Raw genomic sequence first — 57671 nt, 5'->3', positions numbered from 1 at the left:
GAAGCCATGCTTTCAGATGCTCTGCACTTTTGATATCCAGTTCTTCGCAGATCGAAAAATATTTCATCAGCACATCACTGACAACATCTTCGGCTTCTGCCTGTGAACCCAGATAAGAATAAGCAGCGCGATAAACATGATCCGCATACCTATCCACGACCTCATCGATACTGAATAACACCTTTACCACCTCCCGCAGTTTTTGAAGATCTTCACCTATAATACGAAGCAGAAGAACGCTTGATTTCACAAGCTAAAAATTTTTTCAGATATATTTCGGGTCATCTATGCTATAGTAAACGACTTATCAATTTCTACATTCAGCCCTCGCAGGCATTGTGATCTTTGTGGCTGTGATCGCTGAACGTCACGAGATCAATGTCACTTACTATTAATACGTATCTCCCAGTAATACCGCCTCGCCACCTCAGGCAGATCGGTCATCACTCCATGTTCGGGGTCATAAAACACACCTTCACAGTAAAGCGACCAGTGCCAGCATCGCGGTGTTTCCAGACTAAGCATGCAAAGCGGCGGAAGTTCTTCTTTATTGATAAAAGACACTCTCTGATCCGATACCCACGCCCCATGTGAGCGCAGATAGCCCTTCATCTCCTTAAGATCCGTTTCACGGAAATTATCAAGTTCCTCCGCTACCTGCCCCACAGGAAGCCCCAGCACCATCGCCAGCACCGCCTGACCGCACTGCAAGTCAGTCGGCTCATGTATGTAATTAATATCCATATCGCACCTCTTTCATTATATATGATGATTTTAACACGCCCACACCTGAATGTCAAGAAACATCGCAGTGTCCTTTTCTTAGCGTTATCCCACTGTCAAAAAACACCTCAGCACAATTTTCAAACAATAACATCTATGCTCCTGTGCCTTATCGTGCTGTCAAAGGCATTTTTATACAGGAACATCACTGCCGCTTACAGTCACCGCATCTGTACCATGTGTCGCCCATATTATCAGCTGTTCAACAAATTTCGGAGTGATGCTCTCAGGGATATGAAAAGGCAGAAGATATCTGTTCCAGCGCCCGTTAGTTTCAACAGCCTGAAATGACCTGCCATTGCTTATAACATATTCTTTTTCAGTCTTAAGGGGGCAAGCCAGAATGTAATATTTATCGTCTGACGCAATGTGCAGTATATTGTACGGCGAGTCATCGTCCAAAGCAATATACCATATATATGTCTGCCCATCAACTATTATCCTGCGTCTTCCTTTAGTGCGTATGCTCATAGAATATCACCTCGCAATATCAATTACAATTATATCACTATTTATATGCAATGTCAAAAAACTCACAGGCGTTTTATGAAAACGATGCTGCACGGATCATATTCCTGTTTTTGACAACCGAACCATCCCATCAGATATACTGAATGAACTATAGCAATCCGCCTTAAAATTCAGACAAGATCCAGTCACAAAACCCATAGATCCCAGCTTTTGCGACTGGATTTTGTGAATTTAAAAAGTTGGATTGCTATAAAAATGAAAAAAATTCAACATTTTGTGCAGTTAGAATGGAAACGATTACACTTCGATTATGTTTTGAATATATAAATTATATTTATGATATAAAAATTCTAACATATGTGATATATTTATGTCAGACGAAGGGCAAGGAAGTCCTAATATGAAATATGGAGGAATTGAGCATGAAGGCAAAAAGAATTTTTGCTGGTCTTTCCGCAGCAGTTATCGCAGCAACCATGATGGCAGTAAGCGCATCTGCTACTAAGCTGAGTGATGTTGTATATCCCAGCAAAACTGAAACTGACAAGAACGACGGCTGGTACAGTGTAGGTGCAATGGGCTTCTACATGAGCCAGAAGTGGAAGTGGAACCAGAGTGACTGGTTTGGCATAAACGACGAAGGCAAGATAGAACTGTCTTACAAGATCAGTGAGGTACTGACCGATACTACTATGGAAGGCAAGGGTACTCTGGGCGATATGGGCGTTATGATACTCAATCTGCCTGAGGACAGCTATCCTTATGATGTTACGATTTCCGATGCCAAGTTCGTTACCAATGACGGCGAAGAGATCATTCTTGACTCTGTAAACTCTATAACCGAAGCAACACTCGATAAGGAAGGCGGTTTCCGTATCCACATCAGACCTGTTGATGAGGTTGACGAGGAAACAGGCGATGTAACAGTTCCCGCAAGCCCTGAAGTTGCAGGCTGGGATCAGGAGGGCGCTTTCAAGGGCGGTACACTCTCCATGACCATCGACTTCGGCGCACCTACTGCTAAAGAAGAGAGCAAGGCTGAAAGCGCTGCTGAGAGCAAGGCAGATGACTCAAAGACAGAGTCTAAGGCTGATGATTCCAAAACTGACAGCAAGGCAGAAGATTCAAAGGCTGACAGCAAGGCTTCAAACACCACAACTACAGGCAAGACCACCACTACCACCACAACAACAGCTTCTGCTTCATCTGCCGCAAGCGATGCTACCGAAAATAACAACTCCAACACCGGTGCAGCTGCAGGTACAGTATTCGGTCTGCTGGCACTGGCAGGCGCAGGCGCTGTAGTTTCCAGGAAGAAAAACTGATCTCTGACAAATAATTTCTGACTGAAATATTTATCGACGGTATATCCCCTCTTCCGCACAGGCGGAAGAGGAGGACACCGTAAAAAATCGGCATAATGTTTTAGTAAAAGTTATGCCGAAAAGATATACTATTTTAATTATATCATATGAGCAATTATAGCTTATGATATGATCGTTATCCTCCCAGCACACCACATGAGATCACGGTGGGGCGTGTCAGCGGGATAACCAGATATAGGGTCTTGAAGGTAATATTTATTGGGGCATATACGGAGGGATATCATCATGAGAAAACTTAAGATGACTGCTGCGGGTCTGTTTGCACTGGCACTCGCACTTGGTATGGCAGCCTGTGGTGCAGGCAATGATAGTGGGGATTCAACGGGCAACGCAAATTCTGCTGAGAGCATGCCCGAAAAGAAGCTGGAAGAAAGCCAGCAGGACATAGTTAACCGTCTGGCTGATGAAATGACTGATGTCAGGGAACTTGCCAGCAATGAGATCGACTGGTTCTCGTTCTATGACATTAATCCAACTGCATCTGCTGACAAGGAGATCGGTGTTGATCTGGCACTGTTCCAGACAAAGTACAATGGCAAGATCAACTATATACAGACCACATGGGATACCAAATTCGATGATCTGGCAAAGCTGATAATGGCAGGTAATTCGCCTGACTTCATCGGTGCTGACGACATGGATGTTTTCCCTAAGGGCGCTATCAAGAGCATGATCGAGCCTATTGACGATTACATCGACTTTGATTCTCCCCTGTGGGCAGATATGAAGTCTGCAAACGACCAGTTCGTTTACAAGGGCGATCATTATGTGGCAGTATCCCGCGTTGACCCCAGCTATATATGGATCTACAACAAGAATGTCATTGAGGACAACGGTTTTGATGACCCGGCTGAACTTTACTGGAACGGCGAGTGGAACTGGGATACATTCTCTGAGATGTGCGTAGAATTCACCGACGCCGAAAATGACAAGTGGGCAATGGACGGCTGGTACTACGAAAACGCGCTGACCGAGTCTTCGGGCAAGCCTCTGGTAGGCATGGAAAACGGCGGGATCGTCAACAACATTGGTTCGCCTGAGATAGCTAAGGCACAGAACATGATGTACAATCTACAGAAGAATGAAGTCGTATACCCCAAGCATCTGCATGACTGGAAGGTAAGAGGCGATGTATTCGGCACAGGTATCGCTTCGGGCGAAACACTGTTCTATCCGATAGGTCTGTGGGCTATTGAAGACGCACCCAGCGTTACCGCACCTTATGGTGACCTTTCTAAGGGTGAGGTAATGTTTGTACCTGTACCTTGCGCTAAGGACACTGACGCGATGTATGTTCCATCAAGAATACACGGTTTCTGCATTGTAAAGAATGCAAAGAACCCTGAGGGCGTTGCCGCATGGCTCGACTGCACACGCTATGCCGAAACTGATGCTGCGGCTCACCAGATCACACTCGACCAGTACAAGAATGACTATGGTTGGACTGACGAGATGCTGGAAATGCGCGACGAGATCTATGCTCGTGCCGCTGAGCATCCTGTATTTGAGTTCGCACAGGGCGTTTCCACCGACCTTTCAAGTCTGACCGACGGCATCATCAAGGGAACTATGCACCCTGCTGAAGCCAACACATGGACTTCTATAGTTGCTGAGAACGAAAAGGCTCTTGACTACCTGATAAAGGAAGCACAGGAGCAGACTCAGGGCTGATCAAAATAATGACTGAAGAGATCATAAACACGCTATATCCTTCATTTTTATAATCCTAAGTCCCAAGTCTGACGAACCGTCTTTGGCGCTTGCGTCGGAGATGTGTTCTGTCGGCGGAGGGGCGAAGAAATGGCAGTGGAACTGCTATATAAGGAAACTGAATAGCACACGCTGTTCTGCGTTAAACAGGAGAGAGTTTTACACACGCTATAATATCCTTCATTTTTATATTCCGGTTTTACGAGGCGGCGGGCAGAAATGTCCGCCGTTTCGTATTAAGAGATATTTTATGAAACTAAAATCGGCAGATATGTCAGCGCTTCATAAAAAAAGTGATCGTAAAAGCAGTTTTGAACATAGCAAAATACGGATATGACAGAAGATCGATCGGAATATCATATTTTTTATAGGTAAATGACGGCTTCGGTTTGTCGGGCAGATGTTCGGCACTCATTTGAAAGTCAACGTACAATATGAACAGAACGAGGATAGATTTTAACAAATCTTGACAAGGAGGACAAAATGTGGTATAATGCGAACAACCGAACTACTACCGTGAAGGAGGTGCTCTTCATGGGTATCAACAAGGAACTTTCACACAGAGAATTTATGCAGCAGGAAACGGGCGAAACACATTCGCCTTACGAAAAAGAGTTGGAATTCTACTCGGCGGTGGCGTCAGGCAACCTCGAAAGGGTTGAGGAATTATATACTCCGCTGGCTGTTGAGGGTTATGGCAAGCTGAGTATGGACCCTGTACGCAACATGAAGTACCATCTTATCATAACCATTGCGCTGATAGCAAGGTTCTGTATCGAAAAGGGTCTGCCGACCGAAACCAGCTACACCATAAGCGACATTTTTATAAACCGCCTTGATGTCAGCACGACTGAGGAACAGCTTTCAATGATACACCGCGAGGTATTTGTTGAGTACTGTAAACGCATGCAGAAGGTCAATTCGGGCAACGCATACTCAAAACATGTACTGATGTGCCTTGACCTTATCTATGACAACATTTACAACGGTATACGTGTTCAGGAACTGGCTGACAAGCTGGGACTTACACCACAGTACTTGTCGAAGCTGTTCAAGCAGGAGGTGGGCGTGACCATCTCGGATTACATAATGTCGCGCCGAATTCAGGCAGCTGAGAACATGCTGAAATTCTCTGATTATGCTCCGCTGGATATCGGAAACTACATGGGATTCAGTTCGCACAGCCATTTCATAGCCTGTTTCAAGAAACACACAGGCTTCACACCGAAACAGTTCCGTGAAAATTATTTCAGGCAGAACTGGCAGGGAAAAGAATAAGTCATACAAAAAACGCATGTTCAGCGGCTCTGAACATGCGTTTACTTTTTCATTTATCAGCGGCTTCCCTCTCTCGCTTTGAGAATACACAACCACAATAATCCTGACGGTAAAGCCCGTATTCATGTGACAATTCGATCGAGCGCTTATATCCGTTGCGCTTTTTAAAATCTGATGGCAGAGCGGCAAGGGAGTAGACACTTCCAAGTTCTTCGGCTATCTCGTTGAGCTTTGCTGAATTCTTGTATGGAGAGATCGAAAGCGTAGTGGTAAAATAGTCGGCGCCGAGTTCTGCGGCAAGCTGTGCTGTGCGTTCAAGGCGCAGACGGTAGCAGGCGAAACAGCGCTCACCACCTTCGGTAACAGACTCAAGACCTCTGACTGCATCATAAAATTCCTGCGGGTCATAGCCGCGTTCTACAAACCTGACAGGATGGGTCATGGGCATCTCACGGATAAGGCGCTGTAATTCATCAACGCGGTGGGCGTATTCTTCGGGAGGGTATATATTAGGGTTATAATAGAACACAGTGATATCGAAATACTGCGAAAGATACTCCAGCACATATGAAGAGCATGGAGCACAACAGCTGTGCAGAAGCAGCTTCGGCGGTGGTGCGGATGGGTCGAGTTTTTTTATTATTTCGTCCAGCTTGCGCTGATAGTTTATCTTCTGTTCCATAGTTGACACCTCGCGGAAATTTTGTCAGATGTCATATCTGCCAACACATAGTAAACAGCATATCATTCAAAACACGCTCAAAGATACGATCATCGTAATATCTGCGAGCGGTCGGTTTAAAATGCTGTCATTTATAATTATATCATTTTACGGGAGGGTTGTCAACTGCGCATCAACCAAGTGCGACATCAAGTATCATCATGATCGTGAAACCACATGCGAACATTATTGTACCAATGTTTGAGTGTTCACCTGCTGACATTTCCGGGATAAGTTCTTCTACCACGACATATATCATTGCGCCTGCCGCAAAACTCAGCAGATATGGCATTATCGGCACAAGTATGCCCGCCGCAAATATCACGAGTACAGCGCCCACAGGTTCGACTGCGCCTGAAAGCACGCCTGCGCCGAACGCTTTACTGCGGCTTACGCCCTCAGCTTTGAGGGGCATGGAGATTATTGCGCCCTCAGGGAAATTCTGGATAGCAATGCCCAGCGCCAGTGCCAGAGCGCCTGCGGCAGTGATATTTCCGCCGCCGTAGAGAAGACCTGCGTATACGACACCGACAGCCATGCCTTCGGGGAGATTGTGGAGGGTAACAGCGAGAACAAGCATCGTGGTGCGCTGGAGTTTGCTTTTTGGACCTTCCGGTTTATCGGTATCCATGTGGAGGTGGGGTATCAGGCGGTCGAGAGCCAACAGGAAGAAGATGCCGACCATAAAGCCGATAGCGGCGGGCAGGAATGCCAGTTTGCCCAATTTTTCAGACTGGTCAATTGCGGGGATAAGCAAACTCCAGACAGAAGCGGCTGTCATTACGCCTGCCGCAAAGCCTGTGAGGGCGCGCTGGACCATCTGATCCAGTTCTTTTTTCATAAAAAACACACATGCCGCGCCAAGCGAAGTACCTACAAAAGGTATAGCAATGCCTTCTATTACTTTCAACAACATTTTATCGCCTCATTCTACCGGTTTTCAGTCTAGTTTTCGGGATAGAACAACTACAATGAGAACCTTTATTTATTGTTAGGTTAGTTATTACTAACCTAGTTTTAGTATATCATAGTCGGCAAATTTTGTCAACTGCACAATTGAGCAAATGTTCTGCCATATGAAGACGATATATGTGCATTGTATACATTTTATCTGTTAGAAATTAGATAAATAACACGAAAAAAAGCGCGGGCAGAGCAACGATGCAATCAGGAAACCTGCCCGCGCGTTTTATTAACGGATAAATTGAAGATCTCTTACTACAGTAGTTCGACGATCTTTTTCTCCAGCTTTTCGGGGGCTGTGGCTGAAGCAAAACGCTCGACCACTTCTCCCTCGCGATTAACGAGAAATTTAGTGAAATTCCACTTGATGTTATTACCCAGAACTCCGCCGCGCTTAGCTTTAAGTGCGGTATAAAGCGGTGACTCGTTCTCGCCGTTGACATCGATCTTGGCAAAACGCCTGAATGTTACGCCATAGTTCATAGTGCAGAAATTGCCTATCTCATCATCAGATTCAGGCGCCTGGTTGGCGAACTGGTTACATGGGAAATCGAGGATCTCGAATCCCTTGTCCTTGTAACGCTTGTAAAGTATCTGCAGCCCCTTATACTGCGGTGTATAACTGCAACGGGTGGCTGTATTTACCACAAGCAGAACTTTGCCCTTGTACTCCGATAACGAGACGTCATTCCCCTTAGCGTCTTTTACTGTGATATCGTAAATACTCATAGTTTACCCTCCGTTCCCTGTGCAAAATTGTTTAAATGCACTACTTACTCCCATTATGATTATACCCTATTTTTTGTTAACAGTCAAGTACCATATAGGTATTAATTATGAAATTTCTCTAAATTCTACAAATTTTAACTTACACATGAGGTCTAAATGCACTAATTGGTTATTGGTAATTATGTGCTTTGCACAATTCATAACAATTTGCATTTCAAACGAATTATTCAGTATTATTTATTTATTATCTACCATTTAAAACAGTTTAAAATATTCACAAAAAAGCAGTCGTCTTCACTGACAACTGCACTTTTATTATACAAGTACCTTGACAAAAATTCCTTTAGTCCGGGACTCTTATAGCAATCCAACTTTTTAAATTCACATAATCCAGTCGCAAAAGCTGGGATTTATGGGTTTTTGACTGGATTTTGTCTGAATTTTAAGGCGGATCGCTATAGGGTTCTCAAAGAATTTTTTGGGATCATTCTGCCCCATAACATGACCCTCAGCCATAAACACAACGCGGAAGACTGCCTCCCTGTCAGACAATATTCAACATTCTGAAATCATTTATCTTATTAAAACAGCCTGATCTCGGGCATTTACAGATTTCATCATAATGTACAGCTGCACTGCAAAACAAACGATGCTAATTGGAATATGATTTTGGGAACACTATGATCTCTATGCCGGTTCAGATCCTGTATCGTCTGCGAAAAAAGATATCTGCACGCCATCATAAGAGTCGAAAATATAGATCATCGTTCCTTTGCCGATCGGAGAGTTCGTCCAAGCGATGCGGTCGTTAGCGGACTGATCGGGAGTGCCGTAGAAAGCTGAAAATATCTCGCCCCAATAACTGAGTCCGCCGCTGTGGTCGAAGTAGTTGATGCCCACAAGACCCAGACTGGTAAAGCAGAGGACGGCATCACAATTTCTGTCCATAAAGCCAACGTTCTCGTATTCCATTATCAGTTCCCACGGCTGACCTGCGACGGTGTTGCGGTATTCGTTTTTGAATGTATATCCTGTCATCAGTTTCCGCATTTCATCGGGTTCACCATAGAATTTCAGACCGTTCAGCAAATAAGCATCGGGTGTTTTTATATCACGCGAAGATACAGATATATCGCCGTCAGAAGAGGTTTTTTCATGTACATCGGCATCATTCGGTGCAGAGGAAGTTATCTGCGATCCGGCATTCGGCTGAGCGGAATTTACCGATGAAACTTCGCCGGCGCGCAAGTCATCGGAAGAACTGCTGTCAGCGGCGGCAGAAGCGTCTGCATGAACTGATGAGTCTGCGGTGGGGACTTCCCTGCTGTCAGCACCTTCATAAGCAACTATCGGCGTTCTCAGTTCGGGCGAAACTGATTGTTTTGCATATGTTCTGTCGGGTGAATCTGCGGTGGCGTAGTATGACACCTGTACCCCCTCTTTCAGGTTGAACAGGTAGATAGCTGTGTTTTTTCCAAGCGGGTCATCGTACCACGAAGCCATGCCTGTACCCTCTTCTGTGGGCAGACCATAGTCTTTTTCGAGTTGGTCGAACCATCTGCGGAAATCCATAGCGCGTTCGGTATCGTGATAATTTAAGCCGACCAGACCGTTTTCGGTGAAACAGAGGGTGACATCACAATCAAGGTCGTAGAGCGATGCGCCGCTGTAATCCAGCATTTTCTGGGGTACGGTCAGGTCATCGCGCTGTCGTTCTGCAAGGAGAGTGTAGTCATCAAGTTCAGTCTTGGCTTTTTCACATGTTATGAACCATTCAAGACCCATCATCGGGCGGAACTCGTCATTTTTCTGACCACAGCCTGTTGTCACAAGGCAGACTGCCGTCACGACTGCGGCGGCTATTCGTTTGTGCATCTTCTCCCTCCAATCATAATTTTGGGGTAAAAATTTATTGCGCTTAATCTTCACTTTATTTACGAAAAACAGGAACAACTCCGCTGAGGACGGCGCTGTTCCGTTCTGTCAGTGCTCGCGGCTGTCATCACCTGACAACTCACGGGTTGTGTATTTGTCGATATAATGATGCTTTTTGCGCTTGCCCGTAACGCTCCACCATATCAGCAGAGCGAGCACCATCGGCGCGGCAAATATAGGTATGACTGTCATGGTGTCCACCTGAATAGCATCTGCGCCGACTTTCACACGCTTATCGTTCACCGACTTTATGCGGTGCGCACGTATCAGCAGGCGGTGAGTGTTAATGCCGTAGGGAGTACAAGTCATAAGTGTGACCTCGTCCTCATTTGGGATTATTGCCAGCTTATCTATCTCGGTGGGTTCGATTATAAGTATTTTTTCGACCTCATAGGTAAGCACATCGTTAAGCACATTGATCGTGAACATGTCACCCTCGACTATCTGATCGAGGTCTGTGAACAGTCTGGCGCTTGGAAGACCTCTGTGACCTGATATGACAGCATGGGTGTTTAGTCCCCCGACAGGAAACGAACTGCCCTGTATGTGTCCTGATGCGATCTGGAGAACGCCCTCAGATGTGCCGTGATATATAGGCAGTTCGATATTGATATTGGGTATCGAAACATAGCCCATTATACCTGTACCCGAAACATCGAGTATCTTATCATAGCCGTCAAGCTGTTCAAAATTGGAAAAAGGGGCGTAAAGTTCAAACAGCTTTTCGTTATATTCCTGAGCTTCTTGAAGTACGCGCTGCTGTTCTTCATCGTCCATTTTAGTGACGGCTTCTTTATAATCCGAAACGGCATGGCTTGCCATGTGCCTGTTCCACCAGTTGGAAAATGTCGGGTATAACATCACGGAAACGCCCGCAAGAAATATCAACGAAAATATCACCGTAGTCAGACGGTCTTTTAGTTTTTTCATACTCTCACCTGCGAACATTTCCCTGACCCGCCTTTTGAAAGGCGGCAGGTATTTTTTACGAAACGGCTGTATCTTCTCCCCCTAAAGCGGGGGAAAAGATACCTGCCGACACTATTCAGCTTTTACAGCTGTGTTTTACTTTTCTGATATGGAACACTATAATTACTCAGCGTCCTTAGTTCTCTTCTTGGTTATCAGGTAGATGCCTGCTGCGCCTGCTGTCAGACCGCCGCCGATAACGAACAGCTTAGTACCCATGCCGCCTGTTTCGGGGAGTTTGGAAACCTTAGTATTGGCAACATCAGATGTGATAAGACCGTCCTCAACATTAACATTACCGAATTCATCAGTGGTAGCTTTCTTATTTTCCAAATCATAGATCATTGCAGAAAGATCTTCAAGTTTGGGATCATCAGAATTTTTATCGTGCTCTGCGGTAACCTCAAAGATTATAGGATCGATACCTCTATAGCCATCAGGTTCAATTGTTTCTTCCAGTTTGTAGATACCGTCATCAAGACCGTAGAAGGAGAAAACAGGTCCGTTCATTGAGTTATCGGATTCAGACGGTTCAACTACCTTTGTATTGACCGCTTCAAAAACACCTCCAGCATTCTGCTTATAAAGAGTGAAATCTGCGCCGTCCAAAGGTGTACCATTATTGTCGGTCTTGGTGATTTCTGTCTTGTAGGTGAATACTATTACCTTATCTTCGGTAGTATCTTCTTTATCCTCATCGCCGGGAGTACCAGGCTTATCGCCATCACCGGGAGTATTATCTCCATACATCTTGAATTCGGTGTTGTTGGAATAGGAAGCTTTAGCAGTATTGGGGTTGCCTGCTTTGCCGTAATTAACTTTGTCATCAGTGCTGCCTGCGTCCACGATACTGCCAAGTGTTGCAGAATAGTTTACCACGATGACAGAATTATTATTAGCGCCAAGATATTTTACATCTGGGATAGTGATGGTAAAGCTGTTTTCAGATACAGAAATATCATAACCTGTGTTGATGCCTGCTGTTTCATTTTCATGGAACTCATCATCAACGACGCCATCTCCATCATTGTCTATGCCGACTTTCAGATCATGAATATCATTTGCACTTGCTACATTGAATGCAGGGCTGATAGTATCGGAGAACTGGAGGAAATAGCCGCTGTACTCAGAAACATTTTCGGGAAGAGTAGCCTTTAGCATGAAAGGAACTTCATCACCGATATCGTGGTCAGCACTGTCCTGCCACTCTGACATATCACTTTCAGTCGAATCATTTATATCCTTTACCTTCTTCTCAAAAATAACCGAACCAAGCTTTGAAGCTACTTCGAGGTCATCGTCAACGATCTTCAGCAGGGCTGCATTCTTGACATTCGTGCCCTCTCCCTGCTCTTCGACCAGCAGATAATAACCGGGAACAAGACCTGTCGCTGTGTTATCATCGGCTGAAAGTGTTTTGACCGGATCGCCGTCGATGTAAGCTGTGAAATCAGTACCCTTATTTGCTACCTTAGCAAAATCGATGAAATCATCAACTTCGCCTTTGAGGTTTGTGCCTGCTTCGGCATCAAGAATGACCTTTTCGCCCTCATCTGTTCCAAAACTGCCTGTAAGCATCTGATAGAGTCTGAATTTGCTCTGAGTATTATCGTCAACTGTTATACTAAATGTATCTGCTGCTGCGGGTGCTGCGCTTGCTATATATCCGCCTGCGCACATTGTTGCTGCCATAACCATTGCTGCTGCCATTGCTGCTAATCTTTTTGTCATTTTCATAATTAAACTCCTTTATAATAATTTTTAGTTGCGCTCGGGGCGGGGTCGTGCGCCCCGAACTATGGTCGTTATTCGTACTATTCTTCGCCGTTGTGTTATTCGCTCTTCCTGCGGCGTCTGAACCTTATGTATCCCATCGCTGAAAGCATTGCCGCCGCACCGCCTGCCATATACAAGCCGCGTGTACCTGCACCGCCCGTTTCGGGGAGTATGATGCCCTCGTTTTCGGTGGGAGTATTGAGTACAGTGACAGTTCCCTTGCCGAGATTCTCACTGTTTATACAGAACTGTGTGCTGTTGTCGCCGTCATCGAATTTATACGATGGAACGTAGCCTGCTACGGTTCTGCCGTTTACCTTAGTTTCTTCTGCCCAGTAGTAGTATTTCAGACCATCGGGTGAATACTTTGGAAGGTCTTTGATGACCTGCCAGCTGTCTGCGGAAGAAATTGTTACTTCCTGTGACCATTCGCCGTCAGGAACGCTCATCAGCCCGGTGAAACTCTTAAGGTTCTTCTGATACTCGGTTTCACCGTCTGCCAGCAGACTGAGTGCGCCTGCGCGGTAGATGTGCTGATCGTTAGCCCTCAGTGCGCTGAATGATGATCTTGTGTTGGACTGGGTAACTGTGGTCGGCGGTATCAGAGTAGCCTGACTTATTTTGACATCGTCATAATAATCATAGATGTCAAGAGTACTTACAGTCATGTCACCACTTATCTGATAAATTACCCTACACTTACCGTCAGAGTCAAAATTAGTCATCTTGTCCCTGTATACCCAGTTGTCATCTACAAGTGATGCTTTTAAAGTTGCATTTGGTTTACCTTCAAGATCAAATATAACTATGCTTCCGTCTTTGATGACGTCTGAACCGAACTTGCCTTTAAGGTTAAACTTCTTTAAACCTTGTTCAGGCAAGATCTCGTCAATAACTTCTGCATTATCGGGGATCGTCATCTTCTCGTAGCTTATGCTTTCAACTGTCCAGTAGTTAGGATCGTTAAATCCAGTCCAGATGCTTATATTGTCAACCAGAGTGGGAGAAGGATAATTGATAGTTATCGTATTCTCGGAGCACTCAAAAGGTATTGAACCATTTTCTGACGCGACTATATTGCCATTACTGAACTTGAAATTTCCTACCTTAATGCTTGAATAGACATATTCAGAATTTACTGAAATAGTAGCGTACTCATCTGCCATGATGTCGCCAAAAGTCAGCGTGATAGATGTTACAAGGTCACCTATCTGATACTTGTGGCTTGCATAGCCCTTTATCTGCTCACCGATCTCCTTAGTGACGGTATTATCACCACCTCCGCCGATTATCGGTTCAAGATCTGTCGGGGCATCTTCTGCGGCTGTTGAGCGTCTGAGTGTTAAGGTCACGTTGTCGCCGTCGTGTGACTGCGACTCCTTATCTGCCCAGTCTTTTATCAGCTTTAGCTTGATGGTATCGATGGTATTGGTGATAGTAACTGTACGGTCTTCGCTCACTGTGAGGTCGTTGTTATCGTAGTTTATGGTGTAGCAGTTTGCGCGGGTCGCACCTGCCGATACCTCGATATCATCGCCTACAGCAACTTCCTGTACTCTGTAGTAGTAAGTATTGCCGCTTCCGTCTTTCTCTTCAAGCCCGTTGAATACGCCGCGCCACTGATGTTCTTCATCAAGCACAAGGCGTCTGCCTGTGGTGACATAACCGCTGTTCTTATCGGTCGATCTGAACAGTTCGACGGTGACGGGCTTTATGTAAAGTGCTTTGTCATCGTCTGTTAGGTCGGTGTCGCCTGCCCACTGTTTCTCAACAGTGATCTTTGCACCCTGAATGTTGGTGATATCCGTTTTTATCTCGGTGTCGGTATCGGTGACATCGTAGAAGGCGGTATAGCCCTCGTGGGTGCTTGTTTCGATGAAGTAGTAGTACCATCTGCCGCCGTCATCTGCGTAAGGCAGGTCACTGCGGGAATATGTCAGTGTCGTGTCGAGTGTTATCTCTTCTTCGACAACTGTGTACTTACTGCTGTCAAGTGTTCTGAGCGTTTCGCCTGTCTGCTCGGTGCGGGTCTTTACAAGCTGTACCTTTACCGTTTCGTCTGACTGCGGTGCAGGCCGCCACTTTTTGGTGACTGTCGCTTTGACTTTATCGGGAGTCATGTCCTGATTTATCAGTTCAAGTTCACCGACACCGTTTTGTATAGTCTTGTTGGTGGTGTACTTATAATGACTGCCCAGCTTGGCTTTCTGCTCGTTCGTTAGTTTCTCGCTGATCTCGAAGTTTGTGAAGTCACCCAGCTTATCGGCAGGAACAGTGTAAGTATAGGCGTTATCGCTGTTGAGCACAGCGTCATCGCCCAATTCTATCTTCACCTTGCCGCCCTTGCTGTTTATACCGAAGAGGTCGAACCTTACCGCCATTTTAGCGGTACTGCCCACATCTGTAGGTATCTTGTCAGCGGGGATCGGGTCGCCGTTTGCATCGAGCCAAACCTTTCTGACTACAAGGTCATTGGTGTTATTGACTTCGATGACTGAGTTGTTTGTGTTTGTGCCGTTGCCTGAGTAAACAGGCTTGAAAGGTCCTGCACTGCCGCCGCTGTCGAGGTACTGCCCTGATGCACTGTCGTAGGTATAAGTCACGTTGTTGATGGTGTAGGACTTTTCTCTTACGAAGTAGTAGAGCGGTGTGCCGTTTCGTCCGCTGGGGAGTTCTTCCCATGTGGCTGTATTATCAGCAGATGCGGTGCTGTAGTTCAGCGTTTTTGTGCCGCCTGCAACAGGCTTTGCATCAGTCAGCGTGCCTGACTCGGATTCGAGCAGTTCAAATACTACTGTGGAAACAGAGGGTGCAGCGCTGCCGCTGAATGTTTTTTCAGCCTTTATCGTAATGTCACGGCTGTTAGGTATCCTGACGGCGGAGTCAGCGACAACACTTATCACTCGGTCGCGGTCAACATCTGCGGGGAGTGCGCTGTCATCGGCGCCATCGTAATTGTAGTAGAATGTGTGTTCTGCAAAATCACTGAGCTTATTGCCTGTTGGTGCGGGCAGGTAGCCTGCGGGGGCTTGTACCTCAATGAATTTGTAGATTGTGTTCGGTTCGAGCAGGAAATCGTGTACTGTCACACGGTCTTCATCGAGCAGATAACTTTTAGTCTTGTTTTTCTCGTTGACGTTGAAGGCTGTGCCTGTGGGACTTCCTGCTGTGGCATTGCCCTTGTCATCGAATACCAGCTGTGCCGCCGCTGTCGGGAAATTGCCGTCCGACTCTTTCAGCACGCTGCTGTCATCGAACCTGAACTGTCTGTAAACTCGTTTTTCCAGACCATCATCATCACCGATAACGCCCACCGTTTCAACGGCGTTTGCGTATATCCACTGACCGTCTACCAGCTTTGCGGCTACAAAAGTCGCGTTTAAGTCGAGTTTATAGTCGTTGACATCGACCTTGTGTATTTCGGGGTAATTCTGGATAGTATTGGTAGCATCGGTGTCCTGAGTATTCATTTTGACACCGTCCTGCTTATCCCAGCCCTTGCCGTTGTCAGCGTGTATCTCAGCTGTGTTGTTAAGGACAACGTTGGTCGAAAGGCTCTTTTCAAAGCCTGAGCCCTGATAGATGTACTCTATCTTGTAGTGCTGTCCGTCGGGGACTGTTATCTCCATCTTGGCAGCAACATCCTGCTTGCGGCTTATGACCTCGACATCACTTACCTTGCCTGAGTCATTTCCCCCGACACCGACACATGTGCGCTTGATGCCTGACGGGACTGTGTAGGTCACATCAGCATAACCGTCAGCACCGATGGTAACGTTCTGTATGTCGAGTTTGTTGTTCTGACCGCCGTATTGGTCTTCGGTATAGATGTGAGTGTCATTAAGCACCTGACCCGCAGTACCCTTGATGCGGAAAACGACTTTCTCATCGTTCAGGTCTTCGGTATAATATGTTGAATTGCTGTAATTGAAGTTAACGGGCGTATTGATATCAGCTTCGGTATTATACACAACTCTGTACCTGAAATTGTTTATAGGCTCGGCTGACTTTTCGCCGTTTATCACGGGATAGACCTTGACATCTGTAAGTGTGAACCTGATATCGGGTGCGTTCGACTGTGCTATGGTAAGCAGGTCGGTGATGGTGTAGGTGTCTGAATTTGACAGGTTGGCACCATCGGGGTTCACATCGAGTGTGTAGGTAAGTCTGCCCGCTATGGCGGTAGAACTTCTGCCCGATTTGGAAAGCTGATTCGGCTGGTAGTCATTGACCACATCGACTTCGGCGGTGACGCCTGCGCCTGTGTCGCCCGACTTTCTAACAGTGTTTGTCAGCTTTTCGTCCACAAGGACATCGTCTATGCTGTCAACCGGTATCGCGGTATAGTAGCGGAAGCGGTTGACAGAGTAATTCGGTGTCTGGTCTTCTGATGTTTTGAACACTTTAAAGGTGACAGTATTTCCGTTTACCTCAGCATCGCTCCAGTTACCGTTGTTTGAACGCACAGGGTATTCGCCGTTCCATGTGGTTATCGCCTTTGGCCTATACTCCTCAAGCTCACAGTCCGAACCAACATAATACATGCCTTCGGGTATGGTATCGACATAATCGCCCACACTGCTGACTGTTATGCCCCACCTTATCATGTAGCATCTTGTTGGATTGCCGCCCACATTGATAGTCGCAACAGGCAGTTCAGAAGTTCTGACTTCTTCTACTGTGTTGCCATTCTTGTCGATAGCCGACTTTGAATAGCTTGCTGAAAGTGTATTGGTCACATATGCTGTACCGGTATCAAGGTCATCATTTGCATAAATGACATTGTTCTCGTATGAAGCGCTGTATCTATCAACAGGTTCTTCTACTATTCTGTAATAGTATCTTGTGACACTGCCGTCCTCGCTGACCTTCCACTGTGGGAAATAGCCTAGTCCGTAGGTAACATCATAGTCATAGAACTGGTTGAATTCGCCGCTTATTTCGTTTGGTGACTCCAAGTAGTTATCGGCTTTTCCCTTTACAGTCTTCCATGCAGAAGCTGATGTCGGCGGGTCACCGTGCTCATCGGCAAGTGCCTGCTCAACGCGGAACTTTATCGACTTAGGTCGGAAGCCTGCTGCGTTGTAGGAGTCATTCCACGTTTTGCGTGCATTCAGATAGATAAGCTCAACTTTGCTAGGGTCTTTACGCTCAAACTTAAAGCCTGTAACAGTGCCTTCGTTGCTTCCGAACTTATATGAGTTGGTAAAAGTGCTTTCATTACCCACTCCGACCTGCTGCACATCAGCGGTCGTATTGTAGTTAACAGTAATGTTCTTGATCTCTTTCGAGATGCTGTCCTTGAACTGTATCTTGAAAGCAATTGCATTGCCTGTCAGATCAGATGCACTGACACCTGTACCGTTTTGCTGATCTTCGGCGCTTGTGTAGAACACCAGATCGTAATCATCGTCACTGACGATCCCGTCAGCGGTACTCAGCGTTATCGCAGCTGCCTGTTCGGGAGTAATGTAGTGCAGACCGCCGTTATTGGCATTGAGTGTATCTGTCAGGAAGTTAGTACCTTTACCGAAACCGTTGTGTTTGGTGAGTTCTATCTGCCATTCAAGTTCTTTGTTGTCGATCTGTTCAAAACTCGAAACTTCTTCGGCATTGTTGCAGACTTTTCTGGCATCACACTGTGCCTGATAAAGCTGAGTGCCTGTGCCTTCGCCGTCCATTATGCCGGGTGCATTGACCAATGCAGTATTAACTGCCGTCTGCTGCTCGTCGTTATTATACTTATCGGCATCGAAGTTATCAACTGTGGTAACATCCTGCGAGAAGTACATCTCGACCTCGTTTATATCAAGATCGGTATGTATTATAATAGTATCGGGGTGACCCTCTTTTCGGCTGAAAGTTACAGCGCTCTCGTTGCCGCCTTTTCTGTCTTCCTCGTAACCATTATACTCTTTATGTGCGTTGTAGGAGATAGCAGCTATCTCGGCATCTGACATCTTGGCAAAAACAGGATCGGTGACCTCAAAGCCGTTGACCGTCTGTTTGCTTTGTCCATCAGGGATAATGGTATAACCGCCATTATCATTTACTGTAACCGACTGCATTCCGGAAAGAACTCTTATCTTCCACTTTACTTTTTCGGTGATGGGGTCAAAACCATCGCCGCGCTTTACAACAAATGTTTCATCCTGATAAGTAGCTGTGCCTGTATCGCTTCCCTCTTCAGGACCATCGGTAACGATACTTGATGCTGTTGCGGTGTTTGTCACCGTATCGCCAAGTCCGGCAGTGCTGTCATACTTGATGGTCACCCTGTATGGGATATCAGTACTTTCAGTAAATGTCAGTTTACCGTTTTCAACAGTATAAAGACTTGAGTCAACAAGACTGCCGTCATAGCTGTAGACTTTCAGACTGCCGTCACTCGGGAAAAGTTCATCTTCCACACAGACATTGCTCAGCGGGTCGGTAGAGAGGTTGGTAACATCTACCTGCCAGTGGATAACACCGTTCGGTGTTTCGCCGTCAACATGGTAATCGGGAACTCCATCATACTTGTTGACCTCCAGCTTGTTATCGATGGTCTTTTCGGGAGTCAGGTCACTGAGTGTGTTGCCTTTATCATCTTTAAGCACTGCATGGTTAGAAGATGTGGTACCGTTCTGTGCTTCCTGCCTGTAGGTGAAGGTGAGGTTGTCTGTATCGGGCGTGGTCGTGAAAGTGAACACGCCGTTTTCAAAAGTACCGTACTGTTTAAGAACATCGTTATCAAGCATCGTGTCGTCTGTCATCGTCTGATCGCCTGTTACTGTCAGGATATCAGTCAGCGTATAACCTGTCAAGTCAAGATGCTTGTCCGGGTTAATTATGGTTATGTTCCATTCGATATACTTTTTACCGTCGTCGCCTTTTACGACACTGCCGTATTTTGTCATCGAAGCAACATCATCGCTGAATTCAACTTTAAGCTGCTGACCTGCTATCTCGATAACTCTGTCACCGTCGGCGGTGTCAGCTCTGTCCACCTTACCGTTGAACTTTATCATACCTGTGAGATTTCTGCCCGGATTCTCTTTAAGGTAATCTATGTAGTCATCGGTAAATCTAAGGACTATCAGACCTTCTCTCGATATAGAGTAGTATCCGCATATACTGTCGGGATCAACGAGATAGTTTGGGTCAACCGAAACCATCGTTGGACCTGAGAAGCCGTTCTGCTGGATCTGTATTCCGCTGTCTGCATTTGTGTTGATATTGAAGTATACACAATGACTGTCACTGTTGATGATATCAAGCACAGCTGACGGAGGGAACACATAGTTCAGATTGACAGATACATCACAGGCTTTTGCACCATCAACAGCCGTAAATGTCAGCGGGTCAAAGGAAGTGACATATTCATCTTTGATCTGTACTGCTCCTCCAACTTCATCGATACTGCCAACGACCTCGTCAAACCAAGGATTCGTAAAGCTGCCCGCAGCCATCAGCTGCCTGACATTATTCTTGTAGGCAGACACCTCAGTGTTACTGCCAAATGCAACACCCGGCTGTATCCGGGCGTAGGAAACAACAAGCATCATCACCAGCGACAATGCTGTGATCAAAGCAGCAGCACGTTTATGTAGCCGGTATTTTCTAAGTATTTGCTGTATCCTGCTTTGAATGTCGTTCAAAAAACTCACTCCCTTCCATAATTTTGTTCGCGCTTAAACTCTGCCTGCGCGTCCAAAGGGGTACAATCTGAATATCACCCTGCCGATGATATATTCGTCTGCGATGCAGCCAACCGAAGTCGAACGACTGTCGATGGAAACTGCTCTGTGGTCGCCCATGACGAATACTCTGTTCTCAGGTACCTGATAAGGCAGTTCGATATCACATTCACCCTTTGCTTTTTCATTGAGGTAAGGTTCGTCAAGTTCCCTGCCGTTGACGAAAACATTGCCCTCGCCGTCAATGTCGATAACATCGCCCGCAACGCCTATAACACGTTTGAGCAGTATCTTGTTATTAAGATAGAACGCAACGATATCGCCGCTTTTGAAATCAGAACGCTTGCTGCATATTATCAGTTCATCATTCATCATCGTAGGGGTCATGCTGGTGCCCGTGACCCTTAATACAGGCAGGAACAGCACCGAAACTATGACCGCCACCGCCGCCACAACTGTCAGCGAAGACACGGTGCTGAGCATCGTCCTGCGGAAATTCTTGATATACCTTACCCTTTCCAGTTCGCGTTTTAGCTGTTCGGCAGATGGTATATCAGGTACTTTGCGCTTTTCGTCACTCATCACTTGCCTCGCTTTCCGCCGTTTCCACTTTCAGCCCGATGCTGAAAGCTGCGTTGGTCAGCTGGTCGATGCGTTTTTTCAGCTTGTCATTTTCTTCGCGCAGTTCATCAAGTTCTCTGCGCATATAATAGAGTATCTCTAAAAGCTCAGGTCTTTTCAGCCTGGCAAGTTCTTTATCAGTCATTGATCTTCTCCTGAAACTATTCTTATATATACCATAAAACAACAGTCGATAGACTGTCATTATCCACAAAATCTTTATTAATATTACTCCTTAAGTATACATTAATTCCTTTAATTTGTCAACCGCCATCAATTAATTAAATTATTTATCGTCAATTTCATCAAACAAAAATAAATTATTTTGATTAAACTTACAAAAAGAATCAAATAATAATCAGTTTAGAAATATTGCACATTCGCTAACATCCGTGCAAACTCCAACAAGTTGTATTGTTGATTAGTCACAAAAGTGTCACAACAGACTCACTCTTTGTGATGAAAAGCAGATTTACTTTACAGCATATTTGATAAATAAAGAGTGGAGGTCATATATAAAAGTCTTCTGCAACAATATATTCACACAATATATACATAAAAAGACCGCCCCTGTGAACACAGAAGCGGTCTGCTGAAGCGTATCATTATTCTACGTATGACACTTTGCCATCTTCGGCAAAAGTGAGTTTGCCGCGTTGTTTTGCGGAACGAATACCAAGCGATACAGCGTTCTCCACAGCGGGAGTGACGCGGGTAAAGCCAAACAGGTGCGCTGTTTCACGCAGCAGGTCATCGCGCTGAAGTGCGATCTGCCGTGAAAGTATGAGGATTATGCCGCTGCCAAGTTCTTCAGGCGGGATATCCTTGATATCGCGGCGGGACTCGGCAGTGCATCTTGCGCGGCATTTATCGTAAGCAGAGGGTTCCTGCGAGGTCAGCCAGATAAACTCGTTCTCGCCCGATGCGGTGGACTTATGCGGTACTGCGGAAAGTGCTTTCTCAAAAGCCGCTTTTGCAGCATTTGTCTGCCTTGAAATGCCCCACGCCGAAAGGACGCGCTTTTGCAGAACTTCCCTGCTGATGGGGGCTTCTGCGGTGAGAATGCTTTCAATACATGCGGCTATATTGTCTGCATTCGCTTCGGTGAACTGTTCGGGCGTGCCCTGAGTTTTCGGGATAAAAGGTACATATTCCTCACACTCATCAGCAAGCGCAGACTGTTCCTCACGCTCAAATTCAAGAGGTTCGGGCTTTTTCGGAGGTTCTTCCTCAACAGGAGCGGGGGCGTTTTTCGATGCTATAGCCTTGTCTATCTCAGCTATGATATTCTGAACACAGCGTTCTTTATCAGCCAGCCAGTCAAGCAGGTAAACGCTGGTAACGTTCCAACCAAGACCTTTCAGCACAGCAGGCTGGGATATAGTACGGTCGTAGGCAGTGCCGTTCTCAAAATAGCGGCGTCCACAGCAATTTACTCCAAGTATGTAGGTGTTGATATCATCGGGGTCAGCAACAGCCACATCTACCTTATGATCGGAACAGCCCACGCTGCACTTGACGGTATAGCCGCGCTTTTCAAGTTCGTCAGCCACAAGGCGCTCAAAACCATCTCCTACAGTGCCGCTGCCTGCGCGTACAGGCAGTGCCGTTCTGCCTTTAGCAGCAAATTCGAGGAAGCCTTTCAAACCGTCAACGCCTTCGGAACGGGTTCTGCTGAGGTCTATCATTTCGGGGGTGATGACTGAGTAGACCACCATTTTCTCCCTCGCGCGGGATATGGCAACGTTAAGTCTGCGCCAGCCGCCGTCGCGGTTGAGAGGACCGAAATTCATGCTGACTTTGCCCTCTTTATCGGGTCCGTATCCGATAGAGAAGAAGATTACATCACGCTCATCGCCCTGAACATTTTCCAGATTTTTGATAAGTATCGGCTCGTACATCTCATTAGCCCAGACTTCAAGCTGAGGTTCGGCGCGGAAAGCGTCTGCCAGAACATCGTCAACAAGGTTTTGCTGCGGCAGGCTGAATGTGACTACGCCGATCGAGTGCCTGCGCAGCTGAGGGTCACGCAGGCGGCGGCATATCTCCTCCACCACTGCTTCTGCTTCGGCGCGGTTAGTCTTGGTACTTCCCTTGTCGTAGAAGCCTTCGACATGCACCCAGCTGACCTCGCTTATCTGGTCATCGGGAGAGGGGAATGTATACAGCTTATTCTCGTAATACTTGGAATTTGAGTAAGCTATAAGGCTCTCATGGCGCGAACGGTAGTGCCAGAGCAGATGTTTCTGGGGCATAGACAGCGCAAGGCAGTCGTCAAGGACGCTTTCGAGGTCTTCCTTATCGTAGTTCTCTTCATCGACCTGATTGGTGGAGAAAAAGCTGGTCGGCGGCATCTGCTTAGGGTCACCCACAACTATGACATTTTCGCCGCGTGCAATAGCGCCGACTGCTTCACAGGTCGGCAGCTGGGAGGCTTCATCAAAGATGACGAGGTCGAATTTCGGGTAGGCGGGGTCGATATACTGCGCCACCGAGATAGGCGACATGAGCATTACAGGGCACATGCGGCGCAGCAGGTTGGGAATGCTGTCAAACAGCTTTCGTATGCTCATCATTCGCCCGCCGCTCTTGATAGCACGCTGTAGAATGCCGAGTTCGCTGCTTTTAGCACCCTCACCGGGAGCGGGTATCTTGGCAGAAAGTTCAGCTGCAAGTTCCTGTATAGTCAGCTTTTTGAAATTCTCGTGCGCATCATTCAGGCGGCGGACGGTGTCCTCAAACAGAGTGCCCGTGAAGCCCGAAAGCGCCTTGCTTGTTCGCATGGCGGCATTGACTTCCGCTTTGCTGATGCCGCATTCAAAGGCAGAAACCAAAGAATTGCTGTCAGCTTTTCCGTTCAGATAGGCTTCAGCTATGTTGGAAGCGCCGGCTTTTTCCAGTTTATCACAGAAACTCATGATAACAGCCCAGTCTTTCAGTCGCGGAAGTTCGGCAGTCAGTCCTGCAATGTTGCCGCGTATCTCTTCGAGGGTGCCATCGGTAAACGAAGCTGTGTCAAGTTTATATACTTGCTCCAGTTCTCCGACAGCTTTTGAGAACTCTGAGGTGTTCATCTTCTTGGCGATTTCGGACATTTCGGCTCCACTGCCGCTTGATGCCATCTTTATTAAAAGTGACGATTTTTGGGTATCAGCAAGCGCAGAAGACGTTATCAAGTCTTTTACCTTGTCAGATTTATTGAGCGATGCGCGAACGATTTTAGCATCTGTGCTCTCACCTGACCAGAGAGCACCAAAGAACTGTTCTGCGGCAGTTTTACCGTTATCTACCTGTGTTTTGAGTGAAGCACAGGCAGTCAGTTTGTCGTACCAATCGGATATGTTCTCTTTGGTGATTGAAGAAGCATTTTTGGCATGGGCTGAAAGTTCGCCCACAAGTCGTTTTGCGCCAAAAAACTTAGGTATGAACCACTTGCTGTTGACGGTTTTCCATTCGGTCTGTGCTTTGGTCGCATCATAGCTGAAAACGCTGTCGGTAAAGACTTCACTGAGTTCGCGTTTGCTGTTTTGCAGTTTTTCAACTGATCCAAGAGCCTGCAAAGCAGAAATCCTTGACATTTCAGCATCGGCGTTCCCTCTGATTACAGCAGGCAGGAAAAAGCCTTCGTCCGAAGAATGGAAAAGTATCTCGCTAAGGTTTGAAAGCTGTGAAAATGTCAGCTTTTCGCCTCCTATAACAGACGCTATTGCGACTTCATTGTGTGACAAGTTTTCAGCCTTGACGGATAATTCAGTGAGTTTTGCATGCAGTTCGTCAGCTGTAGATAAACCACATTCGGTCAGTTTCAGGAATTTCAGTGCGGTACTGCTGACATCACCAAACTGCCCGCCGATGTTCGCGAGGCTTTCGGTGAGTTCGCGCCACTGACGGAAGCTGTCAGCGTTCATGGAGTTGACCTGAGTGTCGGTAAAATCGATCATTCCGTCAAAAGCGCGTTTCTGTTCGTAACGGACAGCGGCATCATACATTGAAATGCCATAATTGCGGACTTTGTGTATCTCCTCCATAGTGCCGTTCAGTTCTTGCCTGAGGGCTTTGAGTTTTTCTGCCTGAGCCTGATACTCGGCGGGCTTTTTTATCCTGCCGACATTCAGCGTTTCGTTAAGCTGGTCTAGAACGGCGCGTTTCTGGGCTTTATTTGAATGCAGTTCGATACAGAAAGGTCCGAGCCCTATCTTATCAAGGCGCTTCTCTACCACCGAGAGTGCCGCCATCTTTTCTGCCACAAAAAGCACCGAACGACCGTGATACAGAGCATTTGCGATCATATTGGTGATGGTCTGGGACTTACCTGTTCCGGGCGGTCCGTGAAGTACGAAACTCTGCCCCTCGCCGGAAGCTACCACAGCCGCAAGCTGTGAAGAGTCTGCCGCAACGGGTACTGCAAGATCTGACGGTGAAATGTTGTCAAGTTCGATGGGCGATGCTGTGATATCGCTGCCCTCCCACTCTGTCTTGCCGGAGATAAGGCTGGCTACGACCTTGTTCTGCGCAAGTTCATCGGCGCGGTTGCGGATATCGTTCCACATTATGAACCTGTTAAAACTGAACTGACCAATGAATGCGTACTCTTCGATATCCCACCTTGACTTTGACATCACGCCCTTGCGTATATAGCTGAATATCAGCGGGATATCCACACCGCTCTCATCTTCGGGGACGGGGTCAAGCCCCTGAATATCGATGCCAAAGAACTGCCTGAGCATTTCCAGTAAGGTAATATTAACCTGTGTATCTTCATCGCGAACACGTATAGAGAAACTCTTATCCTGTACGCGGCGGGTAATGTCAACAGGCACAAGTACGAGCGGTGCATAGCGCGGCTTTTCACTGCGGTCGGTTTCGTACCAGCGCAGAAATCCCAGCGCCAGATATATAGTATTCACGCCGTTTTCTTCGATGCTGACCTTTGCAAGACGGTGGAGTTTTTTCATTGTCTTTTCGAGGTCACTCTCTTTTAAGAATGTACGCAGGCGCTTTGAATCAAACTCTTTAGCGGCGATATCAGCGATCAGTTCGCGCTGATTTTCGGTTTCGTAGATCTTGCTGTCAGAAACTTCAAGGGTCATGTCGTTTGGTATAGGCATTATCTTGAAACTCTCGTCTGCGGCTATCCTGTCTTCGAGCGCAGCAAGACTATCCACCATCAGCTGTACATTTGAAGCATTCGGGCGGAAATTCAACAGGCTGTTGCGCAGGCTGAGATCCAGCAGTTTTCTCTCCCAGACCATTTGTTTAGTGACCTCACGCGGGGCGGCGTTTGTTTCAATTTCACCAAAAGCTATCTCGCCCGGCGCAGAGGTGATTTCTTTTTTGTCGCGTACACCGTAGTCAACAGCGGTGAATACGCCGTTTTCGCTGACCCTTGCGGGTATTGGACGAATCCCGCCTGTGCGGGTGCGTGCAACATCAACGGCAAAGCAGAAGTCCTCTGCTTTGGACAGTTTGTCTGCGGCATGGGATTCTGCCGTGTCAAAATCCACCGATCTGCCGGCGGTGAAGTCGGTACATTCGATGATGCTTATCTCGTCAACGCCGCTTGCCATACGCTTAGTGAGGGCGGTGCGGTCATACTGCAAGCTGTCCGAAAAAGTATCTTCTTCGAGCCATGCCCCAGCCATCGCATGAGTGTTGGTGACGGTCAGCAGGCTGTGCAGACCTGCGGCTTCAAGGCAGGAACAGTACAGCACTGCAAGGTCAAGGCAGGTACCGCATTTACCTTCCATAACCACATCGGGCAGTCGTATACGCTGAGCTTCCTCATAGCTTGCGGGTGGGACGGTATACGCGATATTCTCCTGCTGGAGTGCGGCATAGATAGCACCCATCTGCTGTTTGACAACGTTAGGGTTGCGCGTCTGATAGCCTGTAAATGCGGGGTCACCGCACCATTTTTGCAGGTATAGGCTCGCGTTTGCCAGCACCCCCTGAACTGCGGGGTGGTTCGGTGTTATGAACGCGGCGGCTGTTTCAGGCATGAAGCTGATACCCGTCCACTGGTCGTAGGCGAGCAGTTCTAAATTTTTCAGTTCTCTGCCGACTACTGTTTCACCATCAGCGGTTCGCTGTATCGCTTCTATCCTGACATAGCCTGCCATTTTTTCGGTAAGTCCGAACAGGTAGTCGGGGCGAAGTATTATCTCAACAGGTGAGAATTCTGCGGGAGTATTTGGTGACAGGTCAACAGCGGCGCTCTCATATTCCTGCGCAAATTCGGGTTCAAAAGCTATACGCAGAAAAACATTTTTCAGCGGAGAGTCCGTAATATCAGTCACGATGATACTTCTGAACACAGGCACATAATTCTGCTGCATCGCGAAGTTTATCCGCGTAGTCACTGCGGCATCAAATTTAACTTTGTTTTCCATAATGCACTCCTCTCATGGGATAGTGATCTAATCTGAATTTAAGGCAGATCGCTATAGTTAATATTATACCATCATCTTATCATCATGTCAATCAGATACAAGAAAAACGGCGCACTTCAGGAGTACGCCGCGTTGTTTTGCTTATATGGTGTAATTACGTTTCTTCGAGTTCTTTTTTTAGCGACTCGTTTTCCATTCTGAGTTTTTTTATGTACTGGGTTATCAGTGACTTTTCCATAACAGACATGTTCATATCCATAAAACCCAGCCTGTCGTACAACTTATACGCGGGGATATCGGGCATTGTCTTAAGCATGAAATTTACGTTTTCATCGGGAAACATTGCAAACAGCTGCTTTATCGCAGCAGTGCCTATACCTTTCCTCTGGCATTTCTTCTCAACGGCGATATCATCGATATAAATGGTGATGCCGCCCATCAGTGACGGTATTTCCTGCACAGTCATAAAACCTGCTGTTTTACCGTTTGTTTCAATACAGAAAGCATAGCGTTCGCGGCTTTCGATAAAGCCTTTGAAATAGCTTTCATAGTGATACAATGACTGCATCACTGCTGATGTGCCAAAAGCGCTGAATCCTATCTGCGTACATTTCTCGATATCATATTTGGTCATTTCTCTCAGGATAACATTGTACATTACTTGCCGCTTCCTTTCGCGTACCAGCCGTGACCATCTCTGCCGCGTTCTTTGACATCGTAGAGGGCGGAGTCAGCGAGTGACTTAAGTTCCTCAAAATCGCGGGAATTTTCGGGACAAACAGCACCGCCGCAGCTGCAGCTGACATGGTAGTGGTCATCTTCGGGGCAGTTAGCAGGTCGTATATCGTGCGCCCGTCTGTTGAGTTCGACCATTTTTTCTTCTGCTTCCGCTCTGTCCGCGCCTTTTTGGAAAACAAGGAATTCGTCACCGCCGTAGCGGGCTATCAGGCTGTTTTCACCGAAGACATCTTTTAACAGCGCCGCAAATTCTTTCAGTACCTTATCGCCCGCATCATGACCGTACTTATCATTCACAGTCTTGAAGTAGTCGATATCTATGAATATCATCACGCCGTCATCTCTGCCGATATGTGCCAGCTGTGTCTGGGCTGCCATATCGAACGCGCGGCGGTTCATGACCTCAGTGAGAGGGTCATGAATGGAGAGATTTTCCAGTATCTCCTTGTCGGCTTCATCGCGCTTATGGCTCATGACGAACATTATAAATGTCGCCAGCAGCAGCAGAGTGGTGAAAACTATTACAATGGTACGGAACTTCATCATTGCCGATGACATGGCACTGCTGGGTATCCTTACGACCAGCTTCCAGCCGTGCATAGACGGGATATCCGCAAAGACCTGCGTATAACCTGTCTGACCGCTTTTATAGACAAGTGCCGCGCCGTCTTCGCCGTCTGACATTTTTTGCTTCCAGTCGAGGTAATCATCGCGGTCGCTTTCATTTATGTTCTTTTCAAAAGTAAGTCCGGCGTTAGCCCAACTGCCGACAGCGTACTTATCTTTGCCTGCACACTGTATCAGGTTATCGCTTTCGGCATTCATCAGCCATATCTCTGTTTCATCGGCAAGAGTTTCAGTGTAGGCGATGTTCTGTATCTCTTTAAGGGGATAAGTCATAAACAGCTTGCCTTTTTTATTGCCGCCGTAGGTGATGTTTGCAAATAACGTGAACACCGGCTGACCCGTCAGACCAGAACGGTAAGGCGGAGATATCGAAACAGGGTCTGCCTGCTTTGATATCTCCAGCAGATCCCACTTTTCAAACTCTTCAAGTTCGCTGTCAGAGGCATAGATCCGCTTCTGCATATCGACAAAACCCATGCTTATATAGGCTTCACCTTTGAGGAAGCGTGTCTGACCGTAAACGTTGTCGAAATCCTTAAGTTCCTGAGCGGTGAGCATTGCTGCCATATTTTCAGCCGAAGAGGTCATATAGCTTATTGAATTGTTCATCTTCTCAGCAACAAGGTCGCAGATCTGCGTTGTAAGCGTTTTATCATGCTCTTTCATCAGCTTGTTGACACATATCATCATGACCGTGAAGCCTATACTGCACACGATCAGATAGATCATCATCAGCCTGAAGAAAGAACCGCCCTGCTGAAGTTGTTCAGCACTGTTTTTCTCTTTCATATATATCAATTCCCTGTCAGAAATGCAGACATTTTCAGCTATGGCTAAGTATCTCCTGTATCTCGGCTGTCTGCATATTGTTCCTGTTGACTACCACTACACCTGTATCAACGAATTTTTCATTGAAATGCTTGCCTGCGGTCAGCGAAAGTGCCGTTTCGACACCTGTGTGTACCATGTGATACTGCCTTTGAAGTATGGTAGAAGCGGTGTATTCATCGCTCTGTATAAGTTCAGCGACTTCTTGCGAATAGTCAAAGCTGACCAGCACTACATCGTTCAGACCACGCTTTTTTATCTCTTTGGCAAAGCCCTTGCCCGAACCGTTATTGGTTCCGAAAACGCCCTTGATATCAGGTTCTTCGTCAAAAAGTTCTGCGGCACAGGTGACGGCTTTTTCGTAGTCACCGTCATTACACTTGATATCAGGAACAATTACCCAGTCTACGGGGGCATTTCTTGTCCAGTACTGCAAAAAGCCTGCAAGACGTTCGTTTATGCTAAGTGAAGTCTGCGCGCCCACCTGAATGCCGACCTTAAGCGGGTCGGCAAGACTGTTGCCGCTGTTTTTCAGCTGTTTGAGCATCTCTTTTGCCGCCAGCTGACCCGCCATCAGGTTATCGGTCATATAGCATATATCATAATTCTCGGTGTTTGCCGTTGTATCGATAAGCACGACTTTTACACCAGCGTCATGTACCTCATCTATCTTTGGTGCAAGTTCAACGGCATCATTCGGGGCTAAAAGCACAGCATCGGCACCTGCTTCAACAGCTTCGTCCAGCAGTCTTTCCTGCGATCTCCAGTCAGATTCGGCGTTGCTGCCGCTGTAATACATATTGCAGCCGAATTCCTCTGCGGCATCTTCTGCACCGTCTATAATGACCTGCCAATAACTGCTCCCCAGATTTTTGACTATAAGGTAGATATCCTTCCTGCCGGAAACAGTATCACCGACTGCCTTGAAAGGCGGTGCAGGTTCAACGGCAGGTTTCTTTTGTGGCTGCTGACATCCTGTCAGCCCCGCAGTGATATTCAGGCAAAGCACCGCCGCTACAAGTCTTTTCACACCGTCACCCTCTTCCGATAATCACGGACTATGCTGCAATAATTCACACGCACTGACACTGACATACGTTTAAACAGCATCAAAGTGTAAATAATCACCAAAAACTTAATATTTACCAGTTTTTATTATATCACACTATTAGATTGATTACAAGTCTTATACAATAAATTTTTATTTTTAATTATGTTAAAAAGCAGAAATCATTTTTACGATATTCAGCGGAAATGCTGAGATATGCTGTTTTACACCTATCAGTATTGTTAATGGAATATTCATTAAAGGTAATAGTCTATCCATAAATATATGTTAGAATATATAAGTTATATACTGCCCTTCTGTGGGCAAAAAGACAAAATGTAAGGAAAGATAACATGGGTATTTTTAAACCAAAAGACGGGGACGAAGGTGCTATCCCGCGCTTTATCGAGCACAGCATCCTTAAAAAGATGTCCTTCACACAATTTCTGATGTTCGGTTATTCTGTAGTGATACTGGTAGGTGCGGTGATCCTCTGCCTGCCCATAAGCTGTTCGGAGCGGCACTATACTCCGCTGCATCACTGTGTTTTCACCACGACTTCCGCACTGAGCGGTACAGGTCTTACTCTGTATGACACATACAGCTATTGGTCGCTTTTCGGGCAGATAATCATACTTATAATAATACAGATAGGCGGCATCGGTTTCATGAGCATCGGGCTTTTCGCGCTGAGTTTCATGGGAAAGAAGATAGGTCTTAAGCAGCGCGCCACCATGCGTGAGTCGATAGGCAGTGTTTCCAGCGGCGGCGTTGTCAAAATGACTCGCTTTATACTCAAAGGCACTGCGCTTTTCGAGAGCATCGGCACAGTCCTGCTGTGTTTCTGGTTCGTACCACGAATGGGCTGGGGCATGGGCATTTACTTTGCGCTGTTCCACTCGATATCTGCATTCTGTACTGCGGGAATGGATCTGATGGGCTATTTCGAGCCGGGAAGTTCACTTATAACCGCTAATGACAGTGTTCTGCTGAACCTGCCGATAATCGCACTGCTGATAATCGGCGGCATCGGCTTTTTCACATGGAGCGATATTGTGACACACAAGCAGCATGTGAAGAAATACTCGGCACAGACCAAGATAATACTGGTGGTCACTGTGCTTTTCTACCTGCTGGGCATGCTTGACATGGGTCTGCTGGAATGGAGAAATCCCGAAACCATGAAGGACATGGGCGTTGGCGGCAAGATAGTCGCGTCGTCGATGCTGGTGACTTCGGGGCGTGATGCGGGCTTTGCTTCGGTGAATGTTGCAGGGCTGCGTCAGACTTCGATAATGCTGCTGATATGCTTCATGTTCATCGGCGGTTCTCCGGGATCAACTGCCTGCGGTATCAAGGTAACTACCTTTGCAGTAATGATGATGACGATTTCGACAGTATTCCGTAAAAAGAAGAGCGTTGAATTCTTTGGGCGGCGCGTTGACGACACTACTGTGCGCAACGCTTGCTGCATCACCACACTTTATCTGACACTGGTGATAGTTTCTGCCATGATAATCACAGGCGTTGACGGTCTTGAACTGACACCTGTGGTCTTTGAACTGGTCAGCGCCATAAGTTCGACAGGACTTTCGATGGGTATAACCACTTCCCTGTCTGACCTTTCGATATTCATTGTGATAGTTATAATGTTCTTCGGAAGAATAGGCGGCATATCGTTCATAGTTTCGCTGCACAACAATTACGCATCGAACAAGAGCCAGCTGCCTGAAGAGAAGATAATGCTGTGATATATCAGAGTAAATAATTGGACTAAAGAAGAAATAAAAATGGCGAGATCATTTTTGATAGTTGGTATGGGACGATTCGGCAAGCACATGGCTAAGTCGCTGACAGCGATGGACAATGAGGTGCTGGCTATCGACATAAGTGAGGACAGGGTCAATTCGGCGCTGAAATATGTCACTGATGCACGAATCGGTGATGCTACCGACGAGCAGTTCCTCAAAGAGCTGGGCATCAACAATTTTGATGTCTGCATTTGTGCGATAGGCGACAATTTTCAGGCTTCGCTGGAAACTACATGCCTGATGCACGAGTTGGGCGCGAACTACGTTTTTGCCCGCGCGAACAGAGATATTCACAAGAAATTCCTGCTGCGAAACGGCGCAGACGAAGTCATTTACGCCGAAAAGGAAACTGCTGAACGCTTTGCGGTGCGTTTCGGTTCTGAGGGTGTGTTCGACTACTTCAACCTGAACGACAAGTATGCTATATACGAGATAGGCGTGCCTGAGAGTTGGGTAGGCAAGAACCTTATCGAGTCAAACGTGCGCCAGAAATATCACATAAACGTGCTTGCCGTAAAGCAGGACAATGACTTCAAAATGGCGACCATCGACCACCGTTTCACATCTGATGAAAGGCTGCTGGTCATGGGTACTGCTGAGAATATCAGAAAGATACGCAAATAATAAAAGCGGACTGCATTATCTATGCAGTCCGTTTTTTTGTGCTTGATCCTATAGCGATCCGCCTTAAAATTCAGACAAAAATAAACGGCGCTCTTTCGGGGAACGCCGTTTTATGCTGTAATTTATCAGTTTTCCAGATCGATCTCCATGATAGGCTGGCTTACATCTGCACCTGCGGGGACCATCGGCAGCACGTTAACATCTTTATTGATGACAACATCTACCAGTACAGGTCTGCCTGCTGCCGCGTATTCAAGGGCTTTTTTCAGACCATCGGTTATCTCGTCCTTTTTGGTGATGCGAACGCCTTCGATACCGAATGCTTCTGCGAGTTTCATGAAGTCAGTGCCGCGCTCGATATTTGTCTGGCTGAAACGCTTGCCGTAGAACAAGCGCTGCCACTGGCGCACCATGCCGAGAACATCATTCTCGAACACCAGCTCGATAACAGGCAGTTTGTGCTTTGCAAGGCTTGAAAGTTCATTGCAGTTCATGAAGAAGCTGCCGTCACCTGCAATGTTCACAACTGTTCTGTCAGGGTTGCCGACTTTACAGCCCATCGCCGCCCCCAGACCATAGCCCATCGTGCCCAGTCCGCCGCTTGATGCAAAACTTCTGGGGCACTTGAAGTTATAGTACTGTGCAGCCCACATCTGGTGCTGACCAACTTCTGTGGAGATGATAGCCTTGCCATCGGTGAGCCTGTCAAGTTCAGCTATGACCTGATCGGGCAGGACTTCGTCTTCGCGCTCGATAGGCTGCATGTGGACTTCATAGTCACGCTTCCAGCCCATAACTTCGTTATACCACTCAGGGTGCTGCATATCGGGCAGAAGTTCATTCAGCCTTGCGATAGCATGCTTGACATCACCTGTAACGTGGTGATAAACAGAGATATTCTTGCCGATCTCGGCGGGGTCGATCTCGATGTGGATTATATGTGCATTTTTTGCGAATGTATTAGGGTTACAGAGCACTCTGTCAGAGAAACGCGAGCCGAGAACTATCATCAGGTCGCAATTGCTGACTGCCTTTGCAGCAGCTTTTGTGCCGTGCATGCCCAGCATGCCGATGTAGTTTTCTGCCGAATTATCGTAAGCGCACTGACCCATCAGCGAAAGAGCGACAGGAGCGTTGCACTTTCTGACAAGTTCTTTCATCTCATCTACAGCATCAGCCGCAACAACGCCGCCGCCTGCATAAATGAACGGTCTTTCGCAATTTTTGATAAGTTCTGCCGCCTCAGCTATCTCAGCTTCGGTCGTATCGGGGTCATGGTATTCAGACTTCAGCGGTTCCTGCTTTTCGTACTCGATCATCGCCGCAGTGATATCTTTCGGTATATCTATCAGTACGGGACCTTTTCTGCCCTCGTTGGCGATGCGGAAAGCCTCTCTGATTATTTCGGGGAGTTTTGCGGGGTCTTTGACGATATAGTTATGCTTTGTGACAGGCATGGTGATCCCGCAGATATCTACCTCCTGGAACGAGTCCAGACCAAGCAGATTTCTTGTGACATTGCCTGTAATGGCGATCAGCGGAACACTATCCATATAAGCGGTGGCGATACCTGTAACGAGGTTTGTAGCACCGGGACCCGAAGTCGCCAGAACGACACCTGTTCTGCCTGTGCTGCGGGAATAGCCGTCAGCTGCATGGCATGCTGCCTGCTCGTGAGCGGTGATGACATGTCTTATCTTATCAGAATATTTATAGAGCGCGTCATAGATATTAAGCACCGCGCCGCCCGGATAACCGAAAATTGTATCTACCCCCTGTTCCAGAAGGCATTCAACGATAACATCAGAACCGTTAAGCTGCATTATGATCTCTCCTTATTTAAAACAAAATATCCCGAAACAGCCGAGTCAGCCCTTTAACGCGGCGGTTATACGGGTGTGCAGATTTTTCTGTACCTAATAAATTATTATACAATATTTGTCGGCTGATGTCAAGTGCAGACGAGATTTTTACACAGATATCATTTTTTAATACAGAAATAAAACTGCGGCAATTCATACAAAAAACAAACTCAGGATATATATATTATGCCAACAAAAAAAGCAGACACCCGAACGAGTGCCTGCAAATGCCGCTGACCGGGCTTGAACCGGTACGAACTTTTGGTTCGAGGGATTTTAAGTTTTTCAGTCAACTCGGCAATTCGTGGCAGTTCAAGGCAATTCACGGCAGTTTATGCCCTCGAAAACGACGAAATTTCGAGCATTTTATGACCATTACTTCCCTTTCGACCGTAATCAAGCCAAAATCGAAAAAATCAAAAATACGGTCGATTTGGTAGAAAAGTGGTAGAAAAAACTGCATTTTACTATTTTCAGGCTGAAAAGATGGTAGAAAGATGGTAGAAACGAAAACTTGGTAGAAAGAAAGTTGTTGTTAAAAGAATAAATACCAAATATAGCGTATAGGCTTAGTAATTGTAATTACGGAGCGCTATACGCTATTTTTATGCCTAAAAACTGAATATGCTTTAACGCTCCTCGGATTGAGGGGCGTTTTTTTTATTTCAAGACTTAATTATCCCTTAAGCACCAACTCTCTTTTTAATGAAATGAACGCCAAAAGAGAGTGAAAGACGCAACGATCGTGTTTATATTAGCATTATATCATTTGTTAATCTTTAGTGTCAAGTGAATTTGGAATAATGATGGTTCAGAACTTCTTAACTTTCTGTTAATTTATAAAGTATTTGGGAGTGATTTTCTTATGCCAATTCCTATGCGAATTATTCCGAACGACCACGGTGTACTCACCCTGCCGGCTTATGCGATCCTCGACAATATGCTCAATGTTCCCGAGAGGGACTACCGCACGTTTGAGGAGATGTGTTCTTTCTTTCCGAAGGACGAGCCGTCAACGGTCAGAAATGCTCTGACGGAGCTTAAAGACGAAAAGTACGTTATCATCATTCACGGAAACACCTATGCAGTGAACAAGCTGCGTATACCGAACATGAAGCTGAGATAACTGACAGGGTGATACAAATGGGCAAGAAAATAAAAAAGAGCAAGACCATATCATCATCGGTCTGCCGTGTACATAAATCGAAAAACTTTACTCTGCTGAGTAATTCGTTCCTGCGGTCATCAAACCTCAGCTTGGCTTCTGTCGGTCTGCTGGGCCGTGTAATGGGACTTCCCGAAGAATGGGACTACTCGATCAAGGGGCTTTCTTCTATCTGTAAAGAGGGAGAAACGGCTATTGAGACCGTCCTGAAAGACTTGCAGGAGTGGGGCTATCTCAAAATATCAAAGCTCTACCCGAACGAAACTGAGGACGGCAGGATACATTATGTCTATGACTTCTATGAAAGTTCGGAGAAGGACAAGACACTTTCCTGCACTGTTATGGCTGAGGGCAATATGCCCTCCAACAAGTCAAAGCGATGTCGTGTCAATAAGACCGACAACTTTACCATAGTAAGCAGTCTGCTTCTCCGTTCTAAGGAGATCAGCCTGAAATCCCTCGGTCTGCTCCTGAGAGTTCTTTCCTTTCCAGATGATTGGGATTACTCCGTTGCAGGGCTTGTGTTCATCTGCAAAGAGGGCAAGACAGCTATCGACTCTGCACTCAAAGAGTTGAAGAACATAGGCTATCTGGTAGTCACCAAGCTGTATGCCAATATGACGGCAAGCAAGGGCATTGAGTACGTCTATGACTTCTTTGAAAACCCCATAAGCGAGGACGAAGCGGACAAGCACAGAGAAAAGGTCAAGGCAGAAGCAAAAGCAAAGGTATCGGGTGCGGAACTTTCAACAGAGATGTTGAAAACCGCTGATTTTTCAGCTCCGCAAGAGGGTGAAAAACAAGGGGTAGAAAACCTATATCTTGATGATCTACCGCTTGAAGTTCTACCGACAGAAAATCGCCCCCAATATAATACTAAAGAACAAAATAAAGAAAATAAAATACTGTGTGATGAAGGATCTATCAATCAATCGGCTTTTTCAGGCACAAAAGCAGAACGCTTTGTTGAAAACTCTGCCCCAAGATTGATGGATGGATATATCACAGACAAAGAAAAGATAAAAAATATCATCAAGGAGAATATCGAATACGACGAGTATGTCGAGTGGATAGAGCTTTTCGGAAGTGACACTATGACCGTCAGCGGGCTGGATCAGATCGTCAGCCATATGGTGAGGACGGCTGTATCACGGCGAGGGCGAGTCATTGATGACATAGTTTATTCTGCTCAGGAGGTCCAGGACTCTCTGCTGAGAGTGAACAGGGCTTGCCTGGACAGAGGCTATAACGTGATGAAGAAAACAATGGGTATCCATAACCCCATGAGTTATCTGATGAGCTGTCTTATCAATCTGGCGAACAATATTGACTTCACCCAAAGCTATGAGGATATGAGCATTGACTACGATGTTCGGAAGAATGTTCTCCATGAAGACTTCGATGACTGACCGCAAAGGAGGTGGTGCGTATGATTGTGAGGTGACACTATGCCCGAATACAAGGCAGTAGACAAGCTGTTTTATTCTTTCCACAGCGAGTTTGAAGCTATCGTCATGGATATGATCGCTGAAAAGACGGATAAGCGTATCATTGACACGATGTTTGAGGACTTTGACCGCTTGCAGGAAGAATATCACGAAAAGCTGAGACAAATATGCAGAGAGGACGGTGAAGAACGTGGCTAAGACTATCTACACGCAGTTTGATGAGATGGTGAATTACGATAATATCGTAATTGTCGGCGTTAAGCCAATCTTTGAGGAAGATGAGAACGATGAGGGTAAAGTATCTGTTCTTCTCGACTATGAGATGTTCGGCAGAGATGTAACAGGTATGGAGATCCCGTTTGGTCTTTATTCCACCCGAGAAGAAGCGGAAAAGGCTGTCAAGGCACTCCATGAGTGGTTCAGCAATCAGGCGTATGCCGTTTACGAAGTTCCCAAGCCGGAGGGAGCTGATACCTGATGGCTAATGACTACGAAAACGGCACAAAGAAAACGATAGACCTGACGATCAAGGCGGAGAAGATCAGCTCGGATATTCTCAAAGAAGCCTTGCAGGAGTTTATGGCAGGCAAGGCTGAAAAGAAAGGGCGAATGTCCTATCGTCAGCTGGAAAAGAAGTCTGACAGCAAGCTCGACAGCATTGAAGTCAGTGAGGACAATATCGGTGATTTCCTCAAAACGGCGAGAAAATACGATGTTGACTTTGCCCTGAAAGCGGACAAGTCTACCGAGCCTGCAACCTATCATGTTTTCTTTTCAGCAAGCAAGACTGAGAACTTCAAGAAAGCGTTTACCGAATACGTCGGGAAAAACGCTAAGACAAACCAGCGTGGGGTGTTCACGAGGGAGCAGTTAAAGAGAGAAGCTGCCCGTGTTGCACAGTCACCGCACAGGAAACACAGATCGAAAGAGAGAAAAAGGGAGACACACAGATGATCGAACATACCTATCCCCCGACACCAAGGGCAAGGGGCGATGATGTTTTTACGGCGAACTTTTATGCCGATAACATGAGAAAGGCTTTGTCTGCCGAGTGCAGATCAATACCCGAAAGCTAAAAAAGGTCATTCTGAAAGCCATACCCTATGCGATCTTTGCGTATGCAGGAAACCTTATCGGCTATGCGTACCGAACAGCGGAGGGTACAGGATTTCAGGAAAAGATACTCCCTTTTATGAGCAATCTCGGGGTCGCTTTTGCTAAGGTCTTTCCCAGCTTTCACCCGTTGGATATTTTATTCGGTTTGGTACTGGCGGGTGTCATGAGACTTGTTCTCTATATCAAATCGAAGAACAAGAAGAAATTTAGGCAGGGCGAGGAATACGGCTCGGCTGTATGGGGTACGGAAAAGGACATTGAGCCTTACATGGACTTATCCAACCCCGAAAACAACGTTATCCTCACGAAAACGGAGTCGCTGACAATGGGCAAGCCCTCATCGCCTAAGTATGCGAGAAACAAAAATATCCTCGTTATCGGCGGTTCAGGCTCAGGCAAGACAAGATTTTTCGTCAAGCCGAACCTGATGCAGATGCACAGCTCCTATGTAATCACTGATCCAAAAGGTACGGTGCTTGTGGAGTGCGGTCATCTTCTTGCAAGGGGCAGACCGCTGAGAAACAGCGAAGGCAGGATAGTGTATCAGAGGGATGGCAAAAACGGCTTGAAGAAAGATAAGAACGGCAAGCCTATGCCTGTCTATGAGCCGTACAACATAAAAGTCTTTAACACGATAGACTTCTCAAAAAGTATGCACTATAACCCTTTTGCCTATATTTCCGAAAGAAACCGTGAGAAGGACATACTCAAATTCGTGGAAGTCCTGATAAAAAATACTTCTTCCTCTCAGCAGCCCGGCGGTGATGACTTCTGGGTAAAGGCTGAAAAGCTGTTGTATACGTCTTACATTGCACTGATCTTCACCCTTTACGATGAAGATGAACGCAATTTTGAAACGCTTATCGAAATGATAAACGGTTCTGAGTGCCGTGAGGAAGATGAAACTTTCAAGAATGCTATGGACATACAGTTCGGTATGCTTGAAACATGGCTTGACGGTCAGTTCCCTTCCGAGGAAGAAATTGACGAAGCCATAGAAAAAGAGAAAGAAAAAGAAAAGTCGGAGGGGTCTGACGATAACTCCGAAGAAGCAGAAGAAAGCGAGAGCAAGTTCAAATTTGAAGCCAAAGCCTATGACGAATACCGCAAAATGTGTCACATGACACCTCAGAGCGAACAGCAAAGGCTCGGCGCATTTGCTCTCAAACAATACAAGGCGTACAAACTTGCCGCAGGCAAAACGGCTAAGTCTATCTTAATTAGCTGTTCGACACGTTTAGCGCCTTTTGCCATAGATGAAGTTCTGGAGATAACTTCGTATGACGAACTGCATCTTGATATGCTCGGTGATGAGCTGTCAGCGCTGTTTGTAATAATCTCCGATACTGACGCAACGTTCAACTTCCTCGTTGCGATCATGTATTCACAACTTTTCAATCGGCAATGTGGAATACAGATATATCCCCAACAAGGAGTATATTTCCGCTGACCGTGACCTTATCCTGAAAATGGCTGAAACGCTGGACAAACAGGGTATCAAGTTTTCGGGAAGAATTTACCCGACCGGCAAAGGCACTCTGACCGTCAGCCGCAACGATCTCGCTTATGTGAGGTCTGTCCGTGACAACATCATCGGCAAGCGCCGTCAGGTAGGTATTGGCGAAAAGGGACAGGTCATCGGAAACCGTTCCGTTTCGGCACAGAACAGACATTTGTATATGTCTACCCTCACTCCGAAACAGTATGAAGAAGTCAAGCCGTTTATCGAAACCAATGCACGATACAGCGGTGTTATCCGTGACGGCAAGGTGATGTTCTCGGTTGACCGTGATGAAGCACAGGCTTTCCACAGGGCGTTGGATACCGCAAAGCGTGAGGTGGGTCTTATCCACACCATGCAGGAGCAGGGGCTTCCAATGGAGCAGATGATAGCGCTTTCACCCGTAATGCACAGGCTTGCGGTGGAAGATGCACAGCTTCAGCTTTCGGACTTTTTCGATAAGCGTTACGATGAAGCACAGTTTGGTGAAATGCTGTCCCTTATCAATGCCTATCTCGATCAGCCTGCTTCGGAGCGTTACGGCGAACACTCCAAGCTGAATGATATGCTTGAAGCGAAAAGCAGTTTTGACCGTACTATCGAACTTTCCGATTTCTTTTTTCAGCACGATTTCAGTGAAGAACAGAAGTCTGCAATTGCCACTATGTTTGTCGGTGAGGTCACTAGAGGACAGATCACATCGTTATTCTTCTGCTCTTTGCGGCTGATCGTATCATGCAGCTTTGCGGCATCGGCTTTCAGCTTGCTCTGCTCCGCTTCATATCTTGCAGACATTGTAGCAAAACGCTCATCGGAGATTTTACCCGAAACATTGTCCTCATACAATCTCTCAAACAGATCGTCAAGCTCATTGATACGCTTCTCAGCCAGTTTCAGAGCCTTCCTTGCGGTCTGAATTTCACCGTCCTGCACCGTTGCCGTGTTGCTCATTGCTCTGATGACGAACTCGTCCTCATTGTCCCTTACAAATTGTGAGAGCTTATTCAGCTCACCGAGGATAATTTCCGTCAGAACACAAGTCCTGATGTAGTGAGCTGTGCATTCGTCCGAATCGTGTGCATAGGTGGAACACATCATATGCTCCTGATTAGGTGACATACTCTGCGCCCTGCCGACATAGAGGGTGTTACCGCAATCCGCACAATAGACCATACCTGCAAACGGACTTACCGTACCGCTTTTCTGCCTTCTTCTCTTGTGGCTGCGAATCTCCTGCACCAAATCAAAATCGTGCTGAGAAATGATAGGCTCATGGGTGTTCTCGATGATAAGCCAGTTCTCTTTCGGATTTTCATACAGCTTCTTGTTTTTGTAGGACTTGCGGTAGGTCTTGAAGTTGACCGTGTGACCGAGGTAATCCATACGCTCAAGAATATGAATGACCGTTGCCATACCCCAGCGTTTTGTTTTGGCGTTCTGATTGCATACGTTCATACCTTTGGAACGGTAATATGCTGTCGGTGTAGGTATACCGTCCGCAGTCAGGATATTGGCGATCTGAGTCGGACCGTTGCCCTCAATGCAGAGCTGAAAAATTCTCCTTACCACAGCGGCAGCTTCTTCGTCAATGACCCATTGGTTCTTATCCGTTTCGGACTTCTTGTAGCCGTAAGGCGGGTGCGTGGCAAGCGGCTTGCCTGCCTGAGCCTTTGCTTTCTGGACGGCACGAATTTTCTTGCTTGTATCACGAGCGTACCAGTCATTAAAAATATTAAATGTCACAGATGGATAACCCATAAGTGACCTTTACCGCCAAAACAAAATAACAACTAAAAAGAGTATCAATCTCCTATAATACGGGAGACTGATACTCTTTTCTTTTTGTATGCAATAGTAAGTTTCAATATCTTCGATAAAAGAAACAAGATAGCTTTTGAAAAAACAAGAAAGCAGAAATCAAGCCAAAACTGAGCTTATCTTTTCGCAAAATTATTGATTTGACGATACGGGCAAAAATGTCGTAACCGGATATAACTATATACTATAAATTATACCAAAAATCCCTCCGTATGTCAAGGAAAGATCAAGCGATTTTGTCAGTTTGGTAGAATAATCATAAAGACTATATCGGAGGTATTATTATGAGCAAAGGAACAGTATATAAACGCAAGGACGGACGCTGGGAGTGCCGTATATCTATGGGCAAAGATGAGAGCGGCAGGCGTATTTTCCGTTCATTCTACGGCAAGAGCCGTGAAGAAGCTGAATACAAGGCTATGATTGCACAGGGTCAGGCAGATGAAGAATTTGCTGTAACGGAAATGACGTTCAGAGAGCTTGTGACCGAGTGGCTTCATGTGACAGCATCACGAATCAAGGAATCTACCGCCGCCAACTATGCCATGAAAGCCGAAAAGCACCTTATCCCTGCATTTGGAGAGATAAAGTGCTGTCTGCTGAAAGCCAAAGATATATACGCATTTATCGAAAGAAAACTGAAAGAGGGATTGTCGGTGCGGTATCTGTCGGATATTATGGTGCTGTTCAAGTCCGTGTTCCGCTATGCAAGCCGTGAGTATCGTATCCGTAACGTACTTGACGGTATCGTTCTCCCGAAAAAGAATAAGCCTGAAATTGCTGTCATGAACAAGGAACAGCAGCTCAGGCTTGAAAAATATCTGGACAAGCGCCCGTCTGTTACAAGCATGGGTATATCCATTTCCATGTATATGGGCTTGCGAATAGGAGAGGTCTGCGCCCTTCAATGGAAGGACATAGACCTTGAAAAACGGACTTTGACCGTCAGCAAGACAATTCAGCGGGTACAGTGCAGAACGGGTGCAAGGCACACCAAGCTCATCATCACCGAGCCGAAAAGCGAAAGTTCCAAGAGGACGATTCCCATTCCCGATTGTCTGCTCCCTATGCTCAGGCAGTTTAAGGATAACGGCGAGGTGTATGTGGTATCGGGCAGGAAGAAGCCTGTTGAACCGAGGACTATGCAGTACCGCTTTGCCAAGATACTGCATAACGCAAATTTGCCGTCATTTCACTACCACAGCACCCGCCATCTTTTTGCAACTCGCTGTGTCGAGCTGGGCTTTGATGTAAAAACGCTGTCTGAAATTTTGGGGCATTCTTCCGTAGAGGTCACTATCCCCGTTCCAAATAGTAACACTATACCAGTAGCAGTACCTACCGACAAGAACAATCATTATAATAACGAATAAGGGCGATACCTAATAGCTCAAAGGTATCGTCCTATTTTTCTTTTCAGAAGCCTATTCCCTTTTCGTCTGCGAGGTTCACTATCTTCTTTCTTTGTTTCGCCGCATATCGTATCGTGGCATAAGCTCCTCCGCTTTTATGCTGTATACAACATACCACAAGATCTGCTCGGTCGATCATGCTACGATTGCGGACTTGGATAGCGGACTTTGGGTGTGCTTCGGACGATTCTGCACACACCTCGACTTCATCATAATAGTCAATGTACTCCTATGGGTATTGCCACAAGCGTGCCTATTGCGGCACTCCCACTAAACGAAAAGTTGCGGTTTGTATAGTCGATATTGCGGTATTGAGGATAATATTGGTAAACTGTGAATGATAAAAACGTTTATTATGTAGCTTATTGCTTTGTAGGATCATAGATTATAAACTGCCTCCGCTCAAAATTGCAGAACGGATTTTATATGATAGCAAAACAGCTATATTTCGGTATAATATAAATGATAAGGGCTATGTCCTCCGTGACCGTGTACGGAAGGCATAGCCTTGATTTTTCTTTTCAGATGCTTATTCAGTTTCGTCTGTAAAGTTTACTATCTTCTTGCACTGTTTCTCAGCATATTGTATCGTGCGGTATGCTCCTCCGCTTTTGTGCTGAATACAGCATATCACAAGGTCTGATCGGTCTATCATGCTCCGATTGCGGACTTGGATGGCAGACTTGTGGCAAGATTCGGACGATTCAGCGCACACTTCGACTTCATCGTAATAGTCAAGGTTCTACTTTTAGCTTTGTCCGTAAGATTCCGGAAAAGATTTTGTTGTCGATTTATTGACTATTCGTAAAAAACGTGGTATAATGTTAACTAAATAATATAAGCAAAACAAACTAAAAACTGAAAAAAGGAGTTTTGTGTTATGAAGATCAACGATGAAAGCTATATACTGACCAACTTTGAATATGCACTCGAAAGTAAAAACATAAAACCGTTCTTTCAGCCTATAGTTCGGACTATTACCGGAGAGGTGTGTGCAGTCGAAACACTTGCCAGGTGGGAAGATCCTATCAGAGGGCTTATCACGCCGAATGTATTTATTGACATACTCGAAAAGCATGATCTGATACACAAGCTCGATTTGTTTATGTTTGAGGAGGCTTGCAGAATATACAGTGAACAGCTTTCAGACGGTAAAGCTCCTGTATCTGTTTCAGTGAATTTTTCAAGGATCGACTTTACACATAAATGCTTTGTTGATAAGATTATCTCCACCGCAAATAAATACAACATCCCACCGAGTGTTTTATGCCTTGAAATTACAGAAAGCGTTATGCTTGATAACACATACCTTTTCAGGAAAATATTTGACAGGCTTCACGAGGAAGGCTTTAAGATATGGCTTGATGATTTCGGGAGCGGCTATTCTTCCCTAAGCGTTATAAAAGAGTATGATTTTGACCTTATAAAAATAGATATGCGTTTTCTGAGCAGTATGAGCATACGTTCAAAAAAGCTGATCGCCGGTGTAATAAATACAGCTAAATCTCTCGGGATACATACGTTGGCAGAAGGGGCTGAAACGCAGGAGCATATTGACTATCTGAAAGAGATAGGCTGCGAGATGATACAAGGTTACTATTATTTCAGACCTATGGACATAAAGCAGTTTTCAGTTTGTTGTGAGAATAATACACTTGCAGCCGAAAGCAGAGAAGACAGCGTTTATATGGATATGATAGGAACGCTGAATTATCTTAGTGCCGATCCCATTGTTGACTATTCCTCAAACGGATCATGTGCGAAGGATACCGACTATATTGCAAACAAATATCCTCTTGCCATAATGGAATTAAATGAAGGGAAATTCAGCTTTGTATACACTAATGAAGCGTATAGAGCCAAGCTGTCACTTCTCGGATTTAAAGACCTCGAAGACACAGAAGCACAGATAAATGATACTTCCAAGCCCTTTTACTCGGGTACTCTGTCTCAGATGAAAAACAGCGAAGAAGCTGACGCTCCAATAAGAAGAAACTACATAATCGGTGATAAATACTATTCGCTGACAATAAGGTATCTTGCCACGACCGGAACCAGAACCATGATAGCCTTGAGCCTTCATGTATTCTTATATGACGGAATAGAGGACAGGCACGAGGAAATTGATAAATACAGCCGATCGCTTCTGTATAATTTTGAACTGGTAAATATCATAGATCCACATAAAAAGACCACCAAGCAGATATACTCAAATCTTGATTTTGATCCTGATTACGGCTTTTATAAGCTTGATGAGGGTGTCAGACTTTTCGCAGAGAATGAGCTGTATACTGCTGACAAGCAGCGCTATCTTGACTTTATGTCACTTGATGACCTTGATAAGCGCATAGACAAGGCTGACGGACCGTTTATCCAACAGCCGTTCCGGTTCAGGATCACAAGCGACAGATACGAGTGGCGATGTGCAAGGATACTTCGTATACCAAAGGCTGAAGGCTATGAGTATATGTTCAGCTTACAGAAATTTGCAGACACCGACCTTCCAATGATAAACTGCTTTTATGATCATAGCAACAAAACGGAGAACTATCATGAATAGAATAAGACCTCATATCGGGCTGCTTGCAGCTACACTTACAGATGCGTTCTCAAACGAGTTCGTAAAGGGAGCTGTATCTGCGGCAAAGCGTCTTGAAACAGACCTGACCGTTATACCCGGAAAATATCTCGGCATACAGCATATCAATGACGGTTTTGAAGCATATTACGAATACCAGTACAATGTTCTTTTTAAATACGCCGCCAAAGCCCGTTTTGATTATATCATAGCGCCCGTCGGTACTATTGCATATGCGTATGACAATGAGCAAAAAAAGAGATTTCTCGACAGCTTTTCCGATACACCGGTTTTATGCGTTGCATCTGATGTCGAGGGATATGAATGTCTTGAATTCGACAATGGCTCAGGTATTATTTCTGCGGTAGACTATCTTGCGCAGCATAACCGAAAGCATATCGGCATAATGGCAGGCAGGTCTGAAAACAGCGAATGCACTGAAAGGTACATCGCTTACAGAAAAGGACTTGAAAAGAACGGTCTTGTTTTCAAGGAAAGCTATCTTATGTATTGCGATATGTCATACGATTGTATAAATGAAGCCAAAAAACTGCTTGAGGACAATCCCGAGATAGATGCGGTGATATGTATAAATGACATAATCGCTTCTGTTGTGTATAATGCTGTCAAAGAGTGCAGCAAAACTGTCGGAAGAGATATTGCCGTAATAGGATTTGACGACCTTCCGTTTGCCAAAGACCTGAATCCTCCGCTTGCAACAGTAAGGGCTGATGCTTTTTTGCTTGGCAGCGTGGCTGTTGAAAAGGCATATAATTATCTTAACGGAATAGAAGACAAGCGTCACCTTGTCGAAACAAGATTTATACCAAGAGAATCCTGCTTTGCGGATAAACGCTTTATCAAGACACCGAAAACACTCTTTATGGGTGATACTGACTCAATAAAGAATAATCTGAAGGAATACATATCGGACAGAACAGGCTCTTATGAAGAAACAATGACCATATACGAGCCGCTGGCTGAGCTGATAGATTTTCTTGAAAAGGAGTTTTTTGATAGCACGGCATCTGATGATTCTGTTAACATCGCTTACGAAAAGATAATAAACATCTTCCCAAAAGATAATTCTTTCGGTGGTGAAACGATAAAGCTTTATACAATTAAGGAAAGCCTGTATACCTGGCTTCTGAGAAATTGTATGGAGGAAAACCTGCCGTATATACAAAAGCTGTTGAGCGCCATTGAAAATACCTTTAACCAATCGTCTAAATCAATGCCGACGAGATATATCGAACGCACGCATCTTGAAAACCTGTTTATCCGTGATTCGCTGATGTTCGGCGGCAATCTTAAGGATAGCTATGCGGATATCCTAAAAAGGCTGTGTAACGTTGGCTCTTTGACAAGCTATCTTTATATTCTTGAAAAGCCTGTCGAACACCATAATGATTCAGAATACCCGGATGAAGTAAAATGGCTTTTTAAATCATTCAGCTATGGAGCTGAGTGTATTAATATCCCCGAGAAAGAACAGTCAATAAGCACCTATGAGGTATTTAACAATCCCAGGCTCGTATCAGACCGTACAAGGATACTGATAGCAGCAGACCTATTCTCTGCGCAGACACAGTACGGATTGGCACTTCTTGAACCGGAAAACTCTGAATTTATAGATGAGCTTGAGCTTGTGACTTATCAGCTCAGCTCAGCCGTCAGAACGCTTGATATACTTAAAAACCTGAATGTTATCCTTACCGATACAAGGCTTGCCCTTGCTATGGCTAATGATTATCAGTATATATACTGCATTGATACAAACAACGGCAAGTTATATAGAATATCAGCGTGAAAGTGCATACAAGGATTTTTCGATAAAGAACAAGGGCACAAACTTTTTCAATGACTGCCAAAAAGCCTGCAGCAGAATAATATACGAAGAAGACCGTGTGCTTTTTCGTGATATGTTCAGTAAAGAGTCATTCATGAAAAAGCTTGATGAGGGCGAACTTTTCGGCTTTGATTACAGATACGAAAAGGGAGATGTGCTAAGATTTTACCGTCTTAAAACAATAATTGGCACAGATGAAAATGAAGGAACTGTGTTTATAGGTGTTAAGGATATAGATACTCAAAAGCGCCGAGAGATCGAAATGAAAGAAGCACTATTCAAAGACTCGCTTACAGGTGTAAAGAACAAATCTGCATATAGTAATACAGAAAAGAAAATGAATGCTCTTATTAAAGAAAAAATATGTGAGGATTTTTCTGTATTCGTTTTTGACCTAAATGATCTGAAAAAGATAAACGACAATTTCGGGCATGACGAAGGTGATAAATATATACGCTCAGGCTCATCGCTGATATGCAAAACATTCAAACATTCACCCGTTTTCAGGATAGGCGGAGATGAATTTGCCTGCATTCTGAAAGACAGCGACTACGAAAACAGAGTACAGCTCAAAAAACAAATAAGAGAGCAAATTGAATACAATAAGCAGCACGGCTGTGTAGTTATTGCTGTCGGCAGTGCAGATTATCTGCCTAATGAAGACAACTGCCTGCTCGATGTATTCAAAAGAGCAGATAAAGAAATGTACGAAGATAAAAATCGTCTTAAAAACAGTTAAAAAGATAAAATGCATGGGATCAAAAGCAACGATATACATAACTGTCGAACACCATTTCGGAAGTTATTTAGCTTGCTGTGCCGTAGGCAACACCTTAACAACGATTATTTGGGTTATGTTTGGACGGTTGGTTTTACAGCAATAAAACCGAAAGGACAGATACAAATGATCGATGCGATGTATAATTACAGACAGGGTGAAATCAACTCCGCCGAGTTCTCTGAGGAGTTTAACAAACTCTGCATACCGTTTGAAGATTCGCTGAGCGAGGAGCAGATTGATATATTCCACAAGATTCTGGACTGCGTGAGCGAGACTGCCTCCGCTGAGATGAGAGCTGCCTACAAGGTCGGCTTTAAGGACGGTGCCGAGATGATGCGTGAGGTAATGGAGTAAACATACAAGTCTAACGATACAAAATAGAGCAGGGATACATGCTCCGATTATGGAGAATGTATCCTGTTTTCTTAATTATTACTGCCGCCGCCCAAAATGGAAGAACGGAAATTTAGTGATAGCAAAACAGCTATATTTCGGTATTGTTATTAACAGTGGGAGTGGTCAAAATAGACTGCTCCTATATTTTTTTCTTTCAAATTTTCAAAACATATTGCTTTTTTGAACCGCTCCAGTAAAAACGTACAATTACAAAAAGAGCCTCCTATGGTATAATAGAAACCATAGGAGGTTTTGTTATGGCAAGAAGTTACAGACACATAGGCTAAGACAGCGGAATATATTGATAATTCAAATGTCTCTGTAAATCTCAACTTACAGAAACAATGTTTTTATTCTATATCAATAATTGTTTCTTCGATATTTGTAGTATTATTCCCTACATCATATCTCAACTATTCAAGAGGGATTTCCTTTAGTAATTCTGTTAATAATCTCATCACTATCCCTCATCTTTAATTCTTTCAATAACACCCTTATCCATCTCATGCACTGTCTCACACAGCACCGAGATATCCTCCGCTGAGTGCGAGCAGATAAGGATAGTTTTCCCCTGCTCTTTGTATGACAGCAGATACTCACGCATATCCTTAACTCCGTCCTTGTCAAGCCCGTTGAACGGCTCGTCAAGTATCAGCAAATCGGGGTTTTCCATTATCGCTTGTGCCAGTCCCAGCCGTTGACGCATTCCGAGAGAATACTTGCGGACATGGCGTTTGAGCTTCGGGTCAAGCCCGACCTGCTCCATACTCTGCATTATTTCATTTTTGCCGATCTTGTTGTTAAGTCCTGCAAGTAGCTTGAGATTTTTGTACCCCGAATAATACGGGATAAACCCAGGCGTTTCGATTATAATACCAATGTTCTTCGGGAAATCAACGTCCTTGCCGATACGCTTGCCGAGGACAGTTATCTCACCCGAGGTAGGCTTGATAAAGCCGCAGATGCACTTCATAAGCATGGTCTTTCCAGAGCCATTACGCCCGATAAGACCGTGTATCCTGCCCTGCTCGAAACTCACGTTTATATCCTTTAATATCTGCGTTTTGCCGAGTGTAAGATTTACGTTTTTTACATCTATAATATCCATTTTGTCACCTCAGTTATCAATCGTCAGCGTAGTGTCATAGCTGTAATTTCGCACCTTCAGCACCGACACGATCATCAGCCCCACAGCCCCGATACACAAGTAAGCATACGAAAAAACCATCGTCTTAACAGGTATGCTGAAATAGCGTGTGTAATGCACCCATATGATCGAGTTTGCCATAGGGAACAGCCACATAGCCTCGCTGTAGACCGAGCAAAGCCCTGCACCTATCGATACGATTCCGCCTGCTATGACCATTCCTATGACCTTGATCTTGAACAGGCAAGCGGTCAGCAGTATCATTCCGAGTAAGAACAGATAGAGGGCTATCAGCAGATAGCTTTCAGCCGCCGCATGAAATATGGTGAGCTGATTGTAGAGGTTTTCGGGCAGCAGTTCGGACACAAAATCGCCTGCTCTGTCAGGAAAAACTGTCGTGTATTTTGTTGCCGCATCGCTCCATTCATTGCCCCAGAAGCATTTGCCTATGCAGGGCAGCACCGACATCACGAATATCAATGCAAGGTATGTAATTATCATCATAACCATGAGCAATATCTGCGACAGCACCCAGTTTATGCGCCCTGTTCGTGATATGCTGAGGAACGTGTTGTTGTCGGTTTTCGGGAAGTCCGAAACAAGCGTTAAGAACACAAGCGGCACTATCATCATTATCAGGCCGGAGTTTGCAACTGCGATAAAAGGCTCAAGAGCATTTATCTTCACGCCCATTTCTTCGGCTGCCGCCTGCAAAGGAGAAATCGCAAAGCTGTACACGAACACAAGCATTACCACTATGATTATCATTCGGGGATCGACAAGCCACCGCACATACTCCGTTCTTGCCGAGAGCAGCACTTTTCTGAAACTCAGTTTATGCATAGCTATTCCCCCTTATCCCGACGAAGATTCATTATGACAATAAAGCCTATCAGAGCGGCAGCGGTACATATCCCATTGTATTTAAGCATCAGCGGTACATAGGTGTTTTTGCTGTACCACTGGGTGATGTTTTCGGGATAGAACGCCGAGCATTTTTCAAATATACTAAGCCCCTCGGTAGGTTCGTCTGTCATATGAGCCTGACTTATCTTGTTAAGAGCGACCTTCTGAATGTACGCCAGCATAAACGGCACGCAGGTGATAATGTAGTGGTTCTTCACAAAGCTCGACATAAAGAACGCAGGCAGCACCGAAACCGCCCCGTAGATAAATGCCCCCGAGAAGAAATGCCAAAGCTCCGTTGCCATGCTGAAATTATCCTCTATAAAGAACGAGTGTGAAAGCTCCTTGCAGTCCTCGATTGTCGGGAAAATCGGGTAGACGATAACCGCAAACACCGCACAGCCAAGCGTGACCGCCAGTCCTGCGCTGATTATTGCCGACACGAATTTTCCGATGTAATAACGCAGCTTACCCGTTCTTGCGATATTCAGGCGGATACTGCCCGTATTGCGTTCGTTGCAGAAGGCTGTCACAAAGGGCAGCGCTGCGATTATGGGCATGAACATGGTGCAGTAGCCCGAAAGACCACTGGATATAATAGTTATATTTGCAATTCCGTTTTCTGAAAGTGTTTGCCAATCAAGATAAAGAATTGCTTCATACACACTGTAATTTATATTTGTCTCATGATCGGAATATCCTTGAGTTGTTAAACAGAGGATCGCAGTAATAATAGCGCAGGCAAAAAAACCAAGCGAAAATATAGTTTTATTCAGATCCACATATACTGTACTGATCGTCTTAAATTTATTGGCCATAGAACGAAAAATCTCCGGATATACAGTCTAAAAGTGCATAGTAATATTTTTCTTCAGTTGGATTATACAAAGATATAGTCCACATAGGCGTACTATAATATAAATTCGTTGCGGGATCATTCCAAAAGATCTTGTTCTCCAGACCTATATATTCGACCTCATAATTTGAATTTTCACTCAGATTATCATCGATGTATTCAAGTGCTGACCGCAGTGTTATTATCTCGTTTACTTCTTCTTGTTCGTACACTTCAAATACATTTTCATTATTTCTAAAACACTCCACACCATCGGAAGAGCATATCAAAACAGTGTATCCACAGGGGTTTGAATTGATCTCCTTCAGTTTTCCGGTAAATATATCTTTACTGGATGATGTTCTTCCCGCAAATCCGCAGTTTGCCGCTCTCAAAGGAATGTTATTATTCTTTTGGACCATATTGATCTCGAAAGCATAAGTACCATTTTGTTTATCAATTCGTATTTCATACGGGCTTAATTCGGGATAACCGTATTCCTTTAACGCACTTGCAAAATCTCTGCTTATAGCTATTGCTTCGTTTATTGACATCTCGCAGTCCTTTAACTGATATTTTTTGTCATCGAATGAATTAGAGAAAAAATATCGTTCAATGGTGATATTGTCATTCGGGAGAAAAAAACTCTCGGAATAACCGTTCTTTATCCATACGATCGAGCCACCGTCAAAATCTATAAAATAGGGGTAATTACCGTCTGCGTTCATCTGGTGATATGCGCCCATCTCTTCAACGCCTTCAATTTTCTCTCCTATATCTATTTTTCCTCCATTCAAGTAATCTATCAGACCTTGCTCTATGTCGAAAAGAAAGCCATTACTCTGCTTGAAAGAAAGGACCTTGACACTTTTTATCTTGTCTATCTGCACATCACTGCGTATGGAAAAGTGTTTATATTCAGCGTTTAGTGCCTCTGGATACATCTCTGATACCTTATCCACAGTGTTATAATCAAAGTCCGCATCAGTAAAACTAACATTTTTTTCTTTTTCGTTTCTCTCAATAGGGCTCTTGCCTTTTGCACATGAGGTAAGTGCCAAACATACTGCCAAAATAATAAATAATAATTTTCTCATGATCCACCTGCTTCTAATAAAGAACCGCTATAAATGTTTATAGCGGTTCTTAAATAAATTTGAAAGGGGTATAATTTGTTTATTGATCACAAATGTATTCGTTGTTATTATACTAAGAGTGTAATTGTCGGAGAATATTATTTGAAATAGCCTGATGCGGAGGCATTTGAAACATATTTCCCGACATTTGAAAACCCGCCATTCACTCCAAACTCAACTACCGCATCATACAATAATCCCTTTTTATAATTACTATTTGACCAGTTAGAGGTTCCAGTCTCCCAGATATCAAAACTTCCACAGTAAATAGTATGGCTAGATGAACGATACCCATTTGCGAGCACACAGACACTACCGCTAGGTATATTGTAAGAGGAACAGTTGGTTTTTAAGTATCCATTATAATGTGCCTGAAATCCATAAACCCACTTTTCACATACATTATTTGAAGAAGGCGCACCTTTTGTATAGTGTAGATTATAGGAATTGTCGGCACTAGCGCCAAAACTCATCATACTTACAGCCATTGTCATTGCTGCACCAATCGCAGCAAGCCTCTTTGTTAACTTGTTCATTGATTTATTCCTCCATAATTTTAGATTTTTCGATTCTGTTTATCAATAATCCTATCAGCATCAAAATCGAATCAACTGCTATAAATATCATAACGCTTGTCGCTACTGTGTTGAATAGTAGATGCAGTATCACGAATATTAAGGAATCAATGGCAATTAATAAGATTGAGATAAGTCTATTCCTTTTACGCTCATCTGCACTTAAAGGATTATTCTTATGCTCAACCGGTGCAAACAGAACTATTGGAACGATCAGAACTACGAGTGTGATAATCGCCGGAAAATTACTGTACAGCTCCGGCATTAGTTTGACACATAAAACTGTGAGTGCATACATTGCCGATGTTATCAGGTAGCAGATTTCGCTTGTTTTGGCATGATATCCTCCCGTAAATATCCTGAGCGGAACAAATATCAGCATAAACGCCGCAAAGTGCAGCATTGATTTTGTCAGAATACTGATAATAAGTGCTGTCAGAATATTTGAAAGGTTAACCAAAAGCACCTCTGCACCGTAAACGCACTCATCACGTTTTTCAATGTCAACTGTCTTGTTTTTGATCAGAAGGAAAGCAATATCTTCAGCTATATATTGAAACATACCAAAGACCTCACTTCTTTTCAGACTTCTTTACAGGCTTCATCTGCTTGGGTGCTACAGGCTGATAGCAGCCAATAAGTGATGTTGAGTTACAAGCAGCTTTTGCAGACGCATTGATTACTTTGGCAATAGCTTTTCCAAATGTTTTCATCTCTAAATCCTCCTTTCTTCGTTTCTGATTCCTTGAGTATATGGTAGCACATTTTTCCTCTCTTGTGTAAAAGTTTGCGTAATCTGTAGAAAAACTTGCGTAATCTGCAATAATTACCAATATATGTCAGTGTTCTAACAGTTTATTAATATGATTATGAAAAAAGAAAAGCCGCCAATTTCTTGACGACTTTTCATGCTAAACATTATTTTGAATCATTATTATAGCTTCAACGATATCATCATGGGCTTCAAGAGTGAACTCTCCGTCATATGACTGCACTATACTTCTTACACTTTTAAGCCCTATACCGTGCATATCCTTGTCTTTTTTAGACGTTGTATGTGTATTAATTGAGTGCGAGCATCTGTTAGTTATCTTGATCATAAATAAACTGTTTATAACAGAGATCTGAATATGAATAAATGGTTCGGTTTCATCTGTCTGTGCCTCTATAGCGTTGTCAAGCAAATTTCCGAGTATCGAAGCAAGGTGAATGTCGGAAAGAGCGATTTGTTCGGGTATTGCTGCATTTACAGTAAAGGGTATTCCAAATGAAAGTGCTGTAGCATATTTTGCATTTATTATAGTATCTGCTGTGGTGTTACCCGTATGGAAATATTCTGACTTATGCTCGAATGAGCTTTGTTCCCTATGAACAAATTCACCAAGCTCATCAATTTTACCCTGCGCTATTAGTGAGTCGATCACAAGTATTGTATTCTTGTAATCGTGGACACTTTTACGCCACATAGAAAAAGTTTTTTCCTGTTCCTTCAGTGACCTTTCAAGAAATATGTTTTGCTGCGATATTAAGTTGTTCTCTTCTTTTTTTATCTGTGATTCCGAGATATTGATAACGGCAATATATGTAGCGGCAATAAGAGCAAGCATAAGCAAAAACACGGACATCAGTATTATATTTGAATCCTTATCTCTGCCAAGTTCAAAATATAAAATTGATGATATAACAATAAGTGCTACTGAACCGCCAAAGGAAAGAACAAGAATTTTTTTACTGATTATTTGTTTTTGACTGACCAGTTTATTTACAGCAATACAAGTTATCATCAGAACTATTTTTGATGTATAACCACCAATTATTCTGCCTTCCGACATACTATTGAACAGATCGGATATTGAGTTCCCGGTAATGTCAGCGGCGATCGAACACATTATCATATCTATCACAAACACCAGCAGAAAATACAACAATTCGATCACAAGCGTTTTTATTATGTGGGATCTAAATATGCAAATGCAGAATAACGAAAAAGCGATAAAAAAAATAATCGTATTGACGGAAGATAACAAATTAATTCTGTTTAAAGCGATCATTCCTGCGGAGAATGGAAACGCTGTTAAAATATATACTTTTCTGCTGACAGGTTTATTGTCATTAGCAAGAAAGCTTTCGCCAAACACAAATCCCATTAGACATTCAAGCAGAGAGAAAATATATTCCGATATCCAAAAAAACTTCGTCATATCCTGCTCCCCCAATATTTTGCTAACGCTGATTTAACTGATTTTGCGTGATTTCTGCCAACCACAAGTCTTTCATCACTTTCTAAGGTAATATCAAAACTTGAATAGCTTTTAATGTAGCGCACATTTACAACTGCACCACTGTGTATCATTACAAAGTCGGGAGAGTCTATTTCAGAATAAAGCTCTTTGATAGTTTTACGAACATTGATCGTCCTGCCTGCAAGGTGTACATCGCAACGTCTTTTATTGGTCTCAAAATACACTATTTCTGATATTTTCACTTTTATAGTTCCGTCTGTGGATTTTAATGTTATGTACTTCTCATGACTGTTTTCAATCAGATGCCAAGCAGCCTCTAAAGCCAATTTCAGTTCCGTTTCAACATATGTCTTCCTGATATACCTAAACGGCTGGAACTGAAAAGCCTCAAAAACATACTGCTCATGGACGGTATAGAACAACAGCAAAATATCGGGATAAGTATCCTTTAAAAGCTTTGCTGTTTCAAAGCCGTTCAGCTTCGGCATATCAATATCGAGTATGACAATATCGGGATATTCCTTCTTATTAACTATCTTATTAATAAGGTCTTGAGATTTATCAAAAAAGTTAAGCTCGACCTCCTGCTTACCCTTAAAATATTCTCCGACTATATCACGGGCTTTATCAATCCAAAGCGGTTCGTCATCGCAGATATCTATTTTTATCATTCTATCACCCCAATATACATTATACTACTATTTTTATTAAAATACAAGCACTCAGGCATAAATTGCTTGGCAAGCGTTTTCGAGTTTTTTCTGAATCAAAAGTTTCTACTCCGCAATGTCAAACGGTTCTGAGGGACATTTCCATATGTCGTAGGTGCAAAGTATAAGGCTCTGCAGAAGTAGCTGAATGAATGTAAACGCACTCCGCACGTTCACGCTCCTCGCCCTCAGCAGACATCATAAATTCAAGAAAATATGCCTTTTCCTATTCGTAGTCTGTCCAGACCTCACGCCTGCCGTTGCAGACAGTAGTGACCTTGCGTGTTCTCGGCATCGCCAATTCGGGTATTGCTAACATATTCTGCACCTCCAAAAAGTATTGTAGGTTTATTATAGCCTATTCCGTTTTCGGAGTCCAGCATATCAGAATTATTGTAATAATTCTTGTGCAGGGCGCAGCAATATAAGCAATTTTCTCGGTACATTTTTCCTCTTATTTTCTCACGTCCTCGTGAGCCTTATCTACTATCGCTCTGAACGTCTGCGGTGTCACAGCAAAGCGTTCCAACTTTGCTTGATACTCTGCAAGCCTTGCCGAGATTTCCTCAACTCCCTGACGTATTTCCTGCATATCTTCGGGATAAATATTTCCCGTCTGATTGACCTGAAGTGCTATAGAATTTATGCGGTCGGATATTTCTTTCAACCTTGCCTTGTCGGGTGCAAGTTCTACGTCCGTGATCTCAATTATGGGAGTGGCGATAATCGAGTTGAAAATATACTCCGACATAGAACGCAGACCGCTCTCCTGTGTGCAGCGTTTCAGCTTGTCATATTCCTTGCTGTTCAGCTTTAATTTCATTCGCATAGTTTTACGTTCTTCATCGGGCTTTACATTCATAGATCAGTCTCCTTTACTTTTCGATTTGCCCATTTTTTTCATATCTATTATATCACTATTTCTATCATTTTTCAAGCGGGGTCTTAGGGGTGCAAAACCCTCTGACAAGTCTGTGTACTTCGGGGTGTAATTTTTCAAAATGTACCCCCGAAGTACCGTGCTTGCTACTCATGAATTGATATTTTCACGACCTGTCCGGTCGTGATAATTTTTTGCTCCGAAAAATATCTGCTTTTGAGCCGGATT

Annotated in this window: 43 protein-coding genes and 3 pseudogenes (1 of these 46 running past the window's edge); 17 read left to right on the top strand and 29 right to left on the bottom strand. The window is 44.8% G+C overall.

Going from position 1 to position 57671, the window contains the following annotated elements; all coding sequences use genetic code 11:
• The 3 genes from CUS_RS09305 to CUS_RS09295 all read right to left on the bottom strand — a co-directional run.
• Positions 1–181 carry the beginning of an RNA polymerase sigma factor gene (locus CUS_RS09305; RefSeq protein ID WP_002849908.1) on the bottom strand. It extends 305 nt beyond the left edge of the window, so 181 of the gene's 486 nt are visible here — the first part of the coding sequence; the start codon lies at positions 179–181; its stop codon lies beyond the left edge, outside the window.
• A 200-nt stretch (positions 182–381) separates the two neighbouring features.
• Positions 382–744 (bottom strand): hypothetical protein, encoded by a 363-nt coding sequence (locus CUS_RS09300; RefSeq protein WP_002850041.1) that lies wholly within the window; start codon positions 742–744, stop codon positions 382–384.
• A 171-nt stretch (positions 745–915) separates the two neighbouring features.
• The gene (locus tag CUS_RS09295; protein WP_002849982.1) at positions 916–1254 is read right to left on the bottom strand and encodes a hypothetical protein; all 339 of its coding nucleotides are present in this window, start codon (positions 1252–1254) and stop codon (positions 916–918) included.
• A 422-nt stretch (positions 1255–1676) separates the two neighbouring features.
• On the opposite strand from CUS_RS09295, the gene CUS_RS09290 reads away from it, so the two are divergent.
• The 3 genes from CUS_RS09290 to CUS_RS20655 all read left to right on the top strand — a co-directional run bounded on the left by CUS_RS09290 (position 1677) and on the right by CUS_RS20655 (position 5627).
• Positions 1677–2579: an NPXTG-anchored protein gene (locus tag CUS_RS09290; protein WP_002849978.1), complete on the top strand. Its 903-nt coding sequence runs from the start codon at positions 1677–1679 to the stop codon at positions 2577–2579.
• A gap of 285 nt (positions 2580–2864) precedes the next feature.
• Positions 2865–4310 (top strand): ABC transporter substrate-binding protein, encoded by a 1446-nt coding sequence (locus CUS_RS09285; protein WP_002850034.1) that lies wholly within the window; start codon positions 2865–2867, stop codon positions 4308–4310.
• Between the two features lie 522 nt (positions 4311–4832).
• Positions 4833–5627 carry a helix-turn-helix domain-containing protein gene (locus CUS_RS20655; protein WP_100084568.1) on the top strand — a complete coding sequence of 265 codons (795 nt, stop codon included), beginning with the start codon at positions 4833–4835 and terminating at the stop codon, positions 5625–5627.
• Between the two features lie 49 nt (positions 5628–5676).
• On the opposite strand, the gene CUS_RS09275 is transcribed toward CUS_RS20655, so the two are convergent.
• From CUS_RS09275 to CUS_RS09215, 13 genes are all read right to left on the bottom strand, one after another.
• Positions 5677–6309 (bottom strand): epoxyqueuosine reductase QueH, encoded by a 633-nt coding sequence (locus CUS_RS09275; protein ID WP_002849906.1) that lies wholly within the window; start codon positions 6307–6309, stop codon positions 5677–5679.
• A gap of 172 nt (positions 6310–6481) precedes the next feature.
• The gene (locus CUS_RS09270; protein ID WP_002849912.1) at positions 6482–7264 is read right to left on the bottom strand and encodes a ZIP family metal transporter; all 783 of its coding nucleotides are present in this window, start codon (positions 7262–7264) and stop codon (positions 6482–6484) included.
• 302 nt (positions 7265–7566) lie between these two features.
• On the bottom strand, positions 7567–8040 hold the full coding sequence (locus tag CUS_RS09265) for a glutathione peroxidase (RefSeq protein WP_002850002.1): 474 nt from the start codon (positions 8038–8040) through the stop codon (positions 7567–7569).
• A 687-nt stretch (positions 8041–8727) separates the two neighbouring features.
• Positions 8728–9915, bottom strand: coding sequence for a hypothetical protein (locus tag CUS_RS09260; RefSeq protein ID WP_002849879.1), 1188 nt, complete (start codon positions 9913–9915; stop codon positions 8728–8730).
• A gap of 108 nt (positions 9916–10023) precedes the next feature.
• Positions 10024–10905, bottom strand: a complete 882-nt coding sequence (locus CUS_RS09255; protein WP_037276992.1) for a class C sortase — start codon at positions 10903–10905, stop codon at positions 10024–10026.
• Positions 10906–11067: 162 nt separating this feature from the next.
• Positions 11068–12681 (bottom strand): isopeptide-forming domain-containing fimbrial protein, encoded by a 1614-nt coding sequence (locus CUS_RS09250; RefSeq protein ID WP_002849928.1) that lies wholly within the window; start codon positions 12679–12681, stop codon positions 11068–11070.
• 95 nt (positions 12682–12776) lie between these two features.
• Positions 12777–20360 (bottom strand): Cna B-type domain-containing protein, encoded by a 7584-nt coding sequence (locus tag CUS_RS09245; RefSeq protein WP_037276980.1) that lies wholly within the window; start codon positions 20358–20360, stop codon positions 12777–12779.
• A gap of 33 nt (positions 20361–20393) precedes the next feature.
• Positions 20394–20981 carry a signal peptidase I gene (lepB, locus tag CUS_RS09240; protein ID WP_002849974.1) on the bottom strand — a complete coding sequence of 196 codons (588 nt, stop codon included), beginning with the start codon at positions 20979–20981 and terminating at the stop codon, positions 20394–20396.
• Positions 20974–21165: a hypothetical protein gene (locus tag CUS_RS09235; protein ID WP_002850038.1), complete on the bottom strand. Its 192-nt coding sequence runs from the start codon at positions 21163–21165 to the stop codon at positions 20974–20976. The genes lepB and CUS_RS09235 overlap by 8 nt, the downstream gene beginning before the upstream one ends.
• Before the next feature lie 460 nt (positions 21166–21625).
• Positions 21626–27409 carry a DUF3320 domain-containing protein gene (locus CUS_RS09230; protein ID WP_002850071.1) on the bottom strand — a complete coding sequence of 1928 codons (5784 nt, stop codon included), beginning with the start codon at positions 27407–27409 and terminating at the stop codon, positions 21626–21628.
• Positions 27410–27563: 154 nt separating this feature from the next.
• A complete protein-coding gene (locus CUS_RS09225; protein ID WP_002849972.1) occupies positions 27564–28067 on the bottom strand; it encodes a GNAT family N-acetyltransferase in 504 nt (167 codons plus the stop codon).
• Positions 28067–29563 (bottom strand): sensor domain-containing diguanylate cyclase, encoded by a 1497-nt coding sequence (locus CUS_RS09220; protein ID WP_002850061.1) that lies wholly within the window; start codon positions 29561–29563, stop codon positions 28067–28069. Before CUS_RS09220 ends, CUS_RS09225 begins: the two co-directional genes overlap by 1 nt.
• A 34-nt stretch (positions 29564–29597) precedes the next feature.
• Complete coding sequence (locus CUS_RS09215; RefSeq protein WP_002850040.1) at positions 29598–30632, bottom strand: ABC transporter substrate-binding protein; 1035 nt, start codon at positions 30630–30632, stop codon at positions 29598–29600.
• A gap of 371 nt (positions 30633–31003) precedes the next feature.
• Between CUS_RS09215 and CUS_RS09210 the strand changes: the two genes are divergently transcribed.
• A complete protein-coding gene (locus tag CUS_RS09210; protein ID WP_002849889.1) occupies positions 31004–32401 on the top strand; it encodes a TrkH family potassium uptake protein in 1398 nt (465 codons plus the stop codon).
• 39 nt (positions 32402–32440) lie between these two features.
• A complete protein-coding gene (locus tag CUS_RS09205) occupies positions 32441–33085 on the top strand; it encodes a potassium channel family protein (protein WP_002850028.1) in 645 nt (214 codons plus the stop codon).
• Between the two features lie 125 nt (positions 33086–33210).
• On the opposite strand, the gene ilvB is transcribed toward CUS_RS09205, so the two are convergent.
• Positions 33211–34908, bottom strand: coding sequence for a biosynthetic-type acetolactate synthase large subunit (gene ilvB, locus CUS_RS09200; protein WP_002850023.1), 1698 nt, complete (start codon positions 34906–34908; stop codon positions 33211–33213).
• A 904-nt stretch (positions 34909–35812) separates the two neighbouring features.
• On the opposite strand from ilvB, the gene CUS_RS09195 reads away from it, so the two are divergent.
• The 7 genes and pseudogenes from CUS_RS09195 to CUS_RS09170 all read left to right on the top strand — a co-directional run.
• Positions 35813–36073 (top strand): hypothetical protein, encoded by a 261-nt coding sequence (locus tag CUS_RS09195; protein ID WP_227945464.1) that lies wholly within the window; start codon positions 35813–35815, stop codon positions 36071–36073.
• Positions 36074–36090: 17 nt separating this feature from the next.
• Positions 36091–37521 carry a hypothetical protein gene (locus CUS_RS09190; protein ID WP_002849941.1) on the top strand — a complete coding sequence of 477 codons (1431 nt, stop codon included), beginning with the start codon at positions 36091–36093 and terminating at the stop codon, positions 37519–37521.
• A gap of 39 nt (positions 37522–37560) precedes the next feature.
• Complete coding sequence (locus CUS_RS09185) at positions 37561–37758, top strand: hypothetical protein (RefSeq protein WP_002850033.1); 198 nt, start codon at positions 37561–37563, stop codon at positions 37756–37758.
• Positions 37751–38038: a hypothetical protein gene (locus CUS_RS09180; RefSeq protein WP_002849894.1), complete on the top strand. Its 288-nt coding sequence runs from the start codon at positions 37751–37753 to the stop codon at positions 38036–38038. Before CUS_RS09185 ends, CUS_RS09180 begins: the two co-directional genes overlap by 8 nt.
• Positions 38038–38514, top strand: coding sequence for a PcfB family protein (locus CUS_RS09175; protein WP_002850063.1), 477 nt, complete (start codon positions 38038–38040; stop codon positions 38512–38514). Before CUS_RS09180 ends, CUS_RS09175 begins: the two co-directional genes overlap by 1 nt.
• Positions 38511–38636: a hypothetical protein gene (locus tag CUS_RS20650; RefSeq protein ID WP_002850069.1), complete on the top strand. Its 126-nt coding sequence runs from the start codon at positions 38511–38513 to the stop codon at positions 38634–38636. Before CUS_RS09175 ends, CUS_RS20650 begins: the two co-directional genes overlap by 4 nt.
• 116 nt (positions 38637–38752) lie before the next feature.
• Positions 38753–40084 (top strand): annotated as a pseudogene (locus tag CUS_RS09170) (type IV secretory system conjugative DNA transfer family protein); the annotation flags it as partial.
• 789 nt (positions 40085–40873) lie between these two features.
• On the opposite strand, the pseudogene CUS_RS09160 reads toward CUS_RS09170, so the two are convergent.
• A pseudogene (locus CUS_RS09160) lies at positions 40874–41935 on the bottom strand (recombinase family protein); the annotation flags it as partial.
• A 344-nt stretch (positions 41936–42279) separates the two neighbouring features.
• Here CUS_RS09160 and CUS_RS09155 point away from each other — a divergent pair.
• From CUS_RS09155 to CUS_RS09135, 5 genes are all read left to right on the top strand, one after another.
• Positions 42280–43368 (top strand): site-specific integrase, encoded by a 1089-nt coding sequence (locus CUS_RS09155; protein ID WP_002850021.1) that lies wholly within the window; start codon positions 42280–42282, stop codon positions 43366–43368.
• A gap of 919 nt (positions 43369–44287) precedes the next feature.
• Positions 44288–45967 carry an EAL domain-containing protein gene (locus CUS_RS18605; protein WP_002849963.1) on the top strand — a complete coding sequence of 560 codons (1680 nt, stop codon included), beginning with the start codon at positions 44288–44290 and terminating at the stop codon, positions 45965–45967.
• Positions 45960–47795: a LacI family DNA-binding transcriptional regulator gene (locus tag CUS_RS09145; RefSeq protein WP_002850017.1), complete on the top strand. Its 1836-nt coding sequence runs from the start codon at positions 45960–45962 to the stop codon at positions 47793–47795. Before CUS_RS18605 ends, CUS_RS09145 begins: the two co-directional genes overlap by 8 nt.
• A 133-nt stretch (positions 47796–47928) precedes the next feature.
• Positions 47929–48573, top strand: a complete 645-nt coding sequence (locus CUS_RS09140; RefSeq protein WP_157769516.1) for a GGDEF domain-containing protein — start codon at positions 47929–47931, stop codon at positions 48571–48573.
• Positions 48574–48738: 165 nt separating this feature from the next.
• A complete protein-coding gene (locus tag CUS_RS09135; RefSeq protein ID WP_002849868.1) occupies positions 48739–48969 on the top strand; it encodes a DUF6809 family protein in 231 nt (76 codons plus the stop codon).
• A gap of 502 nt (positions 48970–49471) precedes the next feature.
• Here CUS_RS09135 and CUS_RS09130 read toward each other — a convergent pair.
• The 11 genes and pseudogenes from CUS_RS09130 to CUS_RS09085 form a co-directional block, all read right to left on the bottom strand.
• Positions 49472–50119: an ABC transporter ATP-binding protein gene (locus tag CUS_RS09130; RefSeq protein ID WP_002849902.1), complete on the bottom strand. Its 648-nt coding sequence runs from the start codon at positions 50117–50119 to the stop codon at positions 49472–49474.
• A 9-nt stretch (positions 50120–50128) separates the two neighbouring features.
• Positions 50129–51001, bottom strand: coding sequence for a hypothetical protein (locus CUS_RS09125; protein ID WP_002850042.1), 873 nt, complete (start codon positions 50999–51001; stop codon positions 50129–50131).
• Between the two features lie 2 nt (positions 51002–51003).
• The gene (locus tag CUS_RS09120; RefSeq protein WP_227945463.1) at positions 51004–51729 is read right to left on the bottom strand and encodes a hypothetical protein; all 726 of its coding nucleotides are present in this window, start codon (positions 51727–51729) and stop codon (positions 51004–51006) included.
• A gap of 142 nt (positions 51730–51871) precedes the next feature.
• Complete coding sequence (locus CUS_RS09115; RefSeq protein ID WP_002849960.1) at positions 51872–52996, bottom strand: hypothetical protein; 1125 nt, start codon at positions 52994–52996, stop codon at positions 51872–51874.
• A gap of 137 nt (positions 52997–53133) precedes the next feature.
• On the bottom strand, positions 53134–53571 hold the full coding sequence (locus CUS_RS09110) for a hypothetical protein (protein ID WP_037276976.1): 438 nt from the start codon (positions 53569–53571) through the stop codon (positions 53134–53136).
• Between the two features lie 4 nt (positions 53572–53575).
• A complete protein-coding gene (locus CUS_RS09105; protein WP_002849930.1) occupies positions 53576–54172 on the bottom strand; it encodes an accessory gene regulator B family protein in 597 nt (198 codons plus the stop codon).
• A gap of 10 nt (positions 54173–54182) precedes the next feature.
• A complete protein-coding gene (locus tag CUS_RS19190; protein WP_002849916.1) occupies positions 54183–54323 on the bottom strand; it encodes a cyclic lactone autoinducer peptide in 141 nt (46 codons plus the stop codon).
• A 198-nt stretch (positions 54324–54521) separates the two neighbouring features.
• Positions 54522–55811, bottom strand: coding sequence for a sensor histidine kinase (locus tag CUS_RS09100; RefSeq protein ID WP_002850075.1), 1290 nt, complete (start codon positions 55809–55811; stop codon positions 54522–54524).
• The gene (locus CUS_RS09095) at positions 55808–56524 is read right to left on the bottom strand and encodes a LytR/AlgR family response regulator transcription factor (RefSeq protein WP_002849886.1); all 717 of its coding nucleotides are present in this window, start codon (positions 56522–56524) and stop codon (positions 55808–55810) included. The genes CUS_RS09100 and CUS_RS09095 overlap by 4 nt, the downstream gene beginning before the upstream one ends.
• A gap of 118 nt (positions 56525–56642) precedes the next feature.
• A pseudogene (locus CUS_RS20400) lies at positions 56643–56882 on the bottom strand (hypothetical protein).
• 135 nt (positions 56883–57017) lie between these two features.
• Positions 57018–57425, bottom strand: coding sequence for a plasmid mobilization protein (locus tag CUS_RS09085; RefSeq protein WP_002849954.1), 408 nt, complete (start codon positions 57423–57425; stop codon positions 57018–57020).
• Positions 57426–57671: the final 246 nt, after the last annotated feature.

The sequence above is a fragment of the Hominimerdicola alba 8 genome (assembly GCF_000178155.2).
GTDB lineage: Bacteria > Bacillota > Clostridia > Oscillospirales > Ruminococcaceae > Hominimerdicola > Hominimerdicola alba_C.
Note: the sequence above shows the minus strand (reverse complement) of the source record. Positions and strands in the feature narration are given on the sequence as shown.

Bases quoted from the DNA above. Each gene is read 5' to 3' on its own strand.
- CUS_RS20650 (WP_002850069.1), top strand. From the start codon at position 38,511: ATGATCGAACATACCTATCCCCCGACACCAAGGGCAAGGGGCGATGAT.
- CUS_RS09285 (WP_002850034.1), top strand. From the start codon at position 2,865: ATGAGAAAACTTAAGATGACTGCTGCGGGTCTGTTTGCACTGGCACTC.
- CUS_RS09225 (WP_002849972.1), bottom strand. From the start codon at position 28,067: ATGTACAATGTTATCCTGAGAGAAATGACCAAATATGATATCGAGAAA.
- CUS_RS09105 (WP_002849930.1), bottom strand. From the start codon at position 54,172: ATGTTTCAATATATAGCTGAAGATATTGCTTTCCTTCTGATCAAAAAC.
- CUS_RS09260 (WP_002849879.1), bottom strand. From the start codon at position 9,915: ATGCACAAACGAATAGCCGCCGCAGTCGTGACGGCAGTCTGCCTTGTG.
- lepB (WP_002849974.1), bottom strand. From the start codon at position 20,981: ATGAGTGACGAAAAGCGCAAAGTACCTGATATACCATCTGCCGAACAG.
- CUS_RS09135 (WP_002849868.1), top strand. From the start codon at position 48,739: ATGATCGATGCGATGTATAATTACAGACAGGGTGAAATCAACTCCGCC.
- CUS_RS09145 (WP_002850017.1), top strand. From the start codon at position 45,960: ATGAATAGAATAAGACCTCATATCGGGCTGCTTGCAGCTACACTTACA.
- CUS_RS09095 (WP_002849886.1), bottom strand. From the start codon at position 56,524: ATGATAAAAATAGATATCTGCGATGACGAACCGCTTTGGATTGATAAA.
- CUS_RS09235 (WP_002850038.1), bottom strand. From the start codon at position 21,165: ATGACTGATAAAGAACTTGCCAGGCTGAAAAGACCTGAGCTTTTAGAG.
- CUS_RS09205 (WP_002850028.1), top strand. From the start codon at position 32,441: ATGGCGAGATCATTTTTGATAGTTGGTATGGGACGATTCGGCAAGCAC.
- CUS_RS09175 (WP_002850063.1), top strand. From the start codon at position 38,038: ATGGCTAATGACTACGAAAACGGCACAAAGAAAACGATAGACCTGACG.
- CUS_RS09100 (WP_002850075.1), bottom strand. From the start codon at position 55,811: ATGACGAAGTTTTTTTGGATATCGGAATATATTTTCTCTCTGCTTGAA.
- CUS_RS20655 (WP_100084568.1), top strand. From the start codon at position 4,833: ATGTGGTATAATGCGAACAACCGAACTACTACCGTGAAGGAGGTGCTC.
- CUS_RS19190 (WP_002849916.1), bottom strand. From the start codon at position 54,323: ATGAAAACATTTGGAAAAGCTATTGCCAAAGTAATCAATGCGTCTGCA.
- CUS_RS09190 (WP_002849941.1), top strand. From the start codon at position 36,091: ATGGGCAAGAAAATAAAAAAGAGCAAGACCATATCATCATCGGTCTGC.
- CUS_RS09125 (WP_002850042.1), bottom strand. From the start codon at position 51,001: ATGCATAAACTGAGTTTCAGAAAAGTGCTGCTCTCGGCAAGAACGGAG.
- CUS_RS09265 (WP_002850002.1), bottom strand. From the start codon at position 8,040: ATGAGTATTTACGATATCACAGTAAAAGACGCTAAGGGGAATGACGTC.
- CUS_RS09110 (WP_037276976.1), bottom strand. From the start codon at position 53,571: ATGAACAAGTTAACAAAGAGGCTTGCTGCGATTGGTGCAGCAATGACA.
- CUS_RS09255 (WP_037276992.1), bottom strand. From the start codon at position 10,905: ATGAAAAAACTAAAAGACCGTCTGACTACGGTGATATTTTCGTTGATA.
- CUS_RS18605 (WP_002849963.1), top strand. From the start codon at position 44,288: ATGAAGATCAACGATGAAAGCTATATACTGACCAACTTTGAATATGCA.
- CUS_RS09155 (WP_002850021.1), top strand. From the start codon at position 42,280: ATGAGCAAAGGAACAGTATATAAACGCAAGGACGGACGCTGGGAGTGC.
- CUS_RS09130 (WP_002849902.1), bottom strand. From the start codon at position 50,119: ATGGATATTATAGATGTAAAAAACGTAAATCTTACACTCGGCAAAACG.
- CUS_RS09085 (WP_002849954.1), bottom strand. From the start codon at position 57,425: ATGAATGTAAAGCCCGATGAAGAACGTAAAACTATGCGAATGAAATTA.
- CUS_RS09195 (WP_227945464.1), top strand. From the start codon at position 35,813: ATGCCAATTCCTATGCGAATTATTCCGAACGACCACGGTGTACTCACC.
- CUS_RS09295 (WP_002849982.1), bottom strand. From the start codon at position 1,254: ATGAGCATACGCACTAAAGGAAGACGCAGGATAATAGTTGATGGGCAG.
- CUS_RS09300 (WP_002850041.1), bottom strand. From the start codon at position 744: ATGGATATTAATTACATACATGAGCCGACTGACTTGCAGTGCGGTCAG.
- CUS_RS09210 (WP_002849889.1), top strand. From the start codon at position 31,004: ATGGGTATTTTTAAACCAAAAGACGGGGACGAAGGTGCTATCCCGCGC.
- CUS_RS09185 (WP_002850033.1), top strand. From the start codon at position 37,561: ATGCCCGAATACAAGGCAGTAGACAAGCTGTTTTATTCTTTCCACAGC.
- CUS_RS09220 (WP_002850061.1), bottom strand. From the start codon at position 29,563: ATGAAAGAGAAAAACAGTGCTGAACAACTTCAGCAGGGCGGTTCTTTC.
- CUS_RS09270 (WP_002849912.1), bottom strand. From the start codon at position 7,264: ATGTTGTTGAAAGTAATAGAAGGCATTGCTATACCTTTTGTAGGTACT.
- ilvB (WP_002850023.1), bottom strand. From the start codon at position 34,908: ATGCAGCTTAACGGTTCTGATGTTATCGTTGAATGCCTTCTGGAACAG.
- CUS_RS09290 (WP_002849978.1), top strand. From the start codon at position 1,677: ATGAAGGCAAAAAGAATTTTTGCTGGTCTTTCCGCAGCAGTTATCGCA.
- CUS_RS09230 (WP_002850071.1), bottom strand. From the start codon at position 27,409: ATGGAAAACAAAGTTAAATTTGATGCCGCAGTGACTACGCGGATAAAC.
- CUS_RS09115 (WP_002849960.1), bottom strand. From the start codon at position 52,996: ATGAGAAAATTATTATTTATTATTTTGGCAGTATGTTTGGCACTTACC.
- CUS_RS09250 (WP_002849928.1), bottom strand. From the start codon at position 12,681: ATGAAAATGACAAAAAGATTAGCAGCAATGGCAGCAGCAATGGTTATG.
- CUS_RS09140 (WP_157769516.1), top strand. From the start codon at position 47,929: ATGAAAAAGCTTGATGAGGGCGAACTTTTCGGCTTTGATTACAGATAC.
- CUS_RS09275 (WP_002849906.1), bottom strand. From the start codon at position 6,309: ATGGAACAGAAGATAAACTATCAGCGCAAGCTGGACGAAATAATAAAA.